51 protein-coding genes and 1 other RNA gene (1 of these 52 running past the window's edge) are annotated in these 57,671 nt (G+C 40.9%); 25 read left to right on the top strand and 27 right to left on the bottom strand.

The window, feature by feature from the left end:
* Nucleotides 1–95: 95 nt before the first annotated feature.
* From H6G32_RS08430 to H6G32_RS08470, 9 genes are all read right to left on the bottom strand, one after another.
* Entirely contained in the window at nt 96–491 is a 396-nt protein-coding gene (locus H6G32_RS08430) for a carboxymuconolactone decarboxylase family protein (protein WP_190457054.1), read from the bottom strand.
* Between the two features lie 25 nt (nt 492–516).
* Entirely contained in the window at nt 517–1,764 is a 1,248-nt protein-coding gene (locus tag H6G32_RS08435; RefSeq protein ID WP_190457055.1) for a ribulose bisphosphate carboxylase small subunit, read from the bottom strand.
* Between the two features lie 91 nt (nt 1,765–1,855).
* Nucleotides 1,856–2,248, bottom strand: coding sequence for a type II toxin-antitoxin system VapC family toxin (locus H6G32_RS08440; RefSeq protein WP_190457058.1), 393 nt, complete (start codon nt 2,246–2,248; stop codon nt 1,856–1,858).
* A complete protein-coding gene (locus H6G32_RS08445) occupies nt 2,248–2,472 on the bottom strand; it encodes a type II toxin-antitoxin system Phd/YefM family antitoxin (protein WP_190457060.1) in 225 nt (74 codons plus the stop codon). The genes H6G32_RS08440 and H6G32_RS08445 overlap by 1 nt, the downstream gene beginning before the upstream one ends.
* A 197-nt stretch (nt 2,473–2,669) precedes the next feature.
* A complete protein-coding gene (locus H6G32_RS08450; RefSeq protein WP_190457062.1) occupies nt 2,670–2,852 on the bottom strand; it encodes a tetratricopeptide repeat protein in 183 nt (60 codons plus the stop codon).
* Between the two features lie 60 nt (nt 2,853–2,912).
* Nucleotides 2,913–3,530: a GDSL-type esterase/lipase family protein gene (locus H6G32_RS08455; protein ID WP_190457064.1), complete on the bottom strand. Its 618-nt coding sequence runs from the start codon at nt 3,528–3,530 to the stop codon at nt 2,913–2,915.
* 155 nt (nt 3,531–3,685) lie between these two features.
* The gene (locus tag H6G32_RS08460) at nt 3,686–4,015 is read right to left on the bottom strand and encodes a ribulose bisphosphate carboxylase small subunit (RefSeq protein ID WP_190457067.1); all 330 of its coding nucleotides are present in this window, start codon (nt 4,013–4,015) and stop codon (nt 3,686–3,688) included.
* A 46-nt stretch (nt 4,016–4,061) separates the two neighbouring features.
* Nucleotides 4,062–4,469, bottom strand: coding sequence for a RuBisCO chaperone RbcX (rcbX, locus tag H6G32_RS08465; RefSeq protein ID WP_190457069.1), 408 nt, complete (start codon nt 4,467–4,469; stop codon nt 4,062–4,064).
* Nucleotides 4,470–4,562: 93 nt separating this feature from the next.
* On the bottom strand, nt 4,563–5,993 hold the full coding sequence (locus tag H6G32_RS08470; RefSeq protein ID WP_190457071.1) for a form I ribulose bisphosphate carboxylase large subunit: 1,431 nt from the start codon (nt 5,991–5,993) through the stop codon (nt 4,563–4,565).
* A 785-nt stretch (nt 5,994–6,778) separates the two neighbouring features.
* Here H6G32_RS08470 and H6G32_RS08475 point away from each other — a divergent pair.
* The 3 genes from H6G32_RS08475 to H6G32_RS08485 all read left to right on the top strand — a co-directional run bounded on the left by H6G32_RS08475 (nt 6,779) and on the right by H6G32_RS08485 (nt 9,690).
* Nucleotides 6,779–7,864 carry a ligand-binding sensor domain-containing protein gene (locus H6G32_RS08475; RefSeq protein WP_190457073.1) on the top strand — a complete coding sequence of 362 codons (1,086 nt, stop codon included), beginning with the start codon at nt 6,779–6,781 and terminating at the stop codon, nt 7,862–7,864.
* A gap of 226 nt (nt 7,865–8,090) precedes the next feature.
* The gene (gene panB, locus H6G32_RS08480; protein WP_190457076.1) at nt 8,091–8,864 is read left to right on the top strand and encodes a 3-methyl-2-oxobutanoate hydroxymethyltransferase; all 774 of its coding nucleotides are present in this window, start codon (nt 8,091–8,093) and stop codon (nt 8,862–8,864) included.
* 61 nt (nt 8,865–8,925) lie between these two features.
* Entirely contained in the window at nt 8,926–9,690 is a 765-nt protein-coding gene (locus H6G32_RS08485; RefSeq protein WP_190457078.1) for a Uma2 family endonuclease, read from the top strand.
* Nucleotides 9,691–9,805: 115 nt separating this feature from the next.
* Here the strand turns inward: H6G32_RS08485 and H6G32_RS08490 are convergent, their stop codons facing one another.
* From H6G32_RS08490 to H6G32_RS27360, 3 genes are all read right to left on the bottom strand, one after another.
* Complete coding sequence (locus tag H6G32_RS08490; RefSeq protein ID WP_190457080.1) at nt 9,806–10,216, bottom strand: hypothetical protein; 411 nt, start codon at nt 10,214–10,216, stop codon at nt 9,806–9,808.
* Nucleotides 10,217–10,511: 295 nt separating this feature from the next.
* Nucleotides 10,512–10,739 (bottom strand): DUF6887 family protein, encoded by a 228-nt coding sequence (locus H6G32_RS08495; RefSeq protein WP_190457082.1) that lies wholly within the window; start codon nt 10,737–10,739, stop codon nt 10,512–10,514.
* The gene (locus tag H6G32_RS27360) at nt 10,729–10,950 is read right to left on the bottom strand and encodes a DUF6888 family protein (RefSeq protein ID WP_375539793.1); all 222 of its coding nucleotides are present in this window, start codon (nt 10,948–10,950) and stop codon (nt 10,729–10,731) included. Before H6G32_RS27360 ends, H6G32_RS08495 begins: the two co-directional genes overlap by 11 nt.
* Nucleotides 10,951–11,419: 469 nt before the next feature.
* On the opposite strand from H6G32_RS27360, the gene serA reads away from it, so the two are divergent.
* Together serA and prmA are read left to right on the top strand one after the other, a co-directional pair.
* Nucleotides 11,420–13,000 carry a phosphoglycerate dehydrogenase gene (serA, locus tag H6G32_RS08500; RefSeq protein WP_190457084.1) on the top strand — a complete coding sequence of 527 codons (1,581 nt, stop codon included), beginning with the start codon at nt 11,420–11,422 and terminating at the stop codon, nt 12,998–13,000.
* A 152-nt stretch (nt 13,001–13,152) separates the two neighbouring features.
* Nucleotides 13,153–14,073 carry a 50S ribosomal protein L11 methyltransferase gene (prmA, locus tag H6G32_RS08505; protein ID WP_190457086.1) on the top strand — a complete coding sequence of 307 codons (921 nt, stop codon included), beginning with the start codon at nt 13,153–13,155 and terminating at the stop codon, nt 14,071–14,073.
* A gap of 110 nt (nt 14,074–14,183) precedes the next feature.
* Here prmA and trxA read toward each other — a convergent pair whose 3' ends face one another.
* Nucleotides 14,184–14,501: a thioredoxin gene (gene trxA / locus H6G32_RS08510; RefSeq protein ID WP_190457088.1), complete on the bottom strand. Its 318-nt coding sequence runs from the start codon at nt 14,499–14,501 to the stop codon at nt 14,184–14,186.
* A gap of 221 nt (nt 14,502–14,722) precedes the next feature.
* Between trxA and fabG the strand changes: the two genes are divergently transcribed.
* Nucleotides 14,723–15,487 (top strand): 3-oxoacyl-[acyl-carrier-protein] reductase, encoded by a 765-nt coding sequence (gene fabG, locus H6G32_RS08515; protein ID WP_190457090.1) that lies wholly within the window; start codon nt 14,723–14,725, stop codon nt 15,485–15,487.
* 272 nt (nt 15,488–15,759) lie between these two features.
* Here the strand turns inward: fabG and H6G32_RS08520 are convergent, their stop codons facing one another.
* Nucleotides 15,760–16,842, bottom strand: coding sequence for an MraY family glycosyltransferase (locus H6G32_RS08520; protein WP_190457092.1), 1,083 nt, complete (start codon nt 16,840–16,842; stop codon nt 15,760–15,762).
* A gap of 158 nt (nt 16,843–17,000) precedes the next feature.
* Here H6G32_RS08520 and groL point away from each other — a divergent pair, with 158 nt between their 5' ends.
* The 7 genes from groL (at nt 17,001) to H6G32_RS08555 (ending at nt 28,308) form a co-directional block, all read left to right on the top strand.
* Entirely contained in the window at nt 17,001–18,692 is a 1,692-nt protein-coding gene (gene groL / locus H6G32_RS08525) for a chaperonin GroEL (RefSeq protein ID WP_190457094.1), read from the top strand.
* A 348-nt stretch (nt 18,693–19,040) separates the two neighbouring features.
* A complete protein-coding gene (locus H6G32_RS08530; protein WP_190457097.1) occupies nt 19,041–24,500 on the top strand; it encodes a trifunctional serine/threonine-protein kinase/ATP-binding protein/sensor histidine kinase in 5,460 nt (1,819 codons plus the stop codon).
* Between the two features lie 240 nt (nt 24,501–24,740).
* Nucleotides 24,741–25,886 (top strand): magnesium/cobalt transporter CorA, encoded by a 1,146-nt coding sequence (corA, locus tag H6G32_RS08535; RefSeq protein ID WP_190457099.1) that lies wholly within the window; start codon nt 24,741–24,743, stop codon nt 25,884–25,886.
* A gap of 70 nt (nt 25,887–25,956) precedes the next feature.
* Nucleotides 25,957–26,661, top strand: a complete 705-nt coding sequence (locus H6G32_RS08540; RefSeq protein WP_190457101.1) for a hypothetical protein — start codon at nt 25,957–25,959, stop codon at nt 26,659–26,661.
* Between the two features lie 50 nt (nt 26,662–26,711).
* Nucleotides 26,712–27,141: RNase P RNA component class A (rnpB, locus tag H6G32_RS08545), an RNA gene on the top strand.
* A gap of 112 nt (nt 27,142–27,253) precedes the next feature.
* Nucleotides 27,254–27,637, top strand: a complete 384-nt coding sequence (locus H6G32_RS08550) for an AAA family ATPase (RefSeq protein ID WP_190457103.1) — start codon at nt 27,254–27,256, stop codon at nt 27,635–27,637.
* Between the two features lie 263 nt (nt 27,638–27,900).
* Nucleotides 27,901–28,308: a hypothetical protein gene (locus H6G32_RS08555; protein ID WP_190457105.1), complete on the top strand. Its 408-nt coding sequence runs from the start codon at nt 27,901–27,903 to the stop codon at nt 28,306–28,308.
* 33 nt (nt 28,309–28,341) lie between these two features.
* Here the strand turns inward: H6G32_RS08555 and H6G32_RS08560 are convergent, their stop codons facing one another.
* Nucleotides 28,342–28,599, bottom strand: coding sequence for a hypothetical protein (locus H6G32_RS08560; protein WP_190457106.1), 258 nt, complete (start codon nt 28,597–28,599; stop codon nt 28,342–28,344).
* 206 nt (nt 28,600–28,805) lie between these two features.
* Between H6G32_RS08560 and rnc the strand changes: the two genes are divergently transcribed.
* Together rnc and H6G32_RS08570 are read left to right on the top strand one after the other, a co-directional pair.
* Nucleotides 28,806–29,525, top strand: a complete 720-nt coding sequence (rnc, locus tag H6G32_RS08565; RefSeq protein ID WP_190457109.1) for a ribonuclease III — start codon at nt 28,806–28,808, stop codon at nt 29,523–29,525.
* Nucleotides 29,526–29,560: 35 nt separating this feature from the next.
* Nucleotides 29,561–30,616, top strand: a complete 1,056-nt coding sequence (locus H6G32_RS08570) for a Gfo/Idh/MocA family protein (protein ID WP_190457111.1) — start codon at nt 29,561–29,563, stop codon at nt 30,614–30,616.
* Nucleotides 30,617–30,711: 95 nt separating this feature from the next.
* Here the strand turns inward: H6G32_RS08570 and H6G32_RS08575 are convergent, their stop codons facing one another.
* The gene (locus tag H6G32_RS08575) at nt 30,712–32,736 is read right to left on the bottom strand and encodes a sensor histidine kinase (protein ID WP_190457113.1); all 2,025 of its coding nucleotides are present in this window, start codon (nt 32,734–32,736) and stop codon (nt 30,712–30,714) included.
* A gap of 295 nt (nt 32,737–33,031) precedes the next feature.
* Between H6G32_RS08575 and H6G32_RS08580 the strand changes: the two genes are divergently transcribed.
* The 3 genes from H6G32_RS08580 (at nt 33,032) to H6G32_RS08590 (ending at nt 35,452) form a co-directional block, all read left to right on the top strand.
* Nucleotides 33,032–33,739 carry a RibD family protein gene (locus H6G32_RS08580; RefSeq protein ID WP_190457115.1) on the top strand — a complete coding sequence of 236 codons (708 nt, stop codon included), beginning with the start codon at nt 33,032–33,034 and terminating at the stop codon, nt 33,737–33,739.
* A gap of 33 nt (nt 33,740–33,772) precedes the next feature.
* Nucleotides 33,773–34,954, top strand: coding sequence for a GNAT family N-acetyltransferase (locus H6G32_RS08585; RefSeq protein WP_190457117.1), 1,182 nt, complete (start codon nt 33,773–33,775; stop codon nt 34,952–34,954).
* 114 nt (nt 34,955–35,068) lie between these two features.
* Nucleotides 35,069–35,452, top strand: a complete 384-nt coding sequence (locus H6G32_RS08590; RefSeq protein ID WP_190457119.1) for a DUF4346 domain-containing protein — start codon at nt 35,069–35,071, stop codon at nt 35,450–35,452.
* A gap of 102 nt (nt 35,453–35,554) precedes the next feature.
* On the opposite strand, the gene psb32 is transcribed toward H6G32_RS08590, so the two are convergent.
* The 3 genes from psb32 to H6G32_RS08605 all read right to left on the bottom strand — a co-directional run bounded on the left by psb32 (nt 35,555) and on the right by H6G32_RS08605 (nt 37,803).
* Nucleotides 35,555–36,286, bottom strand: coding sequence for a photosystem II repair protein Psb32 (gene psb32, locus H6G32_RS08595; protein WP_190457121.1), 732 nt, complete (start codon nt 36,284–36,286; stop codon nt 35,555–35,557).
* A gap of 489 nt (nt 36,287–36,775) precedes the next feature.
* Nucleotides 36,776–37,303 carry a DUF29 family protein gene (locus H6G32_RS08600; RefSeq protein WP_190457122.1) on the bottom strand — a complete coding sequence of 176 codons (528 nt, stop codon included), beginning with the start codon at nt 37,301–37,303 and terminating at the stop codon, nt 36,776–36,778.
* Nucleotides 37,300–37,803, bottom strand: a complete 504-nt coding sequence (locus tag H6G32_RS08605) for a DUF29 family protein (protein ID WP_190457124.1) — start codon at nt 37,801–37,803, stop codon at nt 37,300–37,302. Before H6G32_RS08605 ends, H6G32_RS08600 begins: the two co-directional genes overlap by 4 nt.
* A gap of 164 nt (nt 37,804–37,967) precedes the next feature.
* On the opposite strand from H6G32_RS08605, the gene surE reads away from it, so the two are divergent.
* Nucleotides 37,968–38,648 carry a 5'/3'-nucleotidase SurE gene (surE, locus tag H6G32_RS08610; protein ID WP_190457126.1) on the top strand — a complete coding sequence of 227 codons (681 nt, stop codon included), beginning with the start codon at nt 37,968–37,970 and terminating at the stop codon, nt 38,646–38,648.
* Nucleotide 38,649: 1 nt separating this feature from the next.
* Here surE and H6G32_RS08615 read toward each other — a convergent pair whose 3' ends face one another.
* From H6G32_RS08615 to H6G32_RS08630, 4 genes are all read right to left on the bottom strand, one after another.
* Nucleotides 38,650–38,985, bottom strand: a complete 336-nt coding sequence (locus H6G32_RS08615; RefSeq protein WP_242046529.1) for a hypothetical protein — start codon at nt 38,983–38,985, stop codon at nt 38,650–38,652.
* Between the two features lie 600 nt (nt 38,986–39,585).
* A complete protein-coding gene (locus H6G32_RS08620; RefSeq protein WP_190457128.1) occupies nt 39,586–40,251 on the bottom strand; it encodes a HupE/UreJ family protein in 666 nt (221 codons plus the stop codon).
* A 141-nt stretch (nt 40,252–40,392) separates the two neighbouring features.
* Nucleotides 40,393–42,144 (bottom strand): ABC transporter ATP-binding protein, encoded by a 1,752-nt coding sequence (locus H6G32_RS08625; RefSeq protein WP_190457130.1) that lies wholly within the window; start codon nt 42,142–42,144, stop codon nt 40,393–40,395.
* A gap of 320 nt (nt 42,145–42,464) precedes the next feature.
* Nucleotides 42,465–43,133 carry a hypothetical protein gene (locus H6G32_RS08630; RefSeq protein ID WP_190457132.1) on the bottom strand — a complete coding sequence of 223 codons (669 nt, stop codon included), beginning with the start codon at nt 43,131–43,133 and terminating at the stop codon, nt 42,465–42,467.
* Between the two features lie 308 nt (nt 43,134–43,441).
* On the opposite strand from H6G32_RS08630, the gene galE reads away from it, so the two are divergent.
* Nucleotides 43,442–44,443 (top strand): UDP-glucose 4-epimerase GalE, encoded by a 1,002-nt coding sequence (gene galE / locus H6G32_RS08635; protein ID WP_190457134.1) that lies wholly within the window; start codon nt 43,442–43,444, stop codon nt 44,441–44,443.
* A gap of 124 nt (nt 44,444–44,567) precedes the next feature.
* Here galE and H6G32_RS08640 read toward each other — a convergent pair whose 3' ends face one another.
* A complete protein-coding gene (locus tag H6G32_RS08640; protein ID WP_242046530.1) occupies nt 44,568–45,332 on the bottom strand; it encodes a hypothetical protein in 765 nt (254 codons plus the stop codon).
* A complete protein-coding gene (locus H6G32_RS08645) occupies nt 45,307–46,560 on the bottom strand; it encodes an urease accessory protein UreH domain-containing protein (RefSeq protein ID WP_190457136.1) in 1,254 nt (417 codons plus the stop codon). Before H6G32_RS08645 ends, H6G32_RS08640 begins: the two co-directional genes overlap by 26 nt.
* A 144-nt stretch (nt 46,561–46,704) precedes the next feature.
* Here H6G32_RS08645 and H6G32_RS08650 point away from each other — a divergent pair, with 144 nt between their 5' ends.
* The 3 genes from H6G32_RS08650 to H6G32_RS08660 all read left to right on the top strand — a co-directional run bounded on the left by H6G32_RS08650 (nt 46,705) and on the right by H6G32_RS08660 (nt 53,006).
* Entirely contained in the window at nt 46,705–47,709 is a 1,005-nt protein-coding gene (locus tag H6G32_RS08650) for a M28 family peptidase (RefSeq protein ID WP_190457138.1), read from the top strand.
* Between the two features lie 275 nt (nt 47,710–47,984).
* Nucleotides 47,985–51,545, top strand: coding sequence for a serine/threonine-protein kinase (locus H6G32_RS08655; RefSeq protein WP_190457141.1), 3,561 nt, complete (start codon nt 47,985–47,987; stop codon nt 51,543–51,545).
* A gap of 18 nt (nt 51,546–51,563) precedes the next feature.
* A complete protein-coding gene (locus H6G32_RS08660) occupies nt 51,564–53,006 on the top strand; it encodes a phospholipase D-like domain-containing protein (RefSeq protein WP_190457143.1) in 1,443 nt (480 codons plus the stop codon).
* Between the two features lie 12 nt (nt 53,007–53,018).
* Here the strand turns inward: H6G32_RS08660 and H6G32_RS08665 are convergent, their stop codons facing one another.
* Nucleotides 53,019–53,486, bottom strand: a complete 468-nt coding sequence (locus H6G32_RS08665) for a hypothetical protein (protein WP_190457144.1) — start codon at nt 53,484–53,486, stop codon at nt 53,019–53,021.
* Between the two features lie 188 nt (nt 53,487–53,674).
* Between H6G32_RS08665 and H6G32_RS08670 the strand changes: the two genes are divergently transcribed.
* Together H6G32_RS08670 and H6G32_RS08675 are read left to right on the top strand one after the other, a co-directional pair.
* Nucleotides 53,675–53,917 (top strand): hypothetical protein, encoded by a 243-nt coding sequence (locus H6G32_RS08670; protein ID WP_190457146.1) that lies wholly within the window; start codon nt 53,675–53,677, stop codon nt 53,915–53,917.
* Between the two features lie 241 nt (nt 53,918–54,158).
* Complete coding sequence (locus tag H6G32_RS08675) at nt 54,159–55,454, top strand: RNA-guided endonuclease InsQ/TnpB family protein (RefSeq protein ID WP_190457149.1); 1,296 nt, start codon at nt 54,159–54,161, stop codon at nt 55,452–55,454.
* A gap of 5 nt (nt 55,455–55,459) precedes the next feature.
* Here the strand turns inward: H6G32_RS08675 and H6G32_RS08680 are convergent, their stop codons facing one another.
* On the bottom strand, nt 55,460–57,671 hold the 3' portion of the coding sequence (locus H6G32_RS08680; protein WP_190457150.1) for a caspase family protein. It continues 1,565 nt past the right edge of the window; the window shows 2,212 of its 3,777 coding nt (coding positions 1,566–3,777); the start codon falls outside the window, past its right edge — the gene reads right to left on this strand; the stop codon is at nt 55,460–55,462.

Consider the following 57,671-nt stretch of genomic DNA (forward strand, 5'->3'; position numbering starts at 1 on the left):
GTTAATTTATCACGTTTGGCTACAGCGTGTAAGCTTACTGAGGGATAACCGCTCCCATGCTCCCATTGAAGTAAGAAGTAAATGTCTAGACTTGTCTAGGATTTATATAGCAGATCATCCACCGGAATCTGATAACCATTGGCCAGACGATTGGTCATATTTGCCGTAGCTGCGATCGCCATCAGTTCACCTAGCATAGCATCGCTCATACCCTTAGCACGAGCCGCCGCCGAGTGTGAGGCGATGCAATAATCACAGCCATTTGTCACACTCACCGCGATGTAAATCAATTCGCGCATCAATGGATCAATTTCACCAGGACTAGCCATTACTTCCTTCAACGTTTCCCAGGTTCGCCGCAGGGTAGGGGGATGATTGGCGATAGATTTCCAGAAGTTATTGATATACTCAGTCTGGCGGGTGGCGCGGATGTCGTCATACACGGCGCGGACTTCGTCGCTGGCTTCTTCGTATTCAATCAGCTTGGTCATGTTTGTAAGTTAGTTTTCCAGTAATTTACTTGGTGCCGTTCGGACGCTGAATAATCGTTTCCACCACCCGCCGCTTCGCCTTCGGATCAATACCTACCAAACGCACATACTCACCGCTATACTCAGCTAGAGATGCTTCCAAACTTGAGATTGCATCTGACTCGGCATCGATGTGGCTATTAACACAACTTTGCCAAGAACCCGTGCGGAAACGGCGTTCATCCACGTGTTCAATACTAATTTTGTAACCTTGAGATAAAAGTTGCCGGATTTGTTCTTGTGTTTCTAAGGTTAAATGGGTATTTGATACTTGCTGTTTTTGAGATCCATTACTTGACGGCTGACTAGTTGGTGTCACCGGTGCAGGTGGCGCAGGTTGGTAACTTCTACCTCTATTCAGACGATTGTAATCATCAACTAAATGAGAAGTTTCCACCCGTTGTTGTTCACCCACCATCAAGTTACCCTGATCGATTAAGTGAGACAAGCTGAAATTAGGCTTTTTAAATTCTGGTGGCCCTTCCAAGCTATTCACCACCCGCAAGGAAATGCGCTCAAAGCCTATTTGATGGATAAAGTTGCGGATTTGTTCGTCATAAATGCGCGATCGCAAAGCGCTAAAAAAGTCAACTGACTGATTGATAAAAGTATCAACTAACTGTTCAATTTCTCCCTGGGAAAGTCCATCTGGTTCAAAAATCCCGCTGACAATCCCCACCTTGTCATCTCGGCTGGGTTCCCAGTAAAATTTCTCCATCCGCCCATCCCGAATTAATGGTGCGTAGAGAGTCGAAAAATCGTTCCCTGTGACAATAATCGGCACACGATGCAAAGGCGTTGAGTCGTAACTTCCAGGTAACTGCACATCTGTAGGATTATCAGCAATGTTCATCAGAGTGGCATTTACCATCTGGGTATTTACCGTGTACTGAGTGCCTTCATCAAAGCGTCCCGCACCTGCATCTAAATCATTGATCATCAGCACACACATTTTACCGCGCACCTTGATCAGTTCCGCCGTTTCCCGATAGCGTAGACGAATTAAACGCGCTGGATCTCCCGCATCAGGGCTTTCCAATTCTCCACCAGATATCTGAGTCACCTCGATACCCATTTTCTCAAACACTAACTCACATTGAAAAGTCTTACCCTCACCTTTGCGGCCATGAATCCCCAAAATCAAGGGAACGCGCACACCAGGGAGTTTCAAGAAGTTTTTGGTGATATGAACAGCAAGTTTATCGAGAAATCGCGGAGCAATATAGTAACTCATAAAATTATCACTAGCTAAGACTTATTAATGTTATGTTAAGTTTTTTTGGTACATATTTTTAATTTATTTTTCCCTAGAAAGCGATCGCTATCTACCACAAACGCTGAATTGGATATGCATCAAAAATCCTATCAGCGCACAGTACAGGTATATTTCCCACTATCGCCTGTGCAATTAATATTCTGTCAAACGGGTCACGATGATGTAAAGGTAGAGTGGAAACTACAGCAATATCACTAACTGTGATATTGAGCAAAGTGAAATTATTAAGATTGAGTTGCTGAGTTATAAATATCTCAAATGGCAAAGGCTGATTCAAAGTAAGTTTGCCTATGCTCTGCTTGATTGCTATTTCCCAGAGACTAGCTATACTCAACAAAATCTGATTATTTTCGTCATTAATTAACTCTATTACCTGATTACTAAGTCGTGAATTGTCTGTCAGATACCAAATAAAAGTATGTGTATCTAGCAAGAACATCATCACATATAATCCTGAAAATCTTCTAGAGGTGCATCAAAGTCCTCAGATATTGTAATTAAACCCTTTGCGCTTCCAGGTTGACGACGGCGTTTAACTGGCAACATAGGAGTTAACTTCACCACAGGTTGATTATCTTTGATAATGATAACTTCTTCACCATTGAGTGCTGCTTCAATTAATTCAGGTAAGTGTTGGGATGCTTCGACTAGATTAATTTGCTGCATAATTACTACCTGGAAACAAATAAAATAAATGCTAGTCTATACTTAGTATACTTCATAGGGATTTATGATATCATTCATATAACCATAATCGAGCCAACTATCATACCTATCACTCTCGAATTGGGCAGAGTAGTTATTATCGTTGATATTGTTGATATTATCAAATTCTCTCTCAGTTTTATCAATAAAATTCCCTTCTATGCCTCTTCTATTGCTCCTAAAACAGATTGAATTATACTCCTTGCAATGAGAAATTTGGTATTGTTAGGATTAATTTGCAAAGCTTCATTAAAGTCTTCCAATGCCCCCTCAAAATTTTCTAAAAAATAGTTTGCAATTCCTCGATTATAGTACGCTTCAGCGAGAGTAATTTGCTGCATAAGTACCACCTGAGAATAGAAAAATAACCTGGTATCACTATCCTAGCTTTGAATTTTAAATTAAGTTAGAGGAAACCAATTTAACCATTCATCCCAATTTTCCACAATTTGGGCAAATTCTATATAACCTGCGGTTCTAGGATGAGCACCGTCATTGTTTTTTGCTTCTTCCAGCCAAATAGTTGAATTTATCAATTTAGAAAAAACATCTAAATAAGGTATATTTAATTCTTGACAAACTAAAGCAAATTCCTGAGATAAATTAGCAATTCTTTTATTTTGTTCTTTATCTCCACAAGGGGCAGTGCTAACCATTAATACCGGATACAATTGCTTTGCTTCACTTAAAATTTGTCGAATATTAGTAATTGATTTTGTCACCTCAACACGAATTTTACCATCTTCTATAGTAGTATCATTAGCGCCAAAGCAAAATACAACCCTGCCGGCATATTCTTTAGGTAGACGATAGGAAACTTCTCTCAGCCAACGATTTTTAAGTTCTGTGCTAGTTTCTCGCCGTACTCCTAAATTATAGTAAGTAATGTCATAACCTTTTTTATTAGCATTCACACATACTCTACCTGTCCACCCAAGGCACTCAGGATCACCTGTTCCATTGACAAATGACTCACCAACAAAACAAATTCTGACTTCGGGCAGGTGTGATAAATTCATTAAAACCTACGGAAATAATGACAGTAAAAACGCAAAGGTTAGCCAAGGGAAACGCAAATTAACGCAGATAATTACTCCGCGTACCTTTGCGTAAACCTCAGCACCCCTCTGCGTTAAAAACTCATGCTATTGGTCACAGAGTAGATACTTAAAGCTTAGTATCTGCTGGGTTTGTGAACGATAAAGCTGAGAACTTGACACTGCTTGATGTTGTCAAAACCTACAACACGGATATAGCAGTTGTTAAACTGAGAACGGCATCCTTGGACTTCGCCCAGTACTTCTTGAGTAGATTTAGCGCCGAACAAAGGTAGCTTCCACATTGTCCAGAATAATTCTGTTGGCTCAGAAGTTTCGTTGAACTCAATGGCGGGGATGTAACCTTGATTGAGGATGTACTGAATCTGCTTGGCAATCTGAGCGTCAGAGAGGGGGGGCAGATAGGAAAGGGTTTCGTAACGACGCTCTTTAGGTAAAGTTTGCATAGCTGTTGATAATGGGGTGCGATTGTTTACTACTAGCTTGATCGAACTAATTGGATAAATTATCCAAATTCGGATCTGAGATTAATTGCTGTTCTGCGTCAGGACTGGGGTTTGATAAACTGATTTGCGTCATGCGTTCTAAATGCTGGCGACGTTGTTCCATATTGGCTTGCTGAATGCCAGTGCGAACCATTTCCGGTAAAAACTCGGTAACTTCCGCTGCTATATGCTCCCTGACAGTCATAATCCGCAAGGCCAAATCAGATTTCTCGCGAAACAGTTCTTCAATATACGCTTCTCCATCCTGGATTTTGCCAGCGGAAAAGTTATGCAGCCAAAGCGCCAATGGCGGGTTTGTTTCGCCCAGCTGTGCCAGAACTGTCCTCAGCGCCTGATAAGTCAAGTAGCTTTGGAGAGTTTTGGCTGTGTCTTTCGCAATTTGCTTTAGATTCATACTTGACCCCAGCCCACAAAAGTTAAGAATTATGAGTTACGAGTTATCAATTAATTTAACTCTTAACTCTTAACTCTTAACTTTTTACTCAGATCAGACGGTATCCATTGCTTCAAACTCGAACTTGATTTCTTTCCAAAGTTCGCAAGCAACTGCGAGTTCAGGAGACCACTTAGCAGCTTCGCGGATAATGTCGTTACCTTCACGAGCCAAGTTGCGACCTTCGTTACGAGCTTGAACACAAGCTTCTAAAGCTACGCGGTTAGCTGTAGCACCAGGAGCATTACCCCAGGGGTGACCGAGAGTACCACCACCGAATTGTAGTACGGAGTCATCACCAAAGATTTCTACAAGTGCGGGCATGTGCCAAATGTGGATACCACCGGAAGCAACTGCCATGACGCCAGGTAGAGAAGCCCAGTCTTGGGTAAAGTAGATACCGCGAGACTTGTCTTGTTCAACGTAGTTTTCACGTAATAGGTCAACGAAGCCCATTGTGATTCCACGTTCGCCTTCCAACTTACCAACTACAGTACCGGTGTGGATGTGGTCACCACCAGACATCCGCAGGGCTTTAGCCAATACGCGGAAGTGGATACCGTGGTTCTTTTGACGGTCAATTACAGCGTGCATAGCACGGTGAATGTGTAGCAGGATACCGTTATCGCGGCACCAATGAGCCAATGTGGTGTTGGCGGTGAAGCCTGCGGTGAGGTAGTCATGCATGATGATGGGCATTTTGAGTTCTTTAGCGTACTCAGCCCGTTGCAACATTTGTTCGCAGGTGGGGGCGGTGACGTTCAGGTAGTGACCCTTGATTTCACCGGTTTCAGCTTGAGCTTTGTGGATAGCTTCAGCAACGAACAAGAAGCGATCGCGCCACCGTTGGAATGGTGCAGAGTTGATGTTTTCGTCGTCTTTGGTGAAGTCCAAACCACCACGCAAGCACTCGTATACAGCGCGTCCGTAGTTCTTAGCTGACAAACCCAATTTGGGCTTGATGGTACAACCCAACAGGGGACGACCATATTTGTTTAATTTGTCGCGCTCAACTTGGATACCGTGGGGAGGCCCTTGGAAGGTCTTGAGGTAAGCAACTGGAATCCGCAAGTCTTCCAAACGTAGTGCCCGCAATGCTTTAAAACCAAATACGTTACCTACAATCGAGGTCAACATATTGGTTACAGAGCCTTCTTCAAACAAATCCAAAGGATAGGCAATGTAGGCAATAAATTGGTTGTCATCACCAGGAACTGGTTCGATGTCGTAGCAACGACCTTTGTAGCGATCTAGATCGGTCAGCAAGTCTGTCCACACAGTTGTCCAAGTACCGGTGGAAGACTCAGCCGCTACTGCCGCAGCTGCTTCTTCGGGGGGAACTCCGGGCTGAGGGGTAACACGGAATGCCGCTAAAATATCTGTATCTTTGGGTGTGTAATCAGGTGTGTAATAAGTTAGTCTGTAATCTTGAACCCCGGCTTTATACCCAGTTTTTGCCTGAGTTTTCGTTTGAGCGTAAGACATAATTTTCTTCCCAGAAGTCACTCTTTTTACTTGCAAATCACGTGGTATGCAATTTTCCCTCACCCCCACTTTTTCCCCAATTAATCAGGGGAAGATTAGGAAAAATTGTTGATTATGGGTGCTTTTGGCAGAGGTTAGCGATGGTTCTGCGACCGACACTAGGTAGCGGTTTTAGACCTCCTCCCCAGTGTTCTCCCCTTCTAGGGGCGCGCGACTTAGCGTTTGTATTTTTCCCTCGTCCCACCAATACAAGTTATTTTTATCTCTTCTTCGTACCCTACTAAACCTGCTCAATTGCGCCTAAAGTTCTGCACTTTGCAGGCATCATTTTAGATAATCCCTTGAAATTCGGGGAATTTAGGGGAGTGGGCTGGCTGGCTCACGTTCCTGGCTCCTTACTCCTTCTATCTTGCCCATTGACGGGAAAGACACAGGGAGGGAATTTAACTAAAACAGGTTTAGCCTAGTGGTGAGCAGAGGATAAAAAATTGCACACCTCGTAAATTTGTAGCTTGTCTCACAATATATCAATAAATTGCATAAGTTATTCTTTGAAAATTTTTAACTTGAATATTTAAATTTATTATTACATTCATAAAATTTTAAACATTTTGTTAAGAATGATTTACAAATGATTATCAATAATTGTATTGAGCTTGAGAGGCTAAGGGTTCCCCATTGGGGCTGTTAGGCTGCTGGGATTGGCGAAAAATTGCCCGTGACGTTAAAAAATACTAGTTTAGGGGAACACTGCAATTAAGCTGAAGCCAGTTTAGGTAATAGTTATGGGTACTGTCTTTAAAGGAAATATAACTGTGGTATTGTTTGGCAGGCGTACTAGTTGTTTGATTACTTCTGTTCTACTGGGGTTGATAGCTGTGCCAAATATGGCAATACCGACAACAGCACAAAAAGCCCCTACTTATCCAGCTGCTCCACCACCACCGCAAGTAGTCCCTTTGCCTAATCAACGGGGAATAGAAGAGCAGGCGATAGAAATTGATTACCGTGTCAGCGACTTGTTGGGAGATTTTACAGGTAATCTTTGGGTAGGTTCTTGGCGGGGATTATCACGGATTGACCCGAATACTGGGAAAATTGTGGCTCGCGTTAGTTTACCGAATATTGCTATTGGTGCATTAGCCCAAGATAAAGTAGGACGTTTGTGGGTGGGAAATTATGAGGGATTAACAAGGGTAGACCCACGCACCAATGAAATCACCGCGCAGAATTTATTGTTGCCTTCTAAACGGGTATTGTCATTATTGCTTGACAAGCGGGGTTATTTGTGGGCAGGAACTGATAACGGTTTAGCTTTAATTAGTCCCGACCAAGGCTTGACTATGACGACAGTCAAAAATCTGCCTGGTGTCAGCGCCAATGCCCTAACTTTAGATGCTGAAGGTCAACTGTGGGTGGGTACTCTTGAGGGATTGGTGCGAGTTAATACTGCTAATGCTTTGATCATGAAGCGAATTGCTGTTTTACCAGGGGCGACTGTGCAAGCTCTAGCTATCAGCCCTGAAGGGTTAATCTGGGCGGGGATGCCGAATAATTTGCTAGTAATTAACCCGAAAAATGGCATAGTACTACGGTCTGTAACTCGCCTGCGGGGAAGAAATGTGACATCAGTACGTTTTGCTAAAGATGGTAGTGTCTGGGTCGGGACTAGCAATGGTTTGCTACGATTGAATCCAAATACCGGAGCTGTGTTAGACGAAGTTGCTGGTCTTCCTTCCAGTCGGGTGTTGGCTATTGCGCCGGATATCGGCAATAAATTGTGGGTTGGTACTAGCGAAGGTCTGGCTTGGGTAATGCCTAAAATGGGTATGGCAAAACCCCATCTTGCTTTTAGTCGGGCTGTTAAGTAAAGATTGGGGATTGGGGAAATTAGTGCTCCCTCTGGGGATAAGGGGCAATGGGGATTGGTTACTGGGTAAGGAGGAATTACCAATCAGGATTTAAGGATTTTTGGATGAGCACTCCTTAATCTAAATCATCGTCAAATCAATCATGTTAATCCTTGAATCTGAAAATCTTGCTCCCAATTACCAATTACCCAATCCAAAATCTAAAATCTAAAATCTAAAATTGGCTATGGCAGTTACCACCCAGCAATTAATTCAATGGAAACAGCAGGGACGTGCAATTGTCGCCTTGACTGCATGGGATTATGCGATCGCTCATCTGTTAGATGCAGCTGGTGTAGACTTAATCCTTGTGGGGGACTCTATGGCAGTAGTGCTGGGATATGAAACCACTCTACCAATCACCTTAGAAGAGATGCTCCACCATGCTAAAGCTGTACGCCGTGGGGTAAAACGCGCTTTAGTAGTCGTAGATTTGCCATTTTTGACTTATCAAGAAAGTGTCCAACAAGCGATGCACTCCGCTGGGCGGGTGTTGAAGGAAACGGGAGCCCAGGCGGTCAAGTTGGAGGGTGGACATCCCGCAATGTTAGAAACTGTGGCGCGGTTGGTGCAAGCGGGAATTCCGGTGATGGGTCATGTAGGTTTGACACCCCAATCAGTACATCAACTGGGTTTGCGACAACAGGGAAAAACTCAGGAAGCAGGGGAGAGGATTTTAAATCAAGCGATCGCTTTGGAACAAGCCGGTGTATTTTCAATCGTATTAGAGCATATCCCCGCTGAGTTGGCATTGCAGATTACTCTAAAACTCCGTATTCCTACTATTGGTATTGGTGCAGGCCCCGACTGTGATGGTCAGGTTTTAGTTACTTCTGATTTACTCGGACTGACAGAGAAGCAGCCACCTTTTGCCAAAGTTTATACAAATCTGCGGGAAACAATTACCAAGGCTGTGCAGGATTATTCTGTGGATGTGCGCGATCGCAAGTTTCCAGAATAGTAGTCTATGAATCCTGAAAAATAAATGTTTTGGCAAAAGAAATATACTTAGGAGTAGTTCTATGCTTCTACAAACTCACCCCACTCAAAAAGAACCAATTGTTACTTGGGAAGCTCTCCCAGCCGACTTTATTTTACCTGATGACCCTGTGGAAAATATTCAGCAACCCCCTCTCGCTGCGGCACTCACTGATGCCTTGGGAGCTACAGGACGCATTCAACCACAGATGCTGATTGGCTCCAATTTTGGACTTGTAGCCACAGTTAACAAAAAAATTATCGTTAAAGCCCCCGACTGGTTTTATGTGCCTCAAGTGCAGCCTGTAGCCGCTAATGTGGTGCGTCGTAGTTATACCCCAAACTTAGAAGGCGCACCTGTCGCTGTGGTGATGGAATTTCTCTCAGATACAGAAGGTGGAGAACTATCAGTTCGTTCCACTCTGCCTTATGGTAAGCTCTATTTCTACGAACAGGTTCTCAAGGTTCCAACCTACGTCACCTATGACCCCTATGAACCAAGTTTAGAAGTGAGACACTTGCAAAATGGACAATATACTTTGCAACCAGCAGATAGCAATGGAAGGTTTTGGATTCCTGAATTAGAGATATTTCTGGGAATTTGGCAAGGTGAAAGATTGTGTCAAACTATAAACTGGTTGCGGTGGTGGGATCAGGAAGGCAATTTGCTGTTGTGGAGTAACGAACAAGCAGAGCAAGAACGCCAACGTGCAGAACAAGAACGCCAACGCGCTGAACAAGAACGTCAACGCGCTGAGTTATTAGCTGCTAAGTTACGTGAGCTAGGCGTTGACCCTGAATTGTTGTAAATTTTGTAGTGCGGGCCGAAAAGCCCGCTGCTCTATTATGTAGTTTTCTTTAATTAATTTGCGTAAAATAGATCCAATTACTGCCGTTCCTTTTTGCAGAAAAACTACTAAACTCCTAATTAAATTTTTTCTTTATATTATCAATAGCTTCATTTAAATTTTTGTGATGAATCCAACCTACATAGCCTCCAAATATCATTTTGTTGTTGGAATTTGCTAAAAATATGTGTTTTACTTGTGCCGGATTTATAAAAAGTTTAACTACTGTTCTATCTTTCAGTGTAAACAAAGGTGTTGCTCTTTTAAAATCTCTACTATGAGCCATAGTCATACCAGGTACATTGACCAATATTTCAACAACTTGTTGTGTTGTTTGAGAAATACTAGAAGCAATTTCAGCTTCAGTATTCCATTCTACTAAATAATCAATTGCTTTTTGAGATAATCGAAAACCTTCTTCAAATGCTCCTGCTAGTGCAGATTCTGCAATTGGTATAGCCTGATCTTCATATCCAGATTGTTTCATAAATTGAACGACTTGCTCATTTGATTTTGTCCACAACTGTCTCCTTTTTTCCGTACTTAAAAGTTTTACAAGAATCTTAACTAGCAATGAAAGCAATAGTTTTTTTAGGTATTTGCAGATTTTAATCATTACTCAATCTTATTTATAAGACAATTGTTTTAGTTGATGAATTTCTTGTTTTTAAATAACTATATATTATTGTTGAAATTGAAAGTTTTAAATACTAAGCTTGGATATTCTTCTAATATATTTATTCCGTAACTTCCACTGAAAGGTTCAGCATTGACTTACCTGCCTAATGCTGTCTATCTAACTCGGCTCGTTTCTGAATAGCCTTTTCAGCTAACCTAATATTTTCTTTTATTGGTACACCGTCTTCTGTCGCCATTGGCCCGTACCATGTTGCTTCCGAGTCTGGAGTGCGACGACTAACCAGAATATCTAAAGCCTCCAAATCATCGCGATTTTTCAGTACATATGCTCTCAGTTCTGATCTTGACATTTGGGAAAAATCACGCTTCATCGATAAACCTCCATTCTCCACTAGGTAAGATCATGATCTGGATTTCATCGTCTGCCAAAATGTAGACATATCCTTTGATGTCACGGAGGCAGTTAGACAACATCTGACAGACTCTAAGACAGGTTATGGCTTGTGCAACGGTAGGATTAATAGCAGTTTTCTCAATTGTGACATAAATTATCTTAATCTGTAAGTGACAGTCTAATAACAGTCCATACCGTGTTTATACCTTCTTTCTGTCGGTTTATGTCTTTAACAGATACCCCTGTGGTGCAATCTCTGGAGTTATAGAATTTTGTGCTAGTTTAGAATCGCTAACACACTAGTTAATCGTCACCTGGTGCTGTCCAGCCAAGAGTCAAGATTTTTAACCGAAGTAGGAATGCTGCTTTGCGCTCCAAAATCCTGCTAACTCTTAACTATTAATAAATATCTGGGGGTTGGGGCGATTCATGGTTTATATTTACCGAGAGAGTGACGCCAACAGCCACTTATCTTGCGATACTTAAGAGGCAGCGCCACATTCACCCCTTCAACTGACGCTCTGACACCATCACTATAAAGCGTGGATGAAGGCTGCTTTGATATGCAAACAAATAATTTTTGCTGAATAGCGACTGATAAAGACTAAACTTAAAAGTCTTCTACAGCAAAACCTGTAACTTTAAAATGAAGTAATCATGTCCAAGGTTCTTGTCTCCGATACTATTGACCAAGCTGGAATTGACATTCTTTCCCAAGTTGCCACGGTTGATGTCAAAACAAATTTAAAACCAGCAGAACTGGTGGCAATTATTGGTGAGTACGACGCGCTGATGATTCGTTCTGGTACTCGCGTCACTCAAGAAATTATTGAAGCTGGCACCCAATTAAAAATCATCGGTCGTGCTGGTGTGGGTGTGGATAATGTAGATGTACCCGCTGCCACACGTCACGGAATTGTAGTTGTAAATTCTCCAGAGGGGAACACAATCGCTGCTGCTGAACACGCACTGGCGATGATGCTGTCTTTGTCTCGTCATATCCCTGATGCTAACGCTTCAGTGAAACGCGGTGCATGGGATCGCAATAGCTTTATTGGTGCGGAAGTCTACAAAAAAACTCTTGGTATTGTCGGTTTAGGTAAAATTGGCTCCCATGTTGCCGCTGTAGCTAAGGCAATGGGGATGAAATTGCTAGCTTATGATCCCTTTATTTCTACAGACCGAGCTGAACAGATTGGCTGTCAGTTAGTGGATCTAGATTTGCTCTTCCGGCAATCCGACTATATCACCCTACACATCCCCAAAACCCCAGAAACAACCCACTTAATCAACGCCACAACCTTGGCGAAGATGAAACCTACAGCCCGGATTATTAACTGCGCTCGTGGTGGCATCATTGATGAGGCGGCTTTAGCAGTAGCGATTAAAGAGGGCAAAATAGCGGGTGCAGCCTTGGATGTGTTCGAGTCAGAACCCCTTGGTGAATCCGATTTGCGATCGCTAGGTAAAGAAGTGATCCTCACCCCCCATTTGGGAGCTTCCACCGCAGAAGCCCAAGTGAATGTAGCCATAGACGTAGCCGAACAAATTCGCGATGTCCTCTTGGGACTACCAGCACGTTCAGCTGTCAATATTCCCGGACTCGGCCCCGATGTGTTGGAAGAACTCAAGCCCTATATGCAGTTGGCAGAAACCTTGGGTAACTTGGTAGGACAACTAGCTGGCGGTCGGGTAGAATTACTTAATGTGCGACTGCAAGGCGAACTAGCAACCAACAAGAGCCAGCCTTTAGTAGTAGCATCCTTGAAAGGACTACTTTACCAAGCCCTGCGGGAACGGGTAAATTATGTCAATGCCAGCATAGAAGCCAAAGAACGAGGAATTAGGGTAATTGAAACGCGGGATGCCTCAGCTCGTGATTATGCAGGCTCGCTGCATCTAGAAGCTACAGGAACTTTGGGTACTCACTCGGTCACTGGTGCTTTGTTGGGTGAAAAAGAAATCCACCTAACTGACGTTGACGGTTTCCCGATTAATGTCCCCCCCAGCAAATATATGCTGTTCACCCTGCACCGCGATATGCCAGGAATTATTGGTAAACTCGGTTCCCTACTCGGCAGTTTTAATGTGAATATTGCCAGTATGCAGGTAGGTCGCAAAATCGTCCGTGGTGATGCGGTGATGGCTCTGAGTATAGATGACCCTTTACCCGATGGTATTTTGGATGAAATTACTAAAGTACCTGGGATTCGGGATGCGTATACAGTAACACTTTAATTTTGGATTTTGGATTTTGGATTTTGGATTGGTAATGGGTAATAGGGGATTGGGGAAGAGGAAAAAACAACTACCCATTACCCATTACCCATTACCCATTACCCATTACCTAGTCCCCAATCTAAAATCTAAAATCTAAAATCTAAAATTCTATGGCAAACACTTGGTGGGAACTGAAAATTTTATGTGAGCCAGACCTAGAAGATTCTATCTTTTGGCGACTGGAAGATTTTGGCTGTCGTGGTACAGCTACTGAAACTAAAGGTAATTCTTTCTTCGTCAAGGCTTATTTACCAAAATTTCAAGCACAACTACTAGATTTAGCGGCGCTATCCCTGCGGTTACGTCAAGATGCCCTCTGTGTAGGGCTGTCATCCCCTGCCCTGCATTGGCACTTGATTGATGAAGAAGATTGGTCTAGTAGCTGGAAACAATACTGGCAACCTCAGGAAGTAGGCGATCGCTTCCTGATTAACCCCGCATGGCTCCCATTGCCAGAATCATTAGAACGGCTGGTAATTCGCCTCGACCCCGGTGTGGCTTTTGGTACAGGCACCCATGCCACAACCCAGCTGTGTTTGGAATCTCTGGAAATGAGACTGAGTCAAGTTCCTCAATCTTTCGTTGATAAAGGGGAAAAACCAGAACATCTGGTAATTGCGGATATTGGCTGTGGTTCCGGTATTCTTTCGATAGGGGCGGTGCTATTGGGAGCAGAGAAAGTTTATGCAATAGATACTGACCCTTTGGCGGTGCAATCAACTTGCAGCAATCGCGCACTCAACGATATTAATCCAGAACGCTTGGTGGCAACTGAAGGCAGTGTCAACATTTTACCGAAACTGATTAACAAACCAGTGGATGGCATCGTCTGCAATATTTTGGCTGATGTGATTATTGAGTTAGTTCCAGAAATGAGTGCGATCGCTAAACCTACCACTTGGGCTATCTTTAGTGGCATTTTATTGGAGCAATCCAAAGCTGTTGCTGATGCCTTAGAGCAAAATGGCTGGGTCGTTGCTACCCTGTGGAAAAGGAAAGAATGGTGTTGCTTGAACGCACGCCGTTCTTAAACAGAGTCATAAAACGAAAGTTTACTGAAATCAACACAAATAGTAGATCAGTAGGCTGAAAAGGACAGAAGCTATCAGCCAGGGGTGGTAAACCTCTGGCTATTCTTATTTTAAAGGAGGGTTTGTAGATGTTGCACCAACTGCGCTGCTTGCACTACACCCTCAATCCGCTCCACTGGCTGACCATGCTTAAACAGTACTAAGGTTGGTAAAGCAGAAATTTCATATTGAGTTGCCAAGGCTGTGTACTTTTCAGTGTCAATTTTCACGATACGTAAACGGTCTTTCAGTTGAGTATTGACTTGCTCTAAAATTGGCACCATCATCTGACAGGGCCCACACCAGTCAGCATAAAAATCTACTAACACAGGTACATCAGAACCAGACAGCATTTCTTCAAAGCTATTGAATTGCTTTTTAGTTGTCATTTGACACACACCAATTTTTAATTGATTGTTTCAATATTAATTCTTCGTAAATAAAATCGGTGCAACATTATTTTGTTTTTATTGTTGCTCAATTTCGCTGCCAATCTCAGAAGTATATCTTCTGGAGGACAGCAGACTAAAATCTGAAATCATCTCAGTAAGTGAGTGCAAATCGCCATAAGATCATTAGCGCAGTGATTCAAAATCTTGAGGAATAGTTAATGGAACTCTTGCCTGAAAATTTACAAAACTTGCGAAACCAAGTCGCAATTATTACAGGTGCTTCACGGGGAATTGGGCGAGCGATCGCACTAGAATTAGCCACACAGGGAGCGAGCATAGTCGTAAACTATGCCAACTCTAGTGCCGCCGCTGACAAAGTAGTAGAAGAAATTACAGCAGGGGGAGGAATAGCGATCGCTCTACAAGCTGATGTTTCTCAAGTTGATCAAGTAGACACACTAGTTAAGACAGTCATCGACAAGTTCCAGCGCATTGATATCTTAGTCAATAATGCAGGTATTACCCGCGACACATTACTTTTGCGAATGAAACTAGAAGAATGGCTTGCAGTCATAGACCTAAATCTGACTGGTGTGTTCTTATGTACAAAAGCTGCCAGTAAAATTATGCTGAAGCAACGTTCTGGGCGAATTATCAACATTGCCTCCGTTGCTGGACAAATGGGCAATCCCGGTCAGGCAAACTACAGCGCCGCCAAAGCAGGTGTTATCGGCTTTACCAAAACCGTTGCCAAAGAACTTGCTTCTCGTGGGATCACTGTGAACGCCGTCGCCCCCGGTTTCATTGCCACCGACATGATTACTGATCTCAAGTCCGATGAAATTCTCAAATACATCCCCCTAGGTCGTTTCGGTCAACCAGAAGAAATAGCTGGCATGGTACGCTTCCTAGCCGCCGATCCTGCCGCTGCCTACATCACCGGACAAGTCTTTAACGTCAATGGCGGTCTGATGATGGTTTGAAGATTGCTGAGTAATACCATTTTGGATTTTGGATTTTAGATTTTGGATGGGAAACCGCTTGGTGTATCTGGGTTTTCTCTGTCCATCTATCGCCATCATTTTTCTTTATTGGTATAAGTTATGAGCGTTAAGTTGAAAACAGTTTTGAATTCAGAACTCAGCAACGCCACTTGCTGCCTCTTATCTCCTAGGGAGACGCTCCGCGAACAAATTAGCTCTCGCTAACAACCAGGGGAAAAGAGACAACGTAGTGGCTCCTCATAACTCAGCATTCAGGACTGTTGGCGTATCCTTTGCCAGACAGTAAAACCTAACAGGATAATGATGCTAACGGCAGTGGCCAACATCACTGCCAAAGTCATACCTTGTATTCTCATTGCCAGCAAGTTAAAAACTAAGGTAATTGACCAAAGAGTGAAGGCGGCGTGGCGTTGGGAGAATCCCCAAGCAAGCAAGCGGTGATGCAGGTGATCTTTGCCAGGTGTGCTGAGGGGGTTTTTCCCTGCCATGAGACGTCGGATAAACACTTGAGTGGTGTCTACCACTGGCAACAGTAGAAATAAAACTGTGGGTACGAGGGCATAAACTGTGTTTTGTTGGAGTTTGCCTAAAATGCTAGTTGCTGCCAGCACATAGCCGAAAAAGTACGCTCCAGCATCACCCATGATGATCCGTGAGGGGTGGAAGTTATGGCGCAAAAAGCCTAGGGCGGCACCTCCCAAGGCTGCTAGAACTAAAGTTGCAGCTGCCCGATTGTTAAACTGAGCGGAAACCCCTAACAAACTCATGGCAGTAATAAAGCTGATTCCTCCTGCCAAACCATCCATACCGTCCATCAAGTTGATGGCATTGGTAATCCCTACTACCCAGAGTACTGTCAAGGACATCGACAGGAGCGAGTCAATCGGAGTGCCAAAAGTGACTTTGATGCTAATACCATTAGCAACCAGCAACAGTGCTGTGATTATCTGCGCCCATAGGCGGACAGAGGGCGGTAAGCCAAATTGATCATCAATAAATCCCACAAGTACTAATATCGAACCCCCCAAGAGAATCGTCAGCACCTGAGCCAATACGCTTTGGAGTTCAATAGGTCTTAAAAGGCTAGCTAGTACCAATGCGGCAATCACTCCCGCGTAGATAGCTAAACCGCCTGCATTGGGTAAAGGTTCTCGGTTGAGTCGCCGTGCGTTGGGTTGGTCAGCCCAACCTACCCGCAAGGCAAATTTGCGTACTGTCGGCATCAAACGCCACGTTACAAGCCAAGCTAAGAGAAACGTAAATATTACCGCCAACCAGCCGGTGCCGCTAAAGTCAGCAATACCGAGAGACTTAAGGGAGTTGTCTAGATTCATCTCCCAATTCAACCATTACTGCCAGTATTCAACATGAGCATCAACTGTATATTAATCAATTTTTTTGTTTCCGTTTGTTAACTTGAACGGCTTGGGCAATTAGCACTCTTTGCCCGTGAGTGCTAAATTGTCTAAAGGAAGCGCTAGAGAAAAGAAACATGGCGAAAATTATTGCATTTAATGAAGAATCACGGCGGGCCCTCGAAAAAGGTGTTAATGCCCTGGCTGATGCGGTGAAAATCACCTTGGGACCAAAAGGTCGTAATGTCCTTTTAGAAAAAAAATTTGGCGCCCCCCAAATTGTCAACGATGGTATCACTGTTGCCAAAGAAATTGAATTAGAAGATCCTTTAGAAAACACTGGCGCGAGACTAATTCAGGAAGTAGCCTCAAAAACTAAAGATGTCGCTGGGGATGGTACTACCACTGCCACGGTTTTAGCACAGGCTTTGATTCGAGAAGGGTTGAAGAACGTCGCAGCTGGTACTAACCCAGTTAGCTTAAAGCGTGGGATCGATAAGACTGTTGAGGCTTTGGTGCTGGAAATTGCTAAATTAGCGAAGCCAGTAGAGGGAAGTGCGATCGCTCAAGTTGCCACTGTCTCAGCTGGTAATGATGAAGAAGTCGGCAATATGCTGGCTGAAGCTATGGAGAGAGTCACCAAAGACGGCGTCATCACCGTTGAAGAATCCAAATCTCTGACAACCGAACTAGAAGTAGTTGAGGGGATGCAGATTGACCGGGGTTACATTTCCCCCTACTTCATCACCAACAACGACCGGATGACGGTGGAATTTGAAAATGCCCGTATTCTGATTACTGACAAAAAAATCAGCAGCATCCAAGATTTAGTGCCGATATTAGAAAAAGTTGCCCGTAATGGTCAACCTTTGCTGATTGTGGCTGAAGATGTGGATGGCGATGCTTTGGCGACTTTGGTAGTAAACAAAGCACGTGGTGTACTGGCTATAGCCGCGATCAAAGCGCCGGGATTTGGCGATCGCCGCAAAGCCTTATTACAGGATATTGCCATTCTCACCGACGGACAGTTAATTTCCGAAGAAATCGGCTTAAACCTAGATACCGCTACTTTAGAAATGCTGGGAACTGCCAGCAAAATCGTGATTGACAAAGAAGGCACCATAATTGTTTCTGGTAGCACCACTAAGCCAGAGGTGCAAAAGCGAGTTGCTCAAATTCGCAAGCAATTGGAAGAAACTGATTCTGACTACGACAAAGAAAAACTGCAAGAACGCATCGCCAAGCTAGCTGGCGGTGTGGCAGTAATTAAAGTAGGTGCAGCCACCGAAACCGAACTCAAAGACCGCAAACTGCGGATTGAAGACGCGCTGAACGCCACCAAAGCCGCCGTCGAAGAAGGTATTGTTCCTGGTGGTGGAACAACCCTGATTCACTTGATTTCCAAGATAGCAGCAATTAAAAACAGCCTCAATGCTGAAGAAAAAATTGGCGCTGATATCGTCGCACGCGCACTAGAAGCTCCCTTACGGCAAATTGCAGACAACGCTGGTGCCGAAGGTACTGTCATCGTCTCTAAAGTGCAAGAAAGTGATTTCAATATCGGCTATAACGCCGCTACTGGGGAATTTGAAGACTTAATTGCCGCAGGCATTATTGACCCAGCTAAAGTTGTGCGTTCAGCTTTGCAAAACGCCGCTTCTATTGCTGGTTTGGTCTTAACCACAGAAGCCCTAGTTGTGGAAAAACCTGAGAAGAAATCTGCTGCCCCTGATGCTGGTGGCATGGGCGGCATGGGCGGCATGGGCGGCATGGGTGGCATGGGTGGTATGGGCGGCATGGGCGGCATGGGCGGCATGGGCATGTTCTAATCGACCCTTTCCCAAATTAATGAAATGTTTTTCAGCAGTTTGTCTTGTAAAAGGCAAACTGCTTTTTTATAGTGACTTTTTGAAAGCTTTTTGTCTAATGACAGCCACAAGTGTTTTTTAAGTGAAATTTCTGGGAATACTACTTACATAGCACCTCTAAAAATTTGACTTTGCTGAAGCAAGGAAATGAATTTGAATAAATGTAAAAGTATTTCCAACTTGCGTAAATTATTAATCAAGTACTGATAACTATACAGGAAGCCTTGCTCTAAATTCTTGAACATAGTCAAGTAGATTTACCTCTTCATATCACCCATAGCAACGCCGGAAATTTAGGCAATAAATTTTATGACCTCCACTTTTGCGATCGCTATTCCCGGTTATAGAATTACCGAGTTAATCTATGCTAGTACGAGAACCAGAGTTTATCGTGCTTACCAAGACCAGACACAGACCCCAGTTATCATCAAAATCCTTAACACAGAGTATCCCCAAGTTCGTGATTTGATTTTGTTGAAAAATCAGTATGCGATCGCCCAACACCTTGATCACCCCAATATTATTAAATGCTATAATTTAGAACGTTATGGTAATAGTTATGCTCTCATTTTAGAGGATTTTGGTGGTATTTGTCTAAGTCAATATGCCAACTCTCAAGCATTGATTTTAGAAGATTTTTTGGCTGTTGCTATATCAATTAGCAATGCCCTGGAATACGTTTATGAAAATAAAATTATTCACCAAGATATCAAGCCTAAAAATATTCTCATTCATCCCGAAACTAAACAAATTAAGCTGATAGATTTTAGTATTTCTTCACTCCTAGCTAAAGAAAACGCCGAGATTAAAAATCCCAATGTTTTGTCAGGCACACTAGCCTATATGTCCCCAGAACAAACGGGAAGAATGAATCGTGGGATAGACTATCGCACAGATTTATACTCTCTCGGCGTGACTTTTTATGAATTACTTACAGGTAGATTACCATTTGATAGCACTAATCCCCTAGAGTTAGTACATTGTCATCTAGCTAAAGAGCCTATAAATCTGAGAGAAATTAATCCTAAGATTCCTCAAACTGTAGCCGATATTATCATGAAATTAATGGCAAAAACGGCTGAAAAAAGATATCAAACAGCTAGAGGTATCAGGCATGACTTAGAAATATGTCAGCAAATGTGGTTAAATCAAGGCGAGATTATAGGCTTTGAATTGGGAAAGACAGATAACAGCGATCGCTTCCTAATTCCTGAAAAGCTCTATGGTAGAGAAACCGAAATTACCACTTTATTAAATGCCTTTGAACGTGTCAGTAATGGTAATGCAGAATTAATTTTAGTTGCTGGTTTGTCTGGCATTGGTAAAACTGCTGTTGTTCATGAAGTTCATAAACCAATTGTCAGACAAAAAGGTTATTTTATCTCTGGTAAATTTGACCAATTCCAAATAAATATTCCCTTGGGAGCATTCCTCCAAGCTTTTCGTAGTCTCATGGCACAACTGCTAACAGAAAGCACATCTCAATTATTGGATTGGAAAACTAAGATATTATCAGCATTGGGAGAACAAGCACAGGTGATGATTGATATCATTCCTGAATTAGAAAAGATTCTCGGCAAACAACCACAAGTAGCAGAAATTACAGGAACTGCTTCTGAAAATCGGTTTAATTTATTATTCGTTAATTTTATTAGAGTCTTGGCAACTAAATCACATCCCCTAGTAATTTTCTTAGATGATTTACAATGGGTAGACTCGGCATCGTTAAGGTTAATTCAGTTACTAATAACTGAAACAGATGTGCAATATCTCTTGCTAATTGGTGCATATCGGGATAATGAAGTTAATGCCCGACATCCTTTTATGATGACTTTAGATGATATCCTTAAAACTAGGGGAACCGTCAACCAAATTACATTGAAACCACTTGATGAATTTTATCTAAATCTCCTAGTATCTGATGCTCTACATTGTCCGGAATCTAAAGCCTTACCTTTAACACAGTTAGTGTTAAATAAAACTCAAGGTAATCCATTCTTTACTAATCAGTTACTAAAATATTTGTATGAAGATGGGTTAATTAAATTTGATTTAAATACGGGTAACTGGAAGTATGATATTACAGGATTACGGTCTTTGCACCTAAATACTGATGTATTAGACTTTTTAGGAATTCAGTTACAAAAATTGCCAAAAAACACCCAAAATACTTTAAAAATTGCAGCTTGTATAGGGAATAATTTTGACCTATATACCTTGTCAATCGTCTGTGAAAAATCAGAAACTGAAACAGCGGCTAATTTGTGGAAAGCTTTACAAGAAGGGCTAATTTTACCAAAAAATGAAGTCTATAAGCTTTATCAAGATGATTCAGTTATTAGGGATGATGAACACTGGAAACCGACGGATAAAAAAGTAACAGTTAAGTATAAATTTCTCCATGACCGCGTACAGCAAGCGGCTTATTCGCTAATTCCAGAAGCCGATAAACAAGTTACACATTTGAAAATTGGTCAGCTTATTCTCCAAAATACCACTCCAGAAAAATTGGAAGAAAATCTTTTTGAGCTTGTCAACCAGTTAAATATGGGATCTGATCTAATTGTCAGCCAGTTAGAAAAATATGATCTGGCCAAACTCAATCTACTTGCAGGCAGTAAGGCCAAATCAGCTACAGCTTATGAAGCTGCTGTTAGATATTTGAATGTAGGTTTAGGACTTTTAGCAGCAGATAGTTGGCAGCATCAGTATGACTTAACAATAAATCTCTATGTCGAAACTATAGAAGTAGAATATTTAAATGGCAACTTTGAGAAGTCTAAACACTTAGCCAATCTCACATTGCAACAAGCAAAAACAATTTTAGAGCAAGTTAGGGTATATAAAGTTCAAATCCAGAGTTTTATTGCTCAAAATCTGATGTCAGAAGCTGTAGAAATAGGAGTGCGAATACTCAAAAACCTGGGGGTAGAACTGCCTAATCAACCTAGTGTGCTGGATATTTTGGCGGGAGTATTACAGACCAAATTAACTTTAATTGGCAAACGAATTCAGGATTTGTCAAATTTACCAATAATGGCTGATCCCTATAAACTAGCAGCTATGCAAATTTTATCACTTATGGCTTCTGCTGCGAGTCAGGCAGGCTCTTTACACTTTCCGCTAACTGTTTTGGCAATGGTTAGATTATCGGTAAAATATGGCAATTCGACCTTTGCTGCTTTTGCCTATAGTCTTTACGGTGCTATGCTATGTGACAAATTTGGGGATATTGAAACAGGTTATAGATTTGGGAAATTAGGACTTGATTTACTAGAAAAGTTGAATGCTAGTTCACAGAGATGTAAAGTCAACTTTTTATTCAATAGCATGATACGACACTTTAAAAAGCCTGTTAAACAAACAATAGCACCGCTAATAGAAGCAATGCAGATTGGTTTAGAAACCGGAGATATAGAATTTGTCGGTAATGCCAATGCTTTTTTAGTTATCAACCTATTTTTAAGCGGACAAAATCTAGAATTATGTGAGCAAAAATGCCTGAATTCCATTGAAATTGCGCGAAGTTTAAAAATAGAAACGTTACCCTTGGTTTTCAGCATTTTTAGGCAGACTTTGTTAAATATTCAAGGACTTTCGTTAGAAAAATGTACTTTAGTGGGTGAGGCATTTAATGAAGTAGAAATGATGCCTGCCTTGGAAAATAATCCGTCTTATTTGGCCATATTTCATTTTCAAAAAGCTATGCTTAACTATTTATTTCAAAATAATATAGTAGCGATTAAAAATGCTGAGTTAACAAAACAATATCAGGCAGTTCAGCCAGGCTTTATATTTTATTGCATCAATAATTTTTACCATTCCTTAGCGCTACTATCTGAGTTTAATCATGCATTACCACCTGAGAAAAAACAATACCTTAAACAAGTGGCAGCGAACCAAAAAAACATGAAATTATGGGCCCATCATGCTTACTATAATTTCCAGCATAAATATGATTTAGTAGAAGCAGAAAAAGCACGAGTATTGGGGCGAAAATCACAGGCTATAGAGCTTTATGAGCAAGCAATTAAGGGAGCTAAGGAAAATGAATACATCCAAGAAGAAGCACTAGCCAACGAGTTAACTGCTAAATTTTACCTTGCTGATGGTAAAGAAAAACTCGCCCAATTATACTTGACTGATGCTTACTATGGTTATATCAACTGGGGAGCAAAAGCAAAAGTTGACGACTTAGAACAACGCTATCCTCAGTTACTTGCACCAATACTCAATCAAAAAATTATCAGTCTCAGTCAAAGTGATGGAAGTGATATAGATACTAACTTAAGAACTGACTCTAACAGTACAAGTATCTCAGCTATATTGGATTTGGAAACTGTGACTAAAGCATCCATAGCCATTGCTTCTGAAATTCAACTGGATAAGTTGCTGCACACTCTAATGCAAGTAATTTTAGAGAATGTAGGAGCCGAAACAGCTTCATTGATTTTGCAACAGGATGGCAATTTAATCCTTGTGGCTCAATCTCAATATCATCAACAGAATAAGCTACAATTAACGCCAATTAGCAGCAGTCAAGATGTGCCAGTGAGCATCATTAATTATGTCTCCCATACTCAAGAATATCTCCTGATTAATGATGCTACTACTGAAAATAATTTTGCTGCTGATACTTATGTTATCCAACATCAACCTAAATCTATATTATGTACCCCTATTCTCAATCAAGGTAAACTTATTGGTATTCTTTACTTAGAAAATTCTCTAACTGTAGGGGCTTTTACTCCTGAAAGATTGCAAATATTAAAACTCCTTTCCTCTCAAGCAGCTATCTCCCTAGAAAATGCCCAACTCTATGCCAACTTAGAAGCAAAAGTTGCTGTAAGAACTCAGGAATTAAATGAAAAAAATCTCCGACTAGAACAAACGCTACAGGAACTAAAACTTACACAAACCCAACTTATTCAAACGGAAAAAATGTCTAGTCTTGGGCAGATGGTTGCAGGTATTGCCCATGAAATCAATAATCCTGTGAGCTTTATTCACGGTAATCTGACTCAGATTGATGAGTACACCCAGGATTTGCTCACTTTCATTAATCTTTACTATAAGATATATCCTAATACAGCACCAGAACTTGATGATTTTCTGGAAAATATTGACTTTGATTTTCTCAGAGAAGATATACCTAAAACTCTAGCTTCTATGAAAGTCGGGACACGGCGCATTCGAGAGATTGTACTGACGTTACGTAACTTCTCTCGCTTAGACGAAGCTGACATGAAACCTGTGAATATTCATGAGGGAATTGATAGCACTCTGCTAATTTTACAAAATCGTCTTCAACTTAAACCGGGACATCCGGCTATTGAAATTATCAAAGATTATGGTGACTTGCCTCTTGTTGAATGTTATGCAGGGCAACTGAATCAGGTATTTATGAATCTCCTGATTAATGGCATTGATGCTCTGGATAAATTTAATCAGGAACGAACAGTAGCAATAAGTAATAATCCCAGTAAAATTATAATTCGTACTCAAGTAGTAAATTCTAATTGGGTAGCCATCTCTATTAAAGATAATGGTGCAGGTATGAGTAACGATGTTAAACAAAAGTTATTTGATCCTTTCTTCACTACTAAACCTGTGGGAGGAGGGCCTGGTCTAGGGTTATCAATTAGCTATCAAATTGTTGTGGATAAACATCACGGTAAGATAGACTGTATCTCTGAACCTGGAAAGGGGGCTGAGTTTGTGATCCAGATTCCTATTCGACAGCAGTATTCGGTAAATTATGCAACCTAAACCCAGTAGCTAATATAGTATTGACTACTTTCAACGCTTTTAGGCAAACCCTAAGGGTAAGATTTCACATTTCTATTTTTCATCTGGTTTAAGGTACGAAAACAAAGTATTACCCATAGGCTATTTTTTAGGGTTTATAAATGATATTATATCTGCTGTAATACTTAATATTATTACTAGTTCATAATTTAGAGTTTTGGCTCAATGACTAATTGACCAATAACCATCAGGGAACAGTTCATGATCCGAAAACTTCGCCATCTTCCCAAAGTTTTAACTAAATCATTTAGAAAAGAATACTATCACCAACCAGGGACTCTGCCAGGAACGATCATCATTGATGAAAATGCCGAATATCCAACTATTTTTTTGATTGACTATAACCAAACTAACTTTATCCGGGAACAGATAGCAACCCCGGAGGAATGTGTCAAGTATCTAGAGACAGAATCTATTTCTTGGGTGGATGTACAGGGTTTAGGCAATAGAGATATTTTACAAAGTTTGGGTAAAGTTTTTGATTTACATCCTCTGGTTTTAGAAGATGTGGTCAATATGGCAGAACGTCCAAAAATAGAAGATTTTGAAGACCAATTGCTGATTATTGCCCGCATGGTTGTGCCTAAGGAAAGAACCTGCGGTTTTTATAGTGAGCAAGTGAGTTTAGTATTGGGGAAAAATTATCTGCTCACAGTACAAGAGGAACCAGAGCATGATTGCTTTGAAGGGGTGAGAGCGCGAATTGAAAAAGGTAAAGGCATCATCCGCAAACAAGGAAGCGATTATTTAGCTTATGCTCTGTTAGATGCAATCATTGATGGCTTTTTTCCAGTGCTGGAGCTTTATGGGGAGCGCATAGAAGAGTTAGAGGAGGAAGTGATAGTCAAACCCACTCCGCAAACACTACAACAAATCTATCAAATTAGGCGAGAATTACTGCAACTGCGTCGCGCTATCTGGCCCCAACGGGATGCGATTAATGCCTTGATTCGAGATAGCGGCCAACTGATTGGTGATGAGGTGCGAATTTATCTACGAGACTGTTATGACCATGCAGTACAGGTGATGGATATGGTAGAAACTTACCGCGAACTGGCATCTGGATTAATGGATGTCTATCTTTCGGCAGTGAGTAACAAAATGAATGAAATTATGAAGGTGCTAACGGTGGTTTCATCCATCTTTATTCCCTTAACTTTTGTTGCTGGAATATATGGGATGAATTTCAATACCGAAAAATCACCATATAATATGCCTGAATTAAATTGGTATTGGGGCTACCCCATATGCTTGTCTCTTATGGCGGTAATCGCACTTGGACTGCTATTCTTTTTTTGGCGTCGGGGCTGGCTATCAAATTCGGTAGCTGTTAAGCGTGATAAATGATGGTAAATTGGCTATCAGCAGCGGATAGAAAATTAGCGTGTGTGTGGAGTTTATATTCTGAGTTATGGTAATGAAAAATGGCGACCAAAATCTAATTGTTTTGACGCTTTATATCATCGGCTTATCTTATACCTTTAATCGCATGGTTGAATCCATTGACGATAAAATTAAGTATGAGTTTAAGAAAGGAGTCGTCGATGATCAACTAAAAGAACAAAATCTCCAAAATCAGGTGGGAATTTCTTTTAAATTCGGTATTTCAAATCCACTTGATGATTTGAAAGAATTGTCGATCAGTATTGAAAATAAATCTGAGAATCTGGCAATATACGTTGACTGGGATAATAGCTCTATAGTCGGTGATTTGAGTAAGCAATCGCGCCGAGTGATTCGCAAGTCACCAGACTTAACCCGCGACTTAGCTGTACCCCAAAGTCCTAGCCTGATTGCTCCCAAGAATACTCTTTCAGAAACGATAACAGCGGAAGATGTTTTCCAGCTAGATAAAGATTCGGGAACATACAAAGTAAATAGCCCCTTACTTGCTATCGGCAAGCTTAAATCTGGTGGTGGGCCACAAAAGAAGATGTATAACGACTTTATGAGCGAAAAACGCACTTTTGATTTTTCGCTTCAACTGGTGCTCAGAATCTCTGAGGTGCGTGCCGGTATAGCTCCAGGTGTGAATATCCCTCCTTTATGCATTATCAATTGTCCCTTTAGCGTCAAGAAACTACCCTGGACTTACGCCCTACCTTGGAATAAAAAGAAGTAAATCAGATCCGGACACACAATTGCTATCAAAGCTTACACTGGATGTAGGGAGAGAGTTGGCGCTGGCAGTTGCAGATCAGTCATCAAGACTGGTTTGAGGAAAGTCCGGGCTCCCGAAAGACCAGACTTGCTGGATAACGTCCAGTGCGTGCGAGCGTGAGGATAGTGCCACAGAAAGATACCGCCAAGAATGGGTAATCGTTAATGGGTAATGGGTAATGGGAAAAACACCAATTACGAATTACGAATTACGAATTATCAATTCTTGGTAAGGGTGCAAAGGTGCGGTAAGAGCGCACCAGCAGCGTCGAGAGGCGTTGGCTCGGTAAACCCCGGTTGGGAGCAAGGCCAGAGGAACTACGGTTGGTCTTTTACCAGTTCCGTGAAAATAGAGCCGCTAGAGGCGTTTGGTAACAAGCGTCCCAGATAGATAACTGCCCTCGCAAGAGAACAGAACCCGGCTTACTACCAACTCTCTTTTCAAACGAACTGTGGATATTTTATTTTCCATAGTTCGTTTTTTCAATTAATATAAAAAATGAGAGATACTTAAACTCAAACACTTGACCTAATATAAAGCTATGTGTACTCTTATGGACAATAAAATCAACACAAGTAATATAAAATCTTTTTCAATACATGGTCTTTTTGGAACAGATGATGTTCACATTCCTTTTGATGAGAATATAAAAATACTCATTGGAGAGAACGGACTTGGGAAAACTCAAGTCTTAAACCTTTTTTATTATACTTTGACAAGAAATTTTTTTAGACTTAGTGAATTCAGTTTTGATAAATTAATTTTGCAATTTCATGACGAAAAGGCTATTGAAATATCTAAATCTAATGTAGATGAATTTATTGAACAGGTTTATGATAATCCTATAGTTAAAGAGATTATTGATGAAATTGGTTATTCTCAATTTGAGATATTAAGAAATAGATTTATACAAAGCAAAGATAATGAAAAAAAATAAATTGGGAATTTGAATACAGTTCCAAGTTTAGAAAAAACATTCCTACGCGTTTTATCTTAAGAGCTTTTGAGCAAATCGAAATCAAGAAAGAAAGTATATCAAACTCCTTTTTACGGGACTGTGAAGAGGAGATTAAATCCGGAATTAAAGGTAGTAACATTATCTATTTTCCAACATATAGGCGTGTAGAAGAAGATTTATATAATCTTGGTTATAATGATGATGAACCCTTAAATCAAGAAAATACACTTATCCAATTTGGAATGGATGATGTCCAAAAACGTTTTAATAACATTCAAAAGACTATTGATGGATTTTTAAAAGAAGGTTTTTCAGAGATATCGTCAGAAATTCTAAATAAACTGATAGAAGATGAGGAAGATATATCAGATAGTGATTTCCTGAACAATATCGAAAATAATGATGTTGAAATTTTATTGTCACGTGTGGGAAATAGAATTACAGAACCAAAAAAAGAAAAAATTAAAGACATCCTTTTAAATGAAGCAAAGCCAAAAAATAACTCTCTAAATTTTTTCCTGAAAAAATTAATTGAGATTTACTCTTCTCAAAAAGAGTTAGACAATTCTGTAAAACTTTTCAGGGATGTTTGCAATAAATATTTAATCAATAAAAAGGTATTTTATGATGAAAGTGCAATCAAGGTTTAAAAGGAAGTGTGAAGCGAACTTCTGGCATAAATATTAGGCGTTAATATCGTCCCAAAGCTCTGAAACAGGGTAAGTTTCTCCTGCTGCAACCTGTCGCACAGACTCTTGTAAATCAGCTAATATTTGTGCTTTTGGCTCTTGTTCATCAATCCAAGCTAAACCACTGGCGTTATCAGAGTTTATGGAACTTATAAGCTGTTGCCAAAGTTCTAGAGGGACGAGTACATCGGTTGTTTCTCCGTCCACATTGGTGACATAACGAATCTGACTTTCAATTTGTGCGATCGCCATCGGTTGATATCTCCTTCCATGTCTTTATTGTAGGGTATGCGATAGCGAAGCGCTCCGTAGGAATCGCTTTCTCCCACATACCCCAGCTAGTTGAAGTTCTGAGAATGCTGACACAGTAAGTTTTTTTACAAAAAACCGACTTGTATTTATACTCTATTTTTAGTGCTAAGTTAAGAGTTATTAGCCCATTCTCCCCCAGTTTTTTAATGTCCCCTGTTTATCCTCGCCGTCAGCGGCAACTGGAAAGTTTAGTCCAAAAGTTAGGTTTGTCAGTTGATGCACCCATCAAGTGGCAACTGCTGGACTTAGGGCTGACTCATCCCACTGTGTCTGAGTCGGCAAATTATGAACAGTTGGAGTTTGTTGGTGATGCGGTGGTGCGGCTAGTAGCAGCTATTGTGTTATGGGAACATTATCCTGATTGCCCAGTAGGGGATTTTGCGGCAATTCGTTCGGTGTTGGTGAGCGATCGCATTCTCGCCCAACTGGCCAGAGAATATGGTTTAGAATTATACTTACTCGTCGCAGGCAGTGCTACCGCTGATCACGTTGGTCAAGAGTCACGACTGGCAGATGCCTTTGAAGCAGTTTTAGGAGCACTTTACTTAAGCACTCACAACCTAGAACTAATCCGCCCTTGGCTAGATCCCCACTTCCAAAAACTAGCGACAGAAATTCGCCTTGATCCTGCCAGACTTAACTACAAAGCTGCCCTACAAGAATGGACTCAGGCACAATTTAAAGTTTTGCCAGAATATCGAGTTGTGGAAGTCAGTCAACCCCACCACAATCAAGAGCGTTTCGCTGCCCAAGTGTGGTTACATGAAAAAATGCTAGGACAAGGTAAAGGACGCTCTATTAAAGCCGCTGAACAGGCCGCGGCCAAAGTAGCTTTTTTAGCAATTAGCGAACAGGAAAAAACGTGACTGGGCATTGGGGTAGCAGAGGGAACAAATGACAAATGACTAAAATTAAAATTGCTGTTATTGGGATTGGCCGTTGGGGAGTACATTTGCTGCGAAATTTTTTAGCACACCCCCAAGTGAGTGTTGTGGCGGTAGTAGATTCCAATCCAGAAAGACTGGCAGCGGTAAAACAGCAGTTTAACTTAGATGAAAATATATTATTAACCACCGAGTGGCAAGCCCTGAAGCAAATACCGGGACTGATAGGGGTGGTAATTGCCACAATTGCTTCCACCCACTATGCCTTAATTAAGGATGCTCTCAACCAGGGTTATCATGTTTTGGCAGAAAAACCCTTAACTCTCAACCCAGTAGAATGTCGAGAACTTTGCCAATTGGCAGAGCAACAAAACTTAATACTTATGGTTGATCACACCTATTTATTTCACCCAGCAGTTGAGGGAGGACAAGCTGTAGTTAAGGCAGGTAAATTAGGTAATTTACGCTATGGTTACGCCACCCGCACCCATTTAGGCCCTGTCCGGCAAGATGTTGATGCGCTTTGGGACTTAGCTATTCATGATATTGCCATCTTTAACACCTGGCTGGCTCAGTTACCTGTGAAAGTGCAAGCAACCGGTACAGTGTGGCTACAAGGAGGTGAGGAGCCAGAAAAAACAATCACCCCATCAGGTGTAGCTGATTTAGTCTGGGTGACCCTGACATATCCAGATGGCTTTCAAGCCTATATCCACCTGTGCTGGCTCAATCCAGATAAACAGCGACGATTGGGGATTGTGGGTAGCTTAGGCAGCTTGATTTTTGATGAGATGTCAAATTCATCCCCGTTAACCCTACAACATGGGGAGTTTGCACAACAGGGAAATCAATTTATTCCTGTCAATCAAAGACAAGAAATGCTGGAAATAGAAACAGGTGAACCATTGCAGCGGGTTTGCGATCGCTTTGTTGTCTGTGTCCTTCAGAATACTCCCCCAGTGATTTCCTCTGGCTGGGTAGGTACAGATTTAGTGGAAATTCTTGCCGCTTTGACAGCATCTTTAAACCAGGGCGGTAAATCTATTTTTTTGACATACTCACCGCTCCTTTAGGAGCGGGGAAACACTTGACGCTTCACTGACTGATGCTAACCGTTGCTAGTCTTACTCTGTCTCTGCGTCCGTTTTTCAGATATCCCATTGTCGCATTAAGTGGGAAAGGTAGGAAGGACACTTGGCTGCGGTGGGAAACTCACCTCACAAGTTTCTCCTTTCTCTCCATCTACCACTGCTCTCGAAGAACTGTATATTTCTGAAGGTGGGTCTTGGCGCACTTTAGAGTAGCGGCTTCCCCTTGTCTCCTCCCCTTCTTCTGAGTTAGGTAACAGAGAAATATCAATCAAAGGTAATATAATCAGCACTGTCGTACCTTGATGCAGACCGGCACTCTCAAGATTAATTCTACCTCCCATAAGTTCGATTAAGTTCCGAGAAATTGCTAGTCCCAGTCCAGTACCCTCAAACTTGCGTGTATTTGCGCCATTCACCATCACAAAGGGGCGAAATAGTTTGTGCTGTTGGGTAGGATCAACACCTATACCTGTATCTTTAATTGAAACTATCACTTGAGATTTACCATCTCTAACGTGAATTTCTGTAGCAATCGTGATGCTTCCTTCGTCGGTGAATTTAGTAGCGTTACCGATGATATTAATTAGTACCTGTTTGAGTTTTGAACCATCTGCGTTAATTGGTATTGGTTCATTACCTAACTCGCATTTCAGTTGCAGACCTTTTTTTTGAACATTAACCGATTGTAGATTAATTACCTCTAACAGTATTCGTCGTAAGTCAACAGGTTCTGTGACTACTGAGAGTTTACCTGCTTCGATTTTGGAAATGTCTAGTAACTCATTAATAATACCTAACAAGTGAATCGCCGTTTCATCAGCACGCTTGAGGAATTCCATTTCTTCTTCCCGGTTATCACACAAGCCATCTTCAACTAGACGAACACAATTAATAATGATATTTAGTGGGTTTCTTAATTCATGAGAAGTTGTAGCCAAAAACTGACTTTTAATCTGATTGGCAGTTTTTGCTTCTTTCCAAGCTATTTCTAGTTCTTCTGCCCAAGCTTTCAGCCGCTCAACCATCTGGTCTAGTGCTTGGGCTAGTTGATTAAATTCCCGGATTTTGAAGTTGTGGGGAATTGGTTGGGCGCTGTGATGGCTATGAATATTCAAAGCGTAGTCGCGCAATTCTTCCACAGGACGTGCCAATTTTGGAGCCAGATATAGCGATGCCAACAAACTGGCGCCAATTAAGCCAACTGTTAAAACGATGAGAATGAGTTTAATTTCGTCTAAACCAAACAGAGCATTTTCCACGCTCGTTACAGCTAAGATAATCCATTTTTGTTGCTGCTGTTGTGTAATCGGATTTACAATAGCCGTATAGCCAGCGACTAATTCTTTCCCATCTGTAAAATACAAATGTATAGAATCATTTTGCCCAGCAGTCGCCTTTTTGACAATGCTTTTTAGGCGGGCAGCATCCCGGTTATTTTGGATATTAGTACCCACTCGGTCTGCTAAGGGGTGCAGCAAGATTGTGCCATCTTCAGCAATTATTACCGTAGAGCCGGTAAGTGATCCTGGCTGATTTGCAATTTGTTGGTAAAATGCAGTTTGAAGACTTAAGGCGTAGGCTAAATCCCCATTGCGATTGTAAACGGGGACAGATAACATCAATTGCAGTTTGTTTTGTGGATCTCTCTTGCCAGTTGTTCCGGCTTTAGGCGGTAATATTGCTTTAATATCAACGTTATCACTAGAGAAAGATGAACTTAATTCTCCAATTGCTTTATCACCACAACTGCTGGCAATGATGTTACCCTTTTGCAGATTCGTTAATTGAATGCACTCAATATTAGTTGGCAGTTGTTGTGCTAATTCAGTGATAAATTTTTGGGATTTGCTTGGCGAACCTGACTGAATGACTTTTGTTTGACTGGCACTGAGTAAATTGCTTTTCAGAGATGCGATCGCATCGACAATTTTCTCCCCTTTGTTGATGGCGCTTTCTGTGAGGTTTTGCCGGGCAGTTTTTAAGAGGCTAGAGCGGGCCTTATTTAAGGCGACCATCTCCCCTACAAATAAAACTGGAACAAACAGAAGTAATATTCTCGTTACTAAAATTCGACGAAAGGATGATTGACGGATCTTAGCCATCGAGTGTCTCACTTCGCATCTGCAAACTACAACAGCAACGATATGCAATTAGACCAGCTAAATGAGACATTTTATTAAGTTATTACTACTTTATTGTAATTTTTTAAAATTATCAAATTGCTCTTATCCAGAAAGAAGCATGATATACCAAAACTCATAGGCGGTAGGTGTAAAAGTGACTCGTGGTGCATATCAATATAGGGACGAAATTGCTAAACAGTGGCTGGTAAGCACGAAATTTCTTTAAAATCAACACACTAGCTTTTGAAAATATCAAAACCATCAAACTAACCCAATGACGCAACATCGTCCTCATACAACAGTTGTTTTGGCAATGAGTGCAGATGGCAAAATAGCAGATTTTAGGCGATCGCCTGCTCGATTTGGCTCAGGGGCTGATAAAGCACACCTGGAAAAACAAATCGCTGCCTCTGATGCAGTTTTATTTGGCGCTGGTACTCTCCGTGCCTACGGTACAACACTTACCGTATCACAGCCAACGCTGCTGCAACAACGTACACAGCAAGGTAAGCCCAACCAACCAGTTCATATAGTAATTTCACACTCTGGCCACCTGAATCCGGACATTAACTTCTTTAAGCAACCTGTGAGACACTGGTTGCTGACGACAACAGCGGGGGCAATTTTCTGGCAAGGACGCCCAGAATTTGAGCAGATTCTGGTTTTTGAAACACCAACAGGAAAAATTGACATTCTTGCTGCTCTACAACACCTGGCAATTCTACACATAACACGCTTAACGGTCTTGGGAGGGGGTCAATTAGTAGCTTCTATGGTGGAATCTGATTTAATTGATGAATTCTGGTTTACCATCTGTCCGTTAATTTTAGGCAGTGCTACCGCACCCACCCCTGTAGAAGGACAAGGATTTTTATCCCATTTAGCCCCCAGGTTACAACTTCTAGAAGTTCATACAGTTGAGGAGGAAGTGTTTTTGCACTATCGGCGACAACGGCCAGCTTTCTTAGATTACGCTAAATAGAGCTTTTGCTAACTTTTGTATCTTAACTACACGATGGTGAAACCACTCAAGCCTAGCTATTCTGTTGTTTGGACAAATAAAATAGCTGAAGTATCCCAAGATGCCTGGGATGCTCTAGCTATGCCACTAAAGACCCCATTTTTAGAGTGGGAGTGGCTGAATAATCTCGAAATTTCCCTCAGTGTTACAGCTAAAACCGGCTGGTTGCCAAATCACTTGACATTGTGGCGAGATAGAACACTAATTGCTGCTGCCCCACTTTATCTTAAAGGACATAGTCAGGGCGAGTTTGTTTTTGATCATCAGTGGGCAGAGTTAGCTTCTCGTATTGGCGTAGAGTATTACCCAAAACTATTGGGAATGACGCCATTTACTCCCGCTGAAGGTTATCGGTTCTTAATTGCTCCTGGGGAAGATGAGGATGAAATTACAGCCATGTTGCTCCATGAGATTGACTCTTTTTGTGTGCAGCATCGCATTTCTGGATGTCATTTTCTCTATGTCGATCCCCAATGGCGTCCTGTTTTAGAACGACAGGGTTTTACCTCGTGGTTGCACCACAGCTATATCTGGGAAAATGCTGGTTTTCAAACTTTTGATGATTACTTGACAGTGTTCAACGCCAATCAGCGTCGCAATATTAAGCGGGAACGTAAAGCCGTTTTTCAGGCTGGTTTACGACTGCAACCGCTGACTGGTGATCAAATTCCTCCGTCCCATTTTCCTTTGATGTACCAATTCTATGCTGATACCTGTGATAAGTTCGGCTGGTGGGGTAGTAAGTACCTGACAAAAAGTTTTTTTGAGCAGCTAGACGCTAATTATCGCCATCGGGTATTATTTATTGCTGCATACAGTGAGCAAAACGAGCATATACCTGTAGGGATGTCTTTTTGTCTATTTAAGGATGACAAACTATATGGGCGGTATTGGGGGAGTTTTCAAGAAATAGATTGCTTGCATTTTGATGCTTGCTATTATGCACCGATTGAATGGGCGATCGCTAACGGCATCCAAACTTTTGACCCTGGTGCTGGTGGACGCCACAAGAAACGTCGCGGTTTTCCGGCTATGCCGAATTATAGTCTGCACCGCTTTTACAATAGTCGTTTAGGACAAATCTTACGCCCTTATATCAATGAGGTGAATCAGATGGAACAACAAGAGATTTCGGCGATGAATGCAGAATTACCCTTTAGTCAACGGGATGCTTAGGAAGAAGAAATTACAAAAATTCCCAGATTGCTAATAAATAGAGGAACCTACAAACTACACTTGAAAATGTAAGGTAAAAGCCCTAATGAAATAATTTTGCTTTTTATAATGCTTATGGATTTGATAGTTGTAGATTTGGCGGCGATTGATGACAAGCTTTCCCAGCGTCATATTAACCTTGATCCTGGTGGATATTTCATTATTTACTTGGATCGGAATGCACAGTTAATTTATGCCAAGCATTTCACAAATGTGATTGATGAGCGTGGTTTAGCTGTCGATCCAGAAACGGGGAAGGTGATTCCTGCACGGGGAAAGGTAGAGAGAACACACATGACTGTGTTTAGTGGAAGGACAGCAAAAGAACTTTGTGTAAAGATTTTTGAAGAAACTCAGCCCTGTCCGGTGACTTTATTAGATCATGCCAGCTATTTAGGTCGGGAATTTGTGCGAGCAGAATTAGCTTTAGTGACAGGGCAAGAGTACATCCAAGATTAAGGGACTGAAGATTGGGTACTGGGTACTGGGTACGTAAAGGGAGAATAATTAATTACCTTTTTCCCCATTACCCATTACCAATTACCAATTACCAATTACCAATTACCCCTCAGACGATGGTTGAATCGCTAGGTAAATGTAGTAAGTAGCCATCGGGATAACGGTGGCGGCTATTAACAGTCCTACTACCCAAGCAGTAGCGTTACCTTGGTCTGTATCTTCAGCTTTTTTGAATGTGCCTTCTACCTGAATCTTTTGAACTATTTGGGGTGGGCCGGGATCAGGTTTGCCAGAGAGGACGGCAACTAAGCGATCGCTAGCATCGAGAAATGCTTGATTGTATTTGTTTCCGTTCCTTAATGGCGCACTCAAGGTTTCTGAAGCTACACTTTCGGCGATCGCATCAGTCAGCACAGACTTGACTTGATCCCCAGAAATAATCGCCGTGCCATTGGTAACTGTGTCAATCACCAACAAGGTTTGATTAGCTTGCGCTTCTTTTGTGGGAAACCATTTTTCAAACAGTCCTTTGGTGAAGCTTTCAGGGGTTTCACCGTAGTCAAGGCGGCGTATAGTAACGATTCTGACTTCATTGCCAGTTTGCTTTCCCAAATCCTCGAAGGCGCTGCTAATCTGACCTTCATTCAGACGGCTGATGACTTCACCTTGATCTAAAACCCAGGTGTCTGCTGCGAAATTGGGTATTTGATATACACCAGTGGCTAATGTGGGTGGGACAAACAACGAAGCTGTGATCATCATTGTCACCAAGGGGACAATTAGCCGGATGAGGTATGTTTTACTACTAAATAATTGCTTGAGTAGCCGTTGCATGGGATGAATCCTAAGACAGACTTGCAATCAAAATACTACACAACCGATGTCAAAATCACCTTATTCACGGATTTATCTATCTGGAAGTTTCAGCTATCCTTTCCAGGAAAGCTACTGCAACCATGAGTTGCACTCAAAAATAATTCCGCCCCATTCAAGGTTTACAGGGATGTTTCGATGAATTGAACCCACAAACCTGCGGATTTTTCCCCGTTTCCTCTAAATAGCGGTTGAGAAACGAAACCCAATAATAATTTTTACTTTTATATTCTATCAGTCCAGTAATTAGGACGACGTTGAAGGTGCATAACTGCAACTATTAACTAGAATAATTAGCCCCAAACTTAAACCCAACCTCAAGCAATCACTTAATCCTTCTCTATCATCACTAACAAACCTCAAAAAACCTCCGCGATACTCTGCGTTACCATCGCGTCCCTCTGCGTTTAAATCTTTGCTCCTTTGCGACTTAGCGCGAAACAAAAAATATTAATCTCCTCTTCTCCCTAACTTCCAATCTTCACCACCTGGTAACTGCATTAAAACTTCCGCCACAGCCATCGGTAAATTCTTAGCTGACTGGGAATATGTCAAAGTCAAAAAACTCAATGCTGTTTGCATTAACTGAGTTCTATCAACAATTTCTGCAAGTTTAAATTGACTATATGCACCATTCATAACTTCCAGACTAGCATCAGCTATAGCATCTTCAATAACTTCTTCTTCTATAAAATTTTCCCATTCATCTTGATTGATGTAGTAAGAATTTTTGTGATATTTGAGATTTGCTTCTTTAATTTCGCGGATGGCATTGCGAATAGATGCAGCCCAAGAATTTGTTAATCGCTGTTCTAATTGATTTTTAATCAAATGTATCAATAGAATCCTTAAATAAGATTTAATCTGCCGCAGAATAGCTTTTGTACTCATGCCTTCTAATTCATCAACAATTCCCAAGGCATCTGCATAACGTCCGTCTAAAATACTATTTTTCAGATCGATTAGTTCTTGTGTCATTCTTCACCACCAGGTAACTGACTGAGATAATCATCCATAATCGCTGGTAATTCCTTTGCTGAATAAGCATAACTTAAAGCTAGAAACCTAGTTGCTGTGGTTAAAATCTGGTTTCTATCTAACATCGCTGAAAGTTGAGCGCGAGTATATTTTCCATTCAAAACTTCCACACTAGCATCAGCTATAGCATCTTCGATAACTTCTTCTAAAATGAAATTTTCCCATTCATCTAAGTTGATATAATAAGATGTTTTATGATCTTTGATATTTACCTTTTTAATTTCTCGAATAGAATTGCGAATAGAACTAGCCCAAGAACCTGTTAACCTTTGCTCAATTTGGTTTTTAATCAAATGAATCAGTAGAATCTTTAAATAAGATTGGATATTACGGAGAATTGCTTGTTTACTCATGCCCTCTAATTCGTCAACAATTGCCAAGGCATCTGCATAACGTGCTTCTAAGATACTATTTCTGAGGTCGATTAATTCTTGTGTCATTTGTCTTAACCTCAAACTATAAACAGGTTATTGGGAATAAATAGCAAGCATTTTCCCTATCACGTTATATTTTAGCGCAAGAGCTAAATTTGCCGAAATCAGGGAACTTGAATAAGTACAACTAACGTTTACAATGGTATATTTGCAGATGTTTATTGCTACAGATGACTCTAATTTTAACTAACGACGACGGCATCGATGCCCCCGGTATTCAAGCTTTGCTGAAAGCTGTAAACGGTAAAAATGTGATTATTGCTGCTCCTCAAGACCATCAGTCTGGCTGTGGCCATCAAGTCACCACTACTCGTTCCATCAACCTCCAGCGCCGTTCGGATGTTGAGTATGCGATTGGGGGCACACCCGCTGATTGTGTCAGAATTGCAGCCACCCATATCTCCCAAGATATCGAATTTGTACTCTCAGGCATCAATGCTGGCGGTAATCTGGGAGTGGATGCTTATATTTCTGGTACTGTGGCTGCTGTGCGGGAAGCAGCAATGCATGGTATTCCGGGAATTGCCATTTCCCAGTATCGCAAAGGCAAGCTAAATTATGATTGGGATTTGGCTGCTAGATGGACGTCTGAAGTTTTAGCTGACTTACTCCAGCGTTCCCTAGAGCCAGGAAGTTTCTGGAATGTGAATCTGCCGCATTTGCTACCAGGAGAACCCTCACCTGAGGTGGTGTTTTGCCAAGCCTGTACCAAACCTTTGCCTGTCAATTATCGCATTGAGGGCGATGATTTTTATTATGTAGGAGAATATGGTAAACGCTTGCGCACTCCTGGCAGTGATGTGGATGTCTGCTTTTCTGGGAATATTGCGGTAACTCTGTTAAGGGTTTGATTCAGAGTTCGTCATCGGCACCTTGAATCAGAGATGTGAGCTTGCTTAGAGTTTGTGTCAATTGGTTGAGTTGTTGCAGTGAATCATCCTGAGATTCAGCAAGGCTCTGTACGGCATCACACAAGGCAAAAATTTGATAGCCTTGTTGTTGCACCTGCTTTCCCTGGGCTTCGATTTGCACACTGAGAGTTTCCAATCTTTCAGCCAGACGCTCAATTGTCTCAGTTGTAGAGAGTACTGCTTCCCCGATTTGCTCAACAATTGATTCCAATCGATTTATTTTAACTTCGACGCCTGCGGAAATCATTTCTTTACCACCCCAATTTTGTGAAAACATAATAGTATTACCGCTAATATAGATTTAAAAAATTAATACCAGTAACAGCACCCAATAGCTTCTGCCATAATCATACTCTTTGTAATTTTGTTTTTTGGTGCTTTCATACACCTATAGAGATATTGTTCCCCAATCAATATTTTGTCTGCTACTGTTGCTCATAAAAGTTATCTTTTGGATCTTAGTCTCCCCTATTAGTTGCATATTTTTGAGATATTTAGTTATGGCTTTGCTACCTGTATAAATTTAGTAATAAATGTTACGAAATTATAATTCCAACCAAATTTATTTGGAATGATTTGTCATCTCTCGGATGATAGGTATTATCGACTTTATTTATATTAATTTTATAAAAAATTTGTTTCAGAGAATATTGAGCAAATATACTTAAGCAATAATTTGCTTGTGATAGTGCTTACCTTTATTTTTGATTGTTGAATTTTTAATTGTTTAAGACTTTTTGTTGATTGGCAATACTATGTTGGTAATCATAGAGCAATAAAAAACTAAAAGGGTAATTTTGGAAATTATTGTCCTAGATAAATTACCCATTAGCGATATCAAAATTGAAAAAACTAAACTTACAGGATTTGATTTAGGCTAATTACCCAAAAACACGATGCCAATACTACAAAAAGCTAAACCAGCAAGGCGAATTTTACTGAACATCGGTTGGTGATTTTTTCCCATACCGAGGCTCAGTCCAATTTCTCTAGCACTCATGACGATCGCCAACTGAGTTAAGCTAACACCTATCAAATAGGTAGCTGATGTCACAATTCCTAGCCCAACCACGGATTCACCATTGGCGTAACCTTGAAATAAACCAGCAATGATACCTAACACGGCGAGTACTACCCAGTTTAGTTGAATGGGTATGATTAACATAGCGCCAAAGGCAATAGTGAAAATGGCGATCGCAATTGGGACATTGGGTAAGTATATTGGAGATAAATAAATTACAGTACCTAAGACTGCGGCGATCGCAAAACAGGCTGCCATCCAAGTACTACGAACCACCCCAGCAGAGAGTAAGCCAATAGCCACAATCAGAGCCAAACGCTCTAACCTCATGACTGGATCTGCTATTCCCCAAATAAACCCTTCCCAGCAGTTAGATATGGCGTGATAGGCAGGGGTTCCAGCCAATGAACTTAGCAGGCTAATTAAGACTAAAGCTGTGATGGCGCCAATATGACGGTGCTGTAACGAATAGGTGGTAAATTCCCCGGAATCAGAAGATGGGGATAATTCAATTTTGAACATCTTTGATATCTAATTATTCTTTATAGGTAATTTATAATACCCTAAACCTCAAAAAAATTAACGCAGTCACAACTCTAAATATCACAATGGCAATATATTTGAAAAATTAGGCGGGCAATGAAAGAATTTTCTTTACAAAAACTAATGCAGTAATTCTTCTACTTGATGCTGACTCCACAAACTTTTATAAAGCCCTGGTTGTTGTACAAGTTCTAAGTGATTGCCTATCTGGGCAATTTTTCCATTAGACATCACAAAAATCCGATCAGCAGTGGCAGCAGCAGAAAGTTGATGAGTAATAAAAATTACAGTTTTGTGTCGCTTGCCACTAGAAATATTTTTTAAGATTTGTGTAGCTGTTTGATTATCCACACTAGAGAGGGCATCATCCAAAATTAGGATTGGGGCATCAACGAGCATGGCTCTAGCCAAGGCTGTACGTTGCCGCTGACCGCCAGAAAGAGTAATACCACGTTCACCCACGAGAGTTTCATATTCCAGGGGGAAATTGCTAATCTCCGGATGAATCTGGGCAAGCTGGGCTACCAATTCTACATTTTCTTGCTCGCTGGCTGGGTCGCCGTAGCGGATATTATTTTTGATAGTGGTACTGAATAAAAAACTATCTTGAGGCACGTAGGCGATCGCACCCCGTAAATCTGCCAGAGATATCTTTGTAATATCCACCCCATCCAAAAACAACTGCCCCGGTTGAATATCTAACAAGCGTGGCAAAGCATTGGCCAAAGTTGATTTCCCCGCACCAATAGCCCCAACAATTGCCACAACTTCCCCAGGAGCAACATTAAAGTTAACATTGTCTAAAGCTGGGGTTGTGACACCAGGGAAAGTATAACTGAGATTTTTGGCTGTCAGTTGCCCTTTAACTTGAATTGGGGAAAGACGGATAGCATCGGCGGCATCTTGGATTTTTGGTGTCACACTGAGAATTGATTCCAAGCGATCAATACTCACTTCACCCCGTTGGTAGGCGGTAATTGTGAATCCTAACAAAGCTGTGGGGAAAACTAAACGCTCTACATAAATCAGCAGCGCGAGAAAGTCACCAACGGCAAGAGTTCCAGCAGATATCCGCGTTGTTCCTAGCCAGATGATTACCAGAGAACTGAGATTAGCTAACCCACCAATCAGGGGAAACAGAGTATTTCGGCTTTTTGCCAGTTGCAAGTTAGCCGCTAATAGCTGCTGATTTTTCTGGGTAAAAGCGCGACGCTCGTTTTCTTCTTGGGCATAGATTTTAATCAGGGCCATACCGCTGACATCTTCTTGAATCAGTTCACTGATGTCAGAGAGTTGCTCCTGCACTACCGTTTGTTCTTTGCGTAAGCGATCGCTAAACAGATACACAAAAAATAACATCAAGGGATATACTGCCAGGGAAGCTAATGTCAGATCCACACTAATCCCTAGCATCACTGGCAGTGTTAGAGCATAGGCAAAAAAAGTATTTGCCAAACTCAATACGGCAAAACCCAACAACCGCCTGATATTATCCACATCACTGGTAGCCCTACTAATCAAATCACCAGGGCTATTGCTGGCAAAATAAGACGGCTCCAGTTTGAGTAAGTGTTCAAAAATCCGCTGTTTCAGGTCAAATTCCACCTGGCGCCCCACACCAAACAGCCAGATGCGGGAAGCAATCCGAATTAGCCACATCGCTGAACTCAGCAGGATGATGATAAATACATAATGTAATACTTGGTCTAAGCTGAAGGTTGTCGAGACCTTCTCAACCCCAGAGCGAATCACCAAGGGGATATAAACGCCCAGCCCATTAACAGCAAATAAAGCGATAATGCCTAATGTCGTATCCCGCCAATGGGGACGCAGGTAAGCACCAAGTTTAGCAAGTCGTCGAGATTGTGACATTCAAACAGCAGTTTTGCAAAATTCAACCCAACCTGTCACCCTACTGGGTGTAGTTGGCATCAGGGAGCGATTTTCTGAATCAAGTACAGGGACAAATTCCATGGCGATTTGCCTAATTAGTTTATATAGTTCTATGGTTTTATCCCAAGTTCAACAGCCAAATCTATCCTAATCTACCTGATGGGTAAACTTCCTGAAGAAAGTGGCTAGTCTTCCTCAGAAAGTCTACTCAAATTTTTGGTGTTCACCGCAGTAATATTTTGAATCAGGCCAGCCACTAGAGCGTAGCGTTGCGGCCTTTTTGGTATTACTTTTTAGCCTTATGACTGACGGCCACGCAAGAAAAAGTAAATTTGATTGAGATAACTTTCCCATACTTGGGTTGTTAGTTGCAGCGTTTCCGCACTGGGTACAAAGTCTTCTACCCGCAACCCGCGTGTCCTAATTTCCTGAGGATTTTGCAAGAGGTAGGGCGGAACTTTAACAGCCATAGAGTTGAAGGCTAAAGCTGCCCGATTCATATCTCCCGCGGGTAGGATGCTATTCCCAACTACATCTGAGATGTTGATTGTGGGTGTTACCGGAGCCAATGCCACAAGTGTTCCAGATGTAGGAACCATCGCTATACCTGGCGTCCTCACCAGGAAATAAGCAATAGCTGGTGTACTTGACAATAGTAAAATCGTGAGCGACCAACCCAATAAGTATCCTCCTGGTTTGTCTATCCCACCTCCCTTGATCTTCTGAGCAGCAAACATCAACATCAAAACCGACGCTCCTAGAGGCTTGAGCGGAAATGATACAAACCTCCATAAAGACGCTATAGCTGGTTCATTGGGGGAAATAAACGCTAAAACTAAAACGAACAACAGAAGCCCTAAGACTAATCGCCCGACAAAAGTTCCTGTAGGATAGAATCGCTGGAAAAAAGACAAGGCAACAGCAGCAATAAGCAGCCACAGGAGTACCCGGCTTAACAGTAGAAACATAGATTAACTCTCAAATTTTCCGGTGCGGTCAGCCAGTGCGGTGGACGGGTTTCCCGGCATAAAGCGACTGGCAAACCCGTAAGGGTCAGCCTAGTGGTTTCGGGAAGTGAATATATTTTTATGGTCAAACTGTAATTGCGCCATTACCTGACTTAAAAATAGCTCAAACCTCACACCCAAAGACTACCTTCGTAGTGATTTTAGTGCAATTTTTTGACACTGCGTCTATTATTTCTGATTTTACAGATGAGTAATGTGGCACCAGCAAATTAAATTGATTGAGTAGTAGTAACTCAAAAGGAAAAATTATGTCGCAAGGAATGCCTAGCATTTTGGTAACGGGGGGCGCTGGATATATTGGTTCCCATACAGTGCTTGCTCTCAAACGAGCGGGTTATGAGGTGATAATACTCGATAACCTGGTGTATGGGCATCGCGACTTGGTGGAACAGGTTTTGCAGGTAGAACTCATAGAAGGTGATACAGGCGATCGCCTCCTACTCGATGATCTATTTAAAACCCGTAAGATTGACGCAGTGATGCACTTTTCTGCCTATGCCTATGTGGGCGAATCAGTCACTGATCCTGCTAAATACTACCGCAACAACGTTGTGGGTACTTTGACGCTGTTAGAAGCCATGCTGGCGGCTTCTATTAAGAAATTTGTCTTCTCTTCTACTTGCGCCACCTATGGAGTACCGGAATTCGTGCCTATTCCCGAAACCCATCCGCAAAATCCCATCAATCCCTATGGCGCTACCAAGCTGATGGTAGAGCGGATTCTCTCTGACTTTGATCTTGCCTACAGTTTCAAATCGGTGCGTTTTCGCTACTTTAATGCTGCTGGTGCTGACATAGATGGATCTCTCGGTGAGGATCACAATCCAGAAACCCATTTGATTCCCTTAGTATTGCTGACAGCTTTAGGCCAACGAGAATCGATCTCAATTTTCGGTACTGACTATCCTACCCCTGATGGTACTTGTATTCGCGACTATATTCATGTCAGCGATTTAGCCGATGCCCATGTTTTGGGATTGGAATATTTATTAAAAGGTGGGGAGAGTGAAGTTTTTAATTTAGGTAATGGCAGTGGCTTCTCTGTCAAAGAAGTAATTGCAGCGGCTGAGGATGTGACAGGAAGGTTAATTTCTGTCAAAGAATGCGATCGCCGTCCTGGTGATCCTCCCGCTCTCATTGGCACTAGCGAGAAAGCCAGAAAAATCTTAGACTGGCAACCTCAGTACCCAGGTATTAAAGAGATTGTCGCTCATGCCTGGCAGTGGCATCAACACCGACATAAATATTAGTAATTGGTAATTGGTAATTGGTAATTGGTAATTGGTAATTGGTAATTGGTAATTGGTAATTGGTAATTGGTAATTGATTTCTATTACCCATTACCCATTACCCATCACCCATTACCCAATTACCCTAATCTTTACCGCTTCTGAGGGTTTGCACTAGAAAAAATAACATACCTCCAGACAAAAGCAGAATCCCCAGCAGTATCACAGGTTGCGCCAACCCTATTGTTATACCTTGCTGTCCCTCAGTGGTATTTTGTACAGCTTGGGCTTCCTCTACTGGTTTCCCCGCTGCCACAGTGACGGCAAACTTTAATTCAAAGGGTTGGAAACTCTTCCCTGTGGCTGGTTTACCATTGAGTTGTAGCTGATAAGCTCCTGGTTTGGGAAAGATAATTTCTGCCCCTGGCGTGCCTTGATACCGTTCAGCCTTAACAGGTTTCAAGGGTGGTTCTATTAGTGCCGGCTCACCTGGGGAATGGGGTTCGGCATAAATAGCCAACTGGCAATTACACTCTTCCAGGGGGAGCACCTTTCCCCCTTTGCGGGTGAGGGCAAACCAGGCTTGAGCGAGTTCCCCTGCACGGGGATTATCATTTGGTTCAATGTGGAGTGTACCGCCGACATCTGCCGCTATTTTTACCGTATGGGCAGAGGCAGGGTGAAAAGGAATTATCAAGATCACCAATAAAAAAAGTAATAATACATAGTTTTTCTGTCCCTGGCTCCGTGCAGCAACAGATTTATCAGGAAGGAAAGGGTCTAATACCCCTGAGTGTACACCTAGCTTGTGTTTCAGTCGGGGCTTAAATTCTCTTATCGCTACGCGAACAATTTTGAATTTTGAATTTTGAATTTTGAATTGTTTAATTTGACTTGCTTGGGGGGACATAAAACTTTTCAACACTAAACTTTGACCAACAAAGGCGCGATCGCACCAGCAAAACACTGAGGGTGATGATTCCCATTACCAGGGTGGCTAACTTATTCCCCCAAGTTAATTCTACTGAGCCTAGGTAATGGGAACCAATCAGTACAGCATGAATCCCACTCAAAAGCAAAGCTGGCACGCTTAATAAATGAATTTGTCGCCATTGCTTGCCCAAAGACTTCTGCAACGAATCAAAACTTGTTAAAGCGGCGGGAGTCATTAGCACTAGTGCTACAGCACCGACAGTCATCCCCAACTGAAACTCTGGTGGCAAAAAAAAGAAGGCGGCAAAATTCCATTGTAGGGAGTGTTCCATCATGTGGATGGTGTGTGCCCCTGCCAGCACAAATGCCCCAACTCCTAGGGCGCGGCGGTAGCGTAGGGGGGACGTCCAGAGGCTACTAATGGGACGAGCAATTAGGGCTAGGATTAAGCAGAACAAGGCGGCGTGTCCGGTATAATCTACCATTGTGTCACCGGTTCTTAACAAGGTGATTACTCCAATTAAAAGAGTTACCCAGCCACCTAAGCGAAATAATTGACTGCGCCTATCTTTGCTGATTAATGATGTGGAGACGCCTACCCCTACCATCGTGGGTAGGGTTCCTAGTCCAAAAGCCACCATGGTTGCCGCACCCATCCACCAATTACCAGTTGCAGCGGCTTTAATCTGGGCAGCATACAAAAAACCGCAAGGCATTAAACCCCAAAATATCCCCAAAAGTGCTGGTGTCCACCATTTGGTGTCTAAGGAAAGCTTCACCATCGCTGCACTCAAACTATTGTGTAAGCTGCCCTGTAGCAGGGGGTGTAATAGGGGAATACGTGGCAATAAGTCGGGTTTTACTTGTCCTAACCCAAACCAAATCAGCATGATGCCAGTAATAATTGCTATCCATTGGCGTAAGCCGCTGCCAATACCCGCTAATTGTCCACCCTCTACTAATACCGAACCTAGTCCGCCAATGCCAGCGCCGACTAGAGCATAGCTCAACATTCGCCCTAGGTTGAGCAGGGTGTGAAATTCTAATTGCTGTTGCCAAGGGTGCGTGTTTTTCCGGGGCGGTGTTTGTGGTGTTGTTTGTGGATGAGACAGAGAAAACGCCACCGCTAGGGGGCCACACATCCCAAAACAATGTCCAAAACTGCCCAGGAAGCCCAGGATTGCAATCAACAGCAAATCTAGCATATATCAAGTTTTAAGTACTGAGTCCTGAGTTCTGAAGACTTACGCCAGAGCGGCAGTGTAAGTCAAATTTGTGACTTTGTCAAAAGACAAGCTGTCAAACTTGAGGTTTGCGTTAGTCTAAATCTGGAAGGCACGGAGGTGGAGATGAAAAAATGGATTTGGCTGCTGTTGGTCATCCTAGGGGCGATAGTGGTGATGGGAGTGAGCGGATTTTTGCGGCAACCTGAGGCGTTACCAGTGAGTGAACCCATTCCGGTGTCAAGTCCGCAACTGCAACCAGTAGAGAGTAAACTCTCGGTGTCTGCTGACAAACTTTTAGCCCATATTCAAAAGTTAAATTTTCAGCGTTATACAGCAAAAGAGCGATCGCAATCTCGCACTTATATTACAACCCAATTGAGAAAATTAGGCTGGAAACCCCAGCTAGAAAAATTCACCGACGGTGTAAACATTTTTGCTGAACGTCAGGGAACTGACAAAGCATCTGGGGCAATTTTGGTAGCAGCCCATTATGACACCGTGGCTTTTTCTGCCGGTGCGGATGACAATGCCTCTGGTGTGGCTGTGGTGTTGGAAGTTGCCCGACTTTTCGCTTCTGGTTCCCTACCACAAACGTTGCAGTTAGCATTTTTTGACAAAGAAGAAGCGGGACTTTTGGGTAGTCGGGCTTTTGTCAACAAGGCTACACACTTGCAAAACCTCCGCGGTGTGATTGTGATGGATATGGTAGGTTACGCTTGTTACACCGTCGGTTGCCAGCAATATCCTGCTGGGTTGCCTGTTACTCCACCCAGCGACAAAGGCGATTTTTTAGCAGTAATTGGTGATGCAGAACATTTGCCTTTACTGAATGCCTTTGAAAACTCTGAGCAAAATTTACCACCAGTCCTAAAATTGCCGATTCCCTTCAAAGGTTTGCTGACACCCGACACCCTACGCAGCGACCATGCCCCATTTTGGTATCAAGGAGTGGGCGCTGTGCTGGTAACAGATACCGCTAATTTGCGTACTCCTCATTATCACCAACCGAGTGATAAACCAAAAACTCTTGAGAAAACTTTTTTCACGGGTTCAGCACAAATTGTGGTAGATGCGACTAGAAGCTTGTTAGAGAAAAACGATGTTTTGACAACTCAACCACTATCCTGACTAGGGTTATCTACTGCTCCATACCATAGCGAAAAACTAGCACTTAATATATTCAGCAATGTTTATTAAGTAATTTCACTGTTTTCTAAACATTACAGCAGTTGATTCAATAATAGATAAAAGCAATTTGCAACTCATATAAATATTCATATAAATATTGTATTTATTTGTTAAAACCTATAAATACTATTGAGCTTAATCTATGAGTAGCAGCCAGATCATAGATTCAAAATATTCTCTGGCTAAAAATATTTAATTTTTGTTAAGGATATCAAATGTCTATCGAAATAATTAACGAAGTAATTGGCGGAAAATATGATATTTTATCGGAAATTGGTAGTGGAGGTAGTAGTATTGTATACCTAGCCAAGAAATTAAAAACTAATGAACGTTATGCAATTAAGACTATTTCAACCGAAGAAAAAGATTCCCTGAAGTTATTGGAACGGGAAATTAAAACTTTAAAGCGTTTAAATCATTCAAGTATAGTTAGGTTTATTGAAGATGGGTATGAGCAACGCCACAATTTTATTTACTTAGTTTTAGAATATCTTGACGGAGTAAATATCAAAACTTACTTTGATCAGGGAGTTGACATTAAAACAAAAATTGATTTATTGCTGCAAATCCTGGATGCTATCAGTCATGCTCATTCTAAAGAAGTCATTCACAGAGATATCAAGCCAGAAAATATCATGGTTGTGGAAAATAGTGAACAACCATTAGCCAAAGTTCTAGATTTTGGCATTTCAATTATTACAACTACTATTTTAACTAATACTATTAGACGATATCACACGCCGTTATTTGCAGCACCTGAACAAATCCAACTCCAGGGTGTTTCTAGGGACTCTGATATATATTCATTGGGAATGACATTTTTATATTTATTGTCTGCTAGTGATGCAAAAAATGATTTTCGTGAAAACCAAGATAAAAATTTTCTCTATGAATCTGCCTTGGCTAGCTTAAATGCCACTAGCAACCACGGAGAATCCTTAATTGAGGTATTAAAAAGAGCAACAGATGCTAATCGGGAAAACAGACCGAAAATTGATAAAATCCGCAAGCCTCTTGAGTCCATAAAAGATGATTTATCGGCAAAATTGACTGTAGTGTTTAGTTTAACTTCTAATTTAAAGGATAAAATATCTGATTTAAATAAATATGATGGTCAATCTTTGAAAGTTAAAAGAGATGTTGAATCTAAGTTACAAAGCAATTCCAATATCATACATATAATCAGAATTAAAGGTGAAGAAGGACAAGAAAACAGACTTACAGTTGAAATTGGTGTAGAAGCTACATCTTACATTTATAGAGGATTTATTAATAGAGATAAACCTGATGAAATTGTTTTATTTGCTGAACTTAACTTCGTTAATCCTCAACAGTCAGAAAGGCTTTTTAGAAATGGTATAGCTGTCAAAATTAACCCAATTATTAATGTTGGTAGTAGTCCTAGAATTAGGCAAGATTTGAGTGAGTTAATAAACCAGCTTTTACAGAAAGATCAGCAAGTAAAAAATGAGATAGAAAGTAATAAGGGAGTAGATAATACTTTTAGCAGGTGGCAAAGTGTTATTGAGATAGAAGAAAAAATAATTAATGAAAGAAAGCAGAGTTTTTCCTACTCTAGTTTTGAATATGACAGGGAAAATCAACGGATAATAATTACATTGAAAAAACCTATTTCATTAGATGAATTTGAACAAATTACATCACCCCCGCTACCAGTAACTATTTCTATTAAACAACAATCACCCCCTTACCGTGAAAGCCAGTGGCCAGTAGGAAAGATAATTGACGGAGATAAGTCCAGGAATGCTGAAATTGTTGAAAAGTTGCAGATTAGCATTGCGGAGTTTCGCAACCTTGATGTATTTGAATTAATTCTAGAGAAAGGAAAAATTGAAACCGATTTTAAAGCACAAGAATCAGAAATTGGACGACGACGTAAAGCACTGAGAGCTATCAAATATGGTGACTCAGAAAATGGTACTTTATGTAAAGTAATATCTGATCCTAGTAGTTCACAAGCTATAGAACCTTTATTAATCAATCGCTTTTTTAATGAGCAGCTTGATATTTCGCAACAAGCAGCAGTTTGCAAAGCATTAGCAACTGAAGATATATTTTTGATTCAAGGGCCACCAGGAACAGGTAAGACTTCTGTAATCACAGAAATAGTGTTGAGAATTTTAACTGATCATCCCAGTGATAAAGTTTTGATTTCTTCTCAATCAAATATTGCTGTTGATAATGTGTTAACTAAGCTTTCTGGCATCAAACTTGATTCGAGAGATGTGAGAGTTTTAAGAATTGGTAGAGAAGAAAAAATTGAAGAAGATGCTAGAAAATTTGAAATAGAGAAAGCTATTATTAACTGGCAGGACTCTATTAGATTCCAATCGTCTAATCATTGGCAAGAATATGAAAACCAGCATGATGAAATGTTATTAGGAGTTAAAAAACTCTCTGATATTGAGTCAATCAAGACCCTGAGCCAGCAAGTACAGCATATATCAGAAAATATTACTCAAGCTGTAAAAATATTTAATTCAGAATTATTTATATCCATAGAGAATACTTCTTCTCAACAAGCTGCTGATCATGCCTGTGAAATGATCTATGAAAAGCTATTAATTGAAGAAAAAGTTTTAGGACAAATTAAAGAATATGTAGAAAAGTTTGGAATTGAATATCCTGACAAAAAACTACTTTCCCATTGGATAGATCAAGAATATAAGCGACTACAATCTATTCTAGGTGATAATAATGAAAACTACGAAAAGGTTTTAAAATTGAGAAATTTGAAGGAAGAGTGGAATGAAAAGTTAAAGCGTAAACAAATAGACTTAGTATCAATATTTCTAGATGGCGTTAATGTGGTTGGTGCTACTTGCTTAGGTATTGCTAATCTTAAGGACTTCAAATTTGATTGGGTGATTGTTGATGAGGCAGGTCGTTCTACTGCACCAGAAACTTTTGTACCGATGACAAGGGGTAAGAAAATAATATTAGTTGGTGACCACCAGCAGTTACCACCAATTATTGATAGAGAGTTACAAACAAGAGCGCTAGGTGAAAAAGATATAGAGAGGAAAGTACTGGAAACAAGCCTTTTTGAGTATCTATACAATGAACTACCAAAGTCTAACAAAATAACGCTAAACCATCAATACAGAATGCATCCTGATATTGGTAACTTAGTTAGCGATTTATTTTACGAAGGAAAGGTTTTAAGTGAACGCGTGGACACCAATACAAAGCTACATCAATTTAGCAAATTTAGTAAAAGCGTTTATTGGGTATCAACAAGCGATGTTACCAGCGATAAATCTAAAGAAAGAAAGAGTGGAACTAGTTATAGTAATAGTTATGAAGCAAATCTGATTAAGTCCATCTTAAATCAGATTCAGCATGATTATCAGTCGAGCAATGTACATAAAGAAGTTGGTATTATAGCAGGCTATGCTTCACAAATAAGTGTACTAGAGGCTACAGTTGCTCCTCATGACAAAAATTTGTGGAATAACTTAGATATAGCTATACATACAGTTGATGCCTTTCAAGGCAGAGAATGCGACATCATTATTTACGACTTAGTAAGGAATAATCAACAAAAGGATCTTGGATTTACATCTGATTACAGACGCTTGAATGTAGCTTTATCTCGTGCTAAACAGCTATTAATCATAGTAGGTAATGATCTTATGGCTTATGAAGGTAGAACACCAAATAAGCTGCCTAACCCGTTTGAAAAACTTATTGAATATATCGATAGTAACCCGAAAGTTTGTGAAAGACTAGTTTCTAGTGATTTTATTAAATAAACCGTATACCAGAAAATAATGACTGATTTAGCTGTGGATTTTGAAAATAAAATTAGAAAGTATCACTCACTGTCTGAAGCCGTAGTGATTGATTACAAAAAAATTGGCTATCCCTTTTATATAGTGAGCCTAGATTTAACTTATTTATCTAATAGAGACTTAGAGTTACAGGAGGAATTTGTTCTTAAATGTATTATTAATAGTTTAACTGATAAATCCAATATAGCTAGTTTTTTAGGAGTTGATGACCATTTTGTAGAAAAGGTACTATCGGGTCTGATCTCAAAAGGTATTGTGATCAAAGAAGAAAATTTAAAAGTGACTGATTTAGGATTAAAAACTCTGGAAAAGCAGATTGTTTTAGATACAGTTTCAGAAACAAAAACTTTTTATATAGATGCTTTAAATAAAAAATTATATGATAGCTTTAAATTCAAACAGGTAGATAAGAATGATGCTAATTGCTTAAAGGGAGATTTTCCTAGACCAAGAAAGAGTCATTTAGCAGATGTCATTGATTACTATGAAGAAATTGAATCGGCTTTAGGGACACCAGGTAGTCAAAATCGAGTTGAACTCATACAAGTTAATCATATCGAGAAAGTTTATACACAGTGGCATGAGGTTATTCTTGTTTTTTATAAAAATAATCCAGATGACAATGAAGTAGGATATGAAACTTTTTCTAGAGAAAATATTCAGGTGGAATATAGAAAAACTATAGAAAAACTTTATGCCGAAGGTAAAAAAGTACTAAATAACATTCTTAGATTTGATATTAGTAATGATGAAGAAAAAGCAGAACTGGCAAATTTAAATAATCAGGTTGTTGGAAGCATTCGACACAATGATATTGAAAGTGTTGAAAGACTCAGCACAAAAATTAATGCTCTAAATCAAACAGACTCTTTTAGTAATAATCAAACTCAGTCAATAAACGAGCAAAGAAAAACTTTAGCTAGAGAATTAAATGAAATAAAAACTCAAAGTAAAATATCAGAAATAATTCATACTTCAGAACATCGTAAGTTTTTATTTAAAGCTTTGAAAGAAGCTAAAAATAGGGTAATGATTATTTCACCGTGGATACGCAGCAATGTAATTGATTATGATTTCTTAGCCAAGTTAAAGGATGTATTAAATAAAGAATGCCAAGTTTACATTTTGTATGGTATCAAGCAAAGAAGTGGTGGGGGTCAACAAAATGATCCGGCGGCTATAAGACAACTAGAAACTTTAGCTTCTGATTATAAAAATTTTCAATTTAAAAAAGTTAAAAATACCCACCGTAAGATTATGGTGTGTGATGACAAATTTGGAGTTGTAACCAGTTTTAATTTTTTATCTTTTAAAGCCGACCCCAGTCTCACCTATAGGGATGAGGTGGGTGTCGTCTTGAGAGATAAAGAAACGATTGAAAGCCTGTTTCAAAGTGGGCTTTCTCTTATTGGAGAAAAGTGATGTTTTAACCACTCAACCACCAACTTGACTACTTTGTTGTTGAGGGAAGGGTTGTTGAGGGAAGGTGAGAGTCCAATTTTGTGTATCATTAAGATAGAAATAAAAGCCTTGGAGAATCAGCCGCAGGGCGATGCGAGTTCTGATGTAGTCCCTCACTAAATGGGTTCCTGGTTCAGCAAAGATGTCATCAAAGTTTTGCTTGTAGCCAAAAGGCCGGGAACAGTCGCTACCAAAACCTTTGACCGATAAGACAAAAAATGGAGTTTGTTTATATTCGTCGGGAACCATAAAGATTCCATATACTTGATGTTCACCAAGCCAGGGTTGAACAACAACTTTAGTGGCTTGGACTTGAAATTTTGGGGTTTTGGATTTGAGAAAAGCTTCTGAGTTGCAATCAGAATCATTTACAGGCCACCAGAGTGTAATAATCAGCAGCGAGAGCAGCAGAATTAATGTATAAGTACGTAGGTGACGCATAAAATCAACCCCTGGGGGGAATTCAAAATTCAAAATTAAAATTATAGATGCGCGGAGATAAGACACCGCCCAGTTTAAAGTTAGATGAGATGCGATCTCATTTTTGTGGCTGTCAACACCGATTTGGGCGAATCTCTGTTGGCGATGAATTCTATAATTGCCATAGTCTAAGCTACTAACTAGAAACTATGGCTTCTGGGATTTATGCGGTGGCTAACATCGGTCGTTTTCAAATCTTTGTTGGTGATGCCAGTAATATTGAAACAGCATGGCCCCCACTAATGGCAATGCTCAACAGTGGCACATATCCCCACGGAGCATTGCAAGAAGAATGGAACAAACAAGGTGAACAGCGCCGCTTCACATTTCATACTCGCAAAGAAATTGCAGGCAATCAAGGGATTATTGGCATTGAGCAGCTAGAAAGCTAATTTACCTGAAACAGCAAGAAGGCTCACACTGAACCTTTACTCAGGTCAGTGTTGAGATGAATTGCCCGTGAGGTGTTAGCGAAGCGGGGCGTACTCGCCCGGAGTGTAGTCTGACCATATTTGAGCGTAGCGAAAACCGGAAAGACTACGACGACCAGACGAACAAAATATTTTGTCTTGGATAACACACCTATCAAAATACCTGTTATCATGAATATGTAAACACGGTAAGGTCGATACCATGTATAGAGCGATTAAAGTTAGAATTTATCCAACTGACGAGCAAGAGTCTTATCTATCTCAATGTTTCGGTAACACTCGATGGTTGTGGAATTATATGCTTAATGCCACGACTACCGCTTATAAAGAAACAGGAAAAGGACTTTCTAAAGCAGCTATGGATAAGTTGCTTCCAGGGTTAAAAAAAGAATATGAATGGTTAGGGCTTGCCTACAGTCAAGTATTGCAACGAGTAACATTCAACCTTTCTAGCGCGTTTGTTAATTTCTTTGAGGGACGTGCTAAATTCCCTAACTTTAAATCTAAACATGGTTTGCAATCAATTCAGTATCCCCAAAACGTAAAACTAATACCACAGGACTCTGTTGTTAAGTTTCCCGGTAGTTTGGGATTAATGAAAACTGTGTTTCACTCATATCTACCTGATGCAAAATTCACTACTGTAACAATATCCAAAAATGCAGACGGTAGATACTACGCTTCTATTCTTTTTAATCAAGCTGATAATCCAGTAGTGGCAATTAGAGATGCTATTGGAGTTGACTTAGGATTAAATAATTTTGCTATAACTTCAGAAGGCTCAAAATATGACCTACCCAAAAAACAATTAGCAAAGTTAGAAAAGAATAGAAAACGCCAGCAGAAAAAGTTAGCTAAGAAGACAGATAAAACTTCTAACAACCGTCGTAAAGCAAAACGCTTAGTTGCCAAAGTCTCTAGCAAAATAGCTAGAGTTAGAGAGGATTTTCTGCACAAGCTATCTCGCAAAATAGCATACGAAAACCAAGTTATTTGTGTAGAAGATTTGGCAATTAAAAATATGGTGAAGAACCCTAACTTAGCAAAAGCTATCAGTGACCAGGGATGGGGGATGTTTCAGACCATGCTCAAATACAAAGCCGAGAAATTTGGTCATACCTATATTGAAATAGGTCGTTTCTTTCCATCTTCTCAACTTTGTAGCGAGACTCTACTACCAATCCCAATGCTGCAAAAAGGTTATGATTCATTGGGTGTAAGATTTGTAGACTGCCCTCACTGCCAGAAACAGCATGATAGAGACATCAACGCTGCAATAAATATTAGAAATGAAGGATGGCGAATTTTGGTGAGCCAGTACGGTCTTGGGGTCTCCCCAAGTGAAGTAACTGGCGAACTCGTAAGAGAGTTAGGAACTAGCTCTTCTGCCCTTGGAGGGGATGTAAGACCAAAGTCTTCGGGACGTAAAAAATCTACGAAGGTCGAGGCAATCCCTGTTGAATTGGGAAGCCTACACTCTACCGAAAGGTCAGTGTAGGTAGTTCACATCAAATGTATAGCGTGACTGGTTTTGTTGGGATTTTGGGGTTGTGGTTGGGGCGATCGCCTCCAGATAATTAAGCCAGCAACTATTATAATCAACAAGGCAATCACCTTAATCACTGCACCATTCACCCCAGGAGCATTTTGCCCTTCTTGATTTGTGGTATCTAATGGAGTCCTTTGGGAATAGGGAATCGCCTCCGGTGGTTGAGGCGAATTTATGGCCCACGGCGAGGGAAGTGCCTCTTGTGTTAGTTTGAGCGGGGGATTCACCAGTGGTTGGATTGCCTTTGCTAGGGCAGTTAACCCTAGTTGATGAGTAAAATAGGTAAAGTGATCGCAAGCCGCATCTGGTAATAAAATTTTGGGGCGCGGCTGCCTCTGGTTACTTAAACTTTTAATACTGGCTAGAGTTACAGCCATATCGTTAGGTTGTTGGAAAACAGTTAAATCTACAGCTTTACCCAACAGCTTCTGCACCAATCGCTGTATTAAACTGGATTGCAAATCTGGCTGTATTTCCACCGCTGCTCTAACTAGCGATTTGTTACCTGCAATAATGGTATAAGGAACAGAAGGATCGTTATTGTTAGCGATCGCTTTGATAAAATCAGAGTCTGGCTGCATTTGCTCTAGAGAGGATTCCTTCGCTTCCAGAAACTCTAGTAAATCAGCCACAATTTTCCGATTCCAAGCAACTGCTGAAAGTTGATTCAACCCTATACCCAAGGCTGTCAATACCCAATCTTGCACCACTGGTGAAGAAAAACCAGCGTTGGGTGTACCTAACATCACCAAATGCTGCACAACTTGATTTCCACCTTCTTGCTCAATAAACCATCGAGACACCAAGCCACCCAGAGAATGGGCCACAATATGCAACTCTTTACCGTGGTTGGCTCCCAAACCTACTGCTTCCAATCTTTGCCCTAAAAGTCTTGCATTCTCCTCAATAGTAGTCTGGGTATTCTCATAATCAAATATCAGCACCAAATCATAAATTTCTTTCATTGGCAACTGTTGTTCCTTTGCCTCAACAATGGTTTGATTGACACTGGGAATCATACTTGTACTGTCGCTAATAATTCCATGAATTAACAAGATAATTCGCCCAGCTTGAGCAACCTGTGCTTTAACGTTTTCTTGATTTTTTTCGTAGGTTATTAGATCATTTTCCCCAAGGTTGGCTACAGCTAAAATTGGGTATTCAAATGGCATTCCTCGTTTTTGATTGGTAATTTTTGCCAAAAATATCCAAATTGAACCCTGTAAACTAAGACTACTAACTATTGGTTTAGATAACCTTTCTATTGTCACCTTAGTTTTACCATGCTTCGTCCTCTTGCCATTTCCTAAGGGTAAAAAAAACTCACCATCATAAGCAAATGCTAAAAGATATTCATCATCTGTTAAGGCTGGATCAATTAGCAAGTTTAAAGGCATTTCTGGTGTGACAACTGTGTAGTTTTCTACGCCACTTAACTCTAAAATATTCAAGCCAGGATCACTACCTCTACTAGGAGTAAATTGCCAGAATTCATTAACCCTAGGTTGTTGCCGCAGGATAGCAGGTAAAATCAGATTTCCTAAAATCTTACTTGCTTGTGATACGCTAGTTAGATTAACTTTAGCTTGCAAACTTGGATGGGGTTGCACCTCGACAACGCCATGTTGTAATAATGTGCTGTGATCAGATTGAATTGATTGAGCCTCCTGTGGTCGCACGATAGTAATCGTGACTTGCTTCGTAAGCCAATCATCATAGTTACCTCTACATCTGACAGCTTCACGGCTATTAACCCCTACCATTAAACAGTCAAGGCTTCCTAATTTATCTCCAGAATATAAATTTAGTTTTGATGGATTTATGCCATCTTGCTCAAGCAAACTCGCATCAAATTCTGTAGTGCTGACAATCAGCTTAAATACATTTTTGTATTCAGTTCTGCCCTGTTGCCAATAAATATCTGGAACGATAAAGCCGATATGATCAAAACTAGTGACTTCCTCTTTAGCCGCTAGTCTAATGCTACTTTTAGCATCAAAAAATGGTACATCTACAGTGTAACTTTCTGAAAGATCCAATACATTACAGTAGAGAGCCTTATGACTGTGATTTGTTAATTTAATTTGGATGATGGGGAATTGCCAAGCATCATTTTCATAACTGTACTCAACCCGTACCTCTGAAAATGCTCTATCTGGTGCAGTC

Source organism: Cylindrospermum sp. FACHB-282 (assembly GCF_014697195.1).
Classification (GTDB): Bacteria; Cyanobacteriota; Cyanobacteriia; order Cyanobacteriales; family Nostocaceae; genus Cylindrospermum.

Excerpts from the sequence above, each read along its gene's own strand:
- H6G32_RS08430 (WP_190457054.1), bottom strand. The coding sequence starts at position 491 with ATGACCAAGCTGATTGAATACGAAGAAGCCAGCGACGAAGTCCGCGCC.
- H6G32_RS08435 (WP_190457055.1), bottom strand. The coding sequence starts at position 1,764 with ATGAGTTACTATATTGCTCCGCGATTTCTCGATAAACTTGCTGTTCAT.
- H6G32_RS08440 (WP_190457058.1), bottom strand. The coding sequence starts at position 2,248 with ATGATGTTCTTGCTAGATACACATACTTTTATTTGGTATCTGACAGAC.
- H6G32_RS08445 (WP_190457060.1), bottom strand. The coding sequence starts at position 2,472 with ATGCAGCAAATTAATCTAGTCGAAGCATCCCAACACTTACCTGAATTA.
- H6G32_RS08450 (WP_190457062.1), bottom strand. The coding sequence starts at position 2,852 with ATGCAGCAAATTACTCTCGCTGAAGCGTACTATAATCGAGGAATTGCA.
- H6G32_RS08455 (WP_190457064.1), bottom strand. The coding sequence starts at position 3,530 with ATGAATTTATCACACCTGCCCGAAGTCAGAATTTGTTTTGTTGGTGAG.
- H6G32_RS08460 (WP_190457067.1), bottom strand. The coding sequence starts at position 4,015 with ATGCAAACTTTACCTAAAGAGCGTCGTTACGAAACCCTTTCCTATCTG.
- rcbX (WP_190457069.1), bottom strand. The coding sequence starts at position 4,469 with ATGAATCTAAAGCAAATTGCGAAAGACACAGCCAAAACTCTCCAAAGC.
- H6G32_RS08470 (WP_190457071.1), bottom strand. The coding sequence starts at position 5,993 with ATGTCTTACGCTCAAACGAAAACTCAGGCAAAAACTGGGTATAAAGCC.
- H6G32_RS08475 (WP_190457073.1), top strand. The coding sequence starts at position 6,779 with ATGGGTACTGTCTTTAAAGGAAATATAACTGTGGTATTGTTTGGCAGG.
- panB (WP_190457076.1), top strand. The coding sequence starts at position 8,091 with ATGGCAGTTACCACCCAGCAATTAATTCAATGGAAACAGCAGGGACGT.
- H6G32_RS08485 (WP_190457078.1), top strand. The coding sequence starts at position 8,926 with ATGCTTCTACAAACTCACCCCACTCAAAAAGAACCAATTGTTACTTGG.
- H6G32_RS08490 (WP_190457080.1), bottom strand. The coding sequence starts at position 10,216 with ATGAAACAATCTGGATATGAAGATCAGGCTATACCAATTGCAGAATCT.
- H6G32_RS08495 (WP_190457082.1), bottom strand. The coding sequence starts at position 10,739 with ATGAAGCGTGATTTTTCCCAAATGTCAAGATCAGAACTGAGAGCATAT.
- serA (WP_190457084.1), top strand. The coding sequence starts at position 11,420 with ATGTCCAAGGTTCTTGTCTCCGATACTATTGACCAAGCTGGAATTGAC.
- prmA (WP_190457086.1), top strand. The coding sequence starts at position 13,153 with ATGGCAAACACTTGGTGGGAACTGAAAATTTTATGTGAGCCAGACCTA.
- trxA (WP_190457088.1), bottom strand. The coding sequence starts at position 14,501 with ATGACAACTAAAAAGCAATTCAATAGCTTTGAAGAAATGCTGTCTGGT.
- fabG (WP_190457090.1), top strand. The coding sequence starts at position 14,723 with ATGGAACTCTTGCCTGAAAATTTACAAAACTTGCGAAACCAAGTCGCA.
- H6G32_RS08520 (WP_190457092.1), bottom strand. The coding sequence starts at position 16,842 with ATGAATCTAGACAACTCCCTTAAGTCTCTCGGTATTGCTGACTTTAGC.
- groL (WP_190457094.1), top strand. The coding sequence starts at position 17,001 with ATGGCGAAAATTATTGCATTTAATGAAGAATCACGGCGGGCCCTCGAA.
- H6G32_RS08530 (WP_190457097.1), top strand. The coding sequence starts at position 19,041 with ATGACCTCCACTTTTGCGATCGCTATTCCCGGTTATAGAATTACCGAG.
- corA (WP_190457099.1), top strand. The coding sequence starts at position 24,741 with ATGATCCGAAAACTTCGCCATCTTCCCAAAGTTTTAACTAAATCATTT.
- H6G32_RS08540 (WP_190457101.1), top strand. The coding sequence starts at position 25,957 with ATGAAAAATGGCGACCAAAATCTAATTGTTTTGACGCTTTATATCATC.
- H6G32_RS08550 (WP_190457103.1), top strand. The coding sequence starts at position 27,254 with ATGGACAATAAAATCAACACAAGTAATATAAAATCTTTTTCAATACAT.
- H6G32_RS08555 (WP_190457105.1), top strand. The coding sequence starts at position 27,901 with ATGGATGATGTCCAAAAACGTTTTAATAACATTCAAAAGACTATTGAT.
- H6G32_RS08560 (WP_190457106.1), bottom strand. The coding sequence starts at position 28,599 with ATGGCGATCGCACAAATTGAAAGTCAGATTCGTTATGTCACCAATGTG.
- rnc (WP_190457109.1), top strand. The coding sequence starts at position 28,806 with ATGTCCCCTGTTTATCCTCGCCGTCAGCGGCAACTGGAAAGTTTAGTC.
- H6G32_RS08570 (WP_190457111.1), top strand. The coding sequence starts at position 29,561 with ATGACTAAAATTAAAATTGCTGTTATTGGGATTGGCCGTTGGGGAGTA.
- H6G32_RS08575 (WP_190457113.1), bottom strand. The coding sequence starts at position 32,736 with ATGGCTAAGATCCGTCAATCATCCTTTCGTCGAATTTTAGTAACGAGA.
- H6G32_RS08580 (WP_190457115.1), top strand. The coding sequence starts at position 33,032 with ATGACGCAACATCGTCCTCATACAACAGTTGTTTTGGCAATGAGTGCA.
- H6G32_RS08585 (WP_190457117.1), top strand. The coding sequence starts at position 33,773 with ATGGTGAAACCACTCAAGCCTAGCTATTCTGTTGTTTGGACAAATAAA.
- H6G32_RS08590 (WP_190457119.1), top strand. The coding sequence starts at position 35,069 with ATGGATTTGATAGTTGTAGATTTGGCGGCGATTGATGACAAGCTTTCC.
- psb32 (WP_190457121.1), bottom strand. The coding sequence starts at position 36,286 with ATGCAACGGCTACTCAAGCAATTATTTAGTAGTAAAACATACCTCATC.
- H6G32_RS08600 (WP_190457122.1), bottom strand. The coding sequence starts at position 37,303 with ATGACACAAGAACTAATCGATCTGAAAAATAGTATTTTAGACGGACGT.
- H6G32_RS08605 (WP_190457124.1), bottom strand. The coding sequence starts at position 37,803 with ATGACACAAGAATTAATCGACCTCAGAAATAGTATCTTAGAAGCACGT.
- surE (WP_190457126.1), top strand. The coding sequence starts at position 37,968 with ATGACTCTAATTTTAACTAACGACGACGGCATCGATGCCCCCGGTATT.
- H6G32_RS08615 (WP_242046529.1), bottom strand. The coding sequence starts at position 38,985 with ATGTTTTCACAAAATTGGGGTGGTAAAGAAATGATTTCCGCAGGCGTC.
- H6G32_RS08620 (WP_190457128.1), bottom strand. The coding sequence starts at position 40,251 with ATGTTCAAAATTGAATTATCCCCATCTTCTGATTCCGGGGAATTTACC.
- H6G32_RS08625 (WP_190457130.1), bottom strand. The coding sequence starts at position 42,144 with ATGTCACAATCTCGACGACTTGCTAAACTTGGTGCTTACCTGCGTCCC.
- H6G32_RS08630 (WP_190457132.1), bottom strand. The coding sequence starts at position 43,133 with ATGTTTCTACTGTTAAGCCGGGTACTCCTGTGGCTGCTTATTGCTGCT.
- galE (WP_190457134.1), top strand. The coding sequence starts at position 43,442 with ATGTCGCAAGGAATGCCTAGCATTTTGGTAACGGGGGGCGCTGGATAT.
- H6G32_RS08640 (WP_242046530.1), bottom strand. The coding sequence starts at position 45,332 with ATGTCCCCCCAAGCAAGTCAAATTAAACAATTCAAAATTCAAAATTCA.
- H6G32_RS08645 (WP_190457136.1), bottom strand. The coding sequence starts at position 46,560 with ATGCTAGATTTGCTGTTGATTGCAATCCTGGGCTTCCTGGGCAGTTTT.
- H6G32_RS08650 (WP_190457138.1), top strand. The coding sequence starts at position 46,705 with ATGAAAAAATGGATTTGGCTGCTGTTGGTCATCCTAGGGGCGATAGTG.
- H6G32_RS08655 (WP_190457141.1), top strand. The coding sequence starts at position 47,985 with ATGTCTATCGAAATAATTAACGAAGTAATTGGCGGAAAATATGATATT.
- H6G32_RS08660 (WP_190457143.1), top strand. The coding sequence starts at position 51,564 with ATGACTGATTTAGCTGTGGATTTTGAAAATAAAATTAGAAAGTATCAC.
- H6G32_RS08665 (WP_190457144.1), bottom strand. The coding sequence starts at position 53,486 with ATGCGTCACCTACGTACTTATACATTAATTCTGCTGCTCTCGCTGCTG.
- H6G32_RS08670 (WP_190457146.1), top strand. The coding sequence starts at position 53,675 with ATGGCTTCTGGGATTTATGCGGTGGCTAACATCGGTCGTTTTCAAATC.
- H6G32_RS08675 (WP_190457149.1), top strand. The coding sequence starts at position 54,159 with ATGTATAGAGCGATTAAAGTTAGAATTTATCCAACTGACGAGCAAGAG.